The organism is Mesorhizobium loti CJ3sym, assembly GCF_000472785.1.
GTDB lineage: Bacteria > Pseudomonadota > Alphaproteobacteria > Rhizobiales > Rhizobiaceae > Mesorhizobium > Mesorhizobium loti_E.
This window is the reverse complement of sequence record NZ_AXAL01000016.1, coordinates 54,417-108,197: the sequence shown is the minus strand read 5'-3', so window position 1 is coordinate 108,197 and position 53,781 is coordinate 54,417. Positions and strand designations below refer to the sequence as shown.

Sequence of the window (53,781 nt, the reverse complement as noted above, 5' to 3'; positions counted from 1 at the left end):
CACCACCAAGAACATCGTCGAGAACGCCGTCAACTCGAAGGATCACACGACGCTGGTCGCCGCCGTCAAGGCCGCCGGCCTGGTTGACACGCTGCAGGGCGCCGGCCCGTTCACTGTCTTTGCGCCGACCAACGAGGCCTTCGCGGCGCTGCCCAAGGGCACCGTCGACACGCTGCTGAAGCCGGAGAACAAGGGCCAACTCACCAAGGTGCTGACCGCGCATGTCGTGGCCGGCAAGATCTCGGGCGCCGAGATGATGAAGAAGGCCAAGGCGATGGGCGGCAAATACGAGATGAAGACCGTCTCGGGCGACACGCTCACCGCCGAGGTCAAGAAGGGCAAGCTCTACATCATGGATGAGTCCGGCGGCGAGGCAAAGGTGACGATCGCCGACGTCAACCAGTCGAACGGCGTCATCCATGTCGTCAACAAGGTGCTGTTGCCGAAGTAACGGCTTCCGGCAAAAGAGGGCAATGGCAGGTCGTTGGGCTTTCTCGGCCTGCCATCCCCGCCTCATGACGAGGTGCCATGTTTCTTGGGAAGTCGTATCGGCGAGGCCGGGGTCCTGTAGTCCCTCACAGGGCCCCGGTTTCTTTTTGTGCGCCGTGAGGACGGCTGGGCTCTGGCGAACAAACGTTGATCGCCTCCCGCCCATCACTCCATGACGGCGCTGTGATCGACCTTGGCCGGCGTCCCTGGCTTGCGCAGCAGGAGAACCAGCGGGATCGCGGCCAGCGACAGGATCATCATCAGTTTGAAGTCGTTCATGTAGCTGATAACAGTCGCCTGCAGCGTCACCACGCCATCCAGCGCGGCGCGGCCGGCGGCGGTGTAGGGGTTCATGGCCTGGAAGATCGCCGGATTGCTGAATGCCTGGTTGTAGGGCGTCACATAGGTGGCGATGTTGGCGTGGTTGATCTGCACGTTCTGCACCAGCAACGCGGTGACCACCGATATGCCGACGCTGGAGCCGATGTTGCGCGACAGGTTGTAGAGGCCGGTGCCTTCCGCACGCCGCTCCGGTGCCAGCGTGGCAAAGGTGATGGTGGTCAAGGGCACGAACAGGAAGCCGAGCCCCGCGCCCTGGATGAAGCCGGTGCTGACGATCGTCCATTGCGACACGTCGGGTGTCCAGCCGGTCATGTCGTACATCGCCCAGGCGGTGATCGCGAGGCCGATGAACAGCAGCCATCGTGTGTCCACCTTGCCGATCAGCCTGCCGACGAGGAACATGCAGGCCATCGTGCCCAGTCCGCGCGGGCCCATGACGATGCCGGCCGTCACCACGGGATAGCCCATCAGCGTCTGCAGATAGGGCGTCATCAGCGCCAGCGAGGCCAGGTAGGTGATGCCGATGATGAAGATGAAGATCATGCCGACCGCGAAATTCCTGTCGAGGAAAAGCCTGGGATTCACAAAGGTGTTTTTGGCGGTAAAGGTGTGGACGAGGAAGATGTAGAAGGCCGACGCGCAGATCAGCGCCTCGACGATGATCTCGGAGGACGAGAACCAGTTGAGCTGCTCGCCGCGATCGAGAAACATCTGCAAGCCGGCGATGGTGACACTGAGCGCGCCAAACCCCAGCCAGTCGAGCCTCGCCTTGATATCAAGCTTCGTCTCCTGGACGAACATCCACACGCCGGTGAAAGCCAGAGCGCCGATCGGCACGTTGATGTAGAACACCCAGCGCCAGCTGACATTCTCGGTCAGCCAGCCGCCGATGACGGGGCCGAGCACCGGGCCGACCATCACCGAAACGCCGAACAGCGCCATCGCCGAGCCGCGCTCTTCAATGCTGTAGATATCAAGCAGGATGCTCTGTGCCAGCGGCACCAGGGCGGCGCCGAACAGGCCCTGCAGCAGGCGGAAGCCGACGATCTGCGGCAGCGACTGCGCAAAGCCACACAGCACCGAGGCGACCACGAAACCGGTGATCGAGGTCAAGAGGATGCGCTTGCGGCCGAAACGGTTGGCGAGGTAGCCCGAAGGCGGCGTCATCACCGCGGCGGCAACGATGTAGGAGGTCAGCACCCAGTTGATCTGGTCGGCGCTGGCCGAAACGCTGCCCTGGATGTAAGGCAGCGCCACATTGGCGATGGTCGTGTCCAGCGCCTGCATGATGACGGCCAGGATCACGCAGGCAGTGATGGCGCCGCGATTGGCGACCACCGGTGTGGCACCTGTCGCGGCTGCGCTGGTCATGATTTCTGTCCGAACATCTTGAGAAGGTTGGTGATGAAGTCCGGCAGGCCGCGCGTATGGCCGGTGTTGACGTCGACCACGACGCTCATCCCGCCGCGCAGCGGCGGTTTGCCCTGAGGATCGTCAACCGTCACGCGCATCGGGATGCGCTGCACGACCTTGACCCAGTTGCCGGTGGTGTTCTGCGCCGGCAACAGCGAAAAGCTCGACGATGAGGCCGGGCTGATCGAGGCAACCGTGCCGTGCCAGACGGCGCCGGGATAGGTGTCGACGCTGATCGTCGCCGTCTGTCCCGGCCGCACATAGGTCAGTTCGGTTTCCTTCGGTTCCGCCTCGATCCACAGATCGGTCGACGAAATCAGGCTGAAGGCCGGCTGCGAAGCCGGCAGATACTTGCCGACCTGAAGCGCATCGACATTGGTGACGACGCCGTCAAACGGCGCCTTGACGATAGAGTCGTTGAGATTGCGCTGCGCATCGTCGACGCCCGACTGGGCCTGCAGATAGAACGGGTTCTTCTCCACCGGCTGGCTGGCGTCGCCGCCGAGCTGGGCAAGCATGGCCTGTGCCACCGCCTTGGCGACGGACACTTTCTGGCGCGCGGCGACGAGGTCGTGCTGGGCGCTGTCGAAAGACGCCTTCGAGGCGGTGGAGGTTTTCAGCAGATCCTGCTGCCGCTGGAAGGCCGCCTCGTAATAGGGAATGTCGGCCTGCGCCTGTTCGATCTGGGACAGTGACTGCTGGTAGCTCGCCTGCAGGGTCAGCACCTGGTTGCGCACCGTCCCCAACTGGGCCTGGGCGGCGGCGAGCGCGGTCTCGAAAGAGGCCGGCCGCAGGCGGAAGAGCATGTCACCCTTCTTGACCACCTGGTTCTCGTGCACGTCGATCTCCTGCACGGTGCCGGAGACGTCGGTGGACACGCCGAGCGACTGCGCCTGGATGTAGGCATTGTCCGTGCTCATCACCTGGCCGCCGGTGACATAATAATAGCCGCCGACGACGAGCGCGACGGGAAGCAGGGCAAACAGGACCGGCCGCCTCAGGCTGCGCTTCGGCTTGACCGGGGCAGGAGCGGGAGGGGCAATGGCGGCAGGCGCCTGCTGCGGCCGCGGCTCCTTGGTCGGAGCCTCGAGTGCCGCCGGCTCCAGGGCAACGGGGGCTTCCAGCTCGTTATCGTCGATGACGACATTGGCACGCCTCTGCTCGCGTTCGCTGTCCAGCCGGATGATCTGGTCGCTTGCCCGCTCCGAAGGGTGTTCTTCGGCGGGCTTCTTGGGGGATGTTGATTCAGCCATGTACTTTCTCCCGGTCGACGGCAGGCTGGGTGCAAGCCTCGAGCAGATTGGATTTGATCAAGCTTAGTGTTTGCAGCAGGAGCTGCTGGGTATCCGCGGACAGGCCGATAAAGGCTTCGTCGCGTGTTCTCTGGCCATTGGCGCGCATGATTTCGAGCAGCGGATGGGCCTGGGGTGTCAAATAGAGAAGCCATGCCCTGCGGTCGGCAGGATTGGGGCGGCGTTCGATGAAGCCGCGTGCCTCCATCTTGTCCAGCAGCCGCGCGAGCGTGATCGGCATGATCTCGATAAGGTCGGCGAGCTTGTTCTGGTGGATGCCTCCATGCAGGCAGAGATAAGCCAGCACCTGCCATTGGGCGCGGGTCAGCCCGGATGTGCGCGAACGCTGCTCAAACCGCTTTCTAAGCAGTCGCGCGACGTCGTGCAGCACGAAGCTGATATTGGGCGAGGAGGACATGGGAGGTGGTCGGGATCTGGTGGCAACTTTTCGTGAGCATGCTTATTATCATCATGCACATAATCCTGCTGGACGGCGCGCGCAAGACGGGCTAAGCCCCGAAAACGAAAAAATTGAATGGGCCACGACACCGAAGAGGCGCTTGGCGGTGGCACTTTGCCGGCAAGGATTGTGACAATGAATTGGATAAAGATCGCAGCTGTCGCGGCTCTCCTGGGGTGCCCGGGCGTCGCATTTGCAGGGCAGGCAGTGAGCTGCGGTGGCGCCGCCATGCTGGGTGGCGCGCAGCTCAACTGCAGCCACGTCGAACCCACGGCACCGCCGCAATTCTGCACGTTTAGCTGGGCTCTGCACACGGCGGCCGGCGATCAGAAAGTCGTCGACGGCAGCTTCCTGCTGCCGCCCGGAGCAGCGAATGTCACCGTCTACCAGGGCAGCGGTTTCGACAGCGCGCTGTCCAATCCGATCGTGATCTGCCGCGGCAACAAATGAAGTTTACCGCCACGCAAGACTCGCTCCTCGGCCAATTGGTGCTATAGGGCGGATCACGTTATTTTGACCAGACCCGTGCGACCGCCGAAGTGCACGGCGGCCAAGATCGGCAGCAACATTGACGCCATCAGGGGCGCCCATATCTCTTCTGGAGGCAGCAGCTTGAACGCTCTGAACAGCACCGTGATCAGCACCGACCTCTTCACGCGCGGGTGGATTTTCATTCGCGGCGTGCCGGCCATGAAATTCCTGCCGCCGGAAGGTCCGCCGGAAATCGCTTTTGCCGGCCGCTCCAATGTCGGCAAGTCGTCGCTGATCAACGCGCTGGTCAACCAGAAGGGGCTGGCCCGCACGTCAAACACGCCAGGGCGCACGCAGGAACTCAACTACTTCGTGCCGGACGGATTTTCGGGCGAGGGCGCCGACCTGCCGCCGATGGCGCTGGTCGACATGCCGGGCTACGGCTACGCCACAGCGCCCAAGGAGAAGGTCGACGAGTGGACCAAGCTGGTCTTCGACTATCTCAAGGGCCGCGTCACGCTGAAACGGGTCTATGTGCTGATCGACGCCCGCCATGGCATCAAGGCCAAGGATGACGAAGTGCTGTCGCTGCTCGACAAGGCGGCGGTGTCCTACCAGATCGTGCTGACCAAGACTGACAAGATCAAGGCCGCCGGCGTGCCGCGGCTGATCGAGGAGACGCTGGCCAAGATCAAGAAACGGCCGGCGGCGTTTCCGTTCGTGCTGGCGACATCATCGGAAAAGGGCGAAGGCCTCGAAGAGTTGCATGCCGCGATCGTGCTTGCGGCCAATGGCGGGTAAACCGGGCGCGGCGGGCACTACGCCGCGCTATACCTTTGCCTCGATTGCAATCATTTCGTGGCTTTCTTCCGCCGCAAGCTGCTCGGTGCCATAGGCCTTCAGGAACATGTCGACACCCGACCGCACGATGTGGTCGATCTCATCCTGGCCCGGAGCCTTGGTGCGGTAGGCAAAGAGGCATTGGCGGAAAAGACCGGACAGGCACAGTTCGGTGAGCTGGTAGGCGGCGAGATCCACATCGTCGATCTTCAGCAGGCCGCGGTCGATAGCCGCGTTCAGGAAGGTCATCATCTTGTCGTGGCCGCGTTTGGGACCGCGTTCGTAAAACCGCGCGCCAAGCTCGGGCATCCTGTCGGTGACACCGATCACCGTGCGCTGCGCCTGGATGACCTTTCCCGACGTGATCTTGAGTGACAGCACCTTGCCGTACTTCACCAGCGTCTCGCGCAGATCGTCGGCGCGGTCGAGCAGGTCATACATATTCTTGAAGATGGTGCCGCGCTCTTCCTCGATCAGCGCCTCGAACAGCTCTTCCTTGTTGGCGAAGTAGACATAGATGGTGCCCTTGGAGACACCAGCCTCGCGCGTAATGTCGTTCATCGAAGCGGCTTCGAAGCCTTTCTCGATGAAAACACGGCGGGCGCCCTCGATGATCTGGCTGCGCTTGACAGGGTCTTGCCCAGCCGCCGGGCGGCCGCGACGCAGCTCCAGCACGTCGCAAGGATCCTGGTCTACGTTGGGTAAGGTTTCGGCATTGGGTAAGGTTTCGGTCATAGGATGACACCTCGGAAATAATTCGAACCAACCGGTTCGATTGCCCCTTGATATGGTCCTCTTTTCGCGCTATGTCAACGCCCAGATCGAACCGAACGGTTCAGTATTATTGTTTTAGAGAGATGTCATGTCTTCGAACGCGCCAACCACTGCCGAAGTCCGCCCTTTCCCCAATGCCAAGGTCGCACCGGCGACGGAAGCACCGGAGATTCCCGTTCATCCGGTCGTCGCACCGCCGCCGGCGGCTGAAGCTCCGGCCAAGAAGAAGCGCTCGGTGCGCTCCTTCCTGTTGCCGATCATTGGCCTTGCCCTGCTGAGCGGCGGCGCCTGGTATGGCTACGACTACTGGACCACGGGCCGTTTCATGATCTCGACCGATGACGCCTATGTCCAGGCCGACATGGCCTTCGTCTCGCCCAAGATTTCCGGCTATGTCGATCAGGTCAAGGTCAGCGAGAACCAGCTGGTCAAGGCTGGCGACCCGCTGCTGACGATCGACGATGGTGACTACAAGATCGCCGTCGCCCAGGCCGAGGCGCAGATCGCCACGCTGGCCAAGACACTCGACCGCATCGATGCACAGACCAAGGCCGCGCAGGCCTCCCTGCAGCAGGCCCAGGCGCAGAAGGTTGCCGACCAGGCCGCGGCCGACAATGCCGGGCGTGGCCAGCAGCGCGCCGCGCAACTGCTCAAGACGCATGTCGGCACGCAGGCGCAGCTGGACGATGCCCAGACCGCGCTCGACCAGGCCAATGCCGCTCTCGTCGGCGCCGACGCTCAGATCGCCGCGGCGCAAGCCAATATCGGTGTGCTGGAAGCACAGCGCGCCGAATCGGCGAGCACGCTTGCTTCCTTGCAGCTCAACCGCGACAAGGCCGCGCGCGATCTTTCCTTCACCGTGCTCAAGGCGCCTTATGATGGTGTCGTCGGCAACCGCTCGGTCGAGCAGGGCGACCTCGTGAGCCCCGGCCAGAAGCTCGCCGTCGTCGTGCCGATGGACAAGCTCTACATCGTCGCCAACTTCAAGGAGACGCAGCTTGCCCGGCTGGTTCCGGGCGAAAAGGTCAACATCTCGGTCGACGCCATCGACGGCCAGCCCATCCAGGGTACCGTCTCGTCGCTGGCCCCGGCTTCAGGAGCGGTCTTCTCGCTGTTGCCGCCGGAAAATGCCACGGGCAACTTCACCAAGGTGGTGCAGCGCGTCCCGGTCCGCATCGACGTCCCGGCCGACGCCCTGAAGACTGGCAAGCTGCGTGCGGGCTTGAGCGTCATCGTCAACGTCGACAGCCGCACCGCACCTGCCACGACGACCAACTAAGCTCTTTCGGAGGGCGGCTCGGTGGCTGACTAAGCACTGAGCCGCCCGGCCTGCCTCAAGGAGGCCCATGCAATGGCAACCGCTACAATCACCGCAGGAGCGCCGCCGGCACGGCCGGCGGTCCCTGACACCATTTCGACGCGGCGTGTCATCGCCTTCCTGGCAATGGTGTTCGGCATGTTCATGGCGATCCTGGACATCCAGATCGTCTCGGCCTCGCTGGCCGAAATCCAGGCTGGCCTGAGCGCCAGTTCCGATGAAATTCCGTGGGTGCAGACGGCGTATCTGATCGCCGAGGTGGTGATGATCCCGCTGTCGGGCTTCCTCAGCCGCATGCTGTCGACGCGCGTGCTGTTCACCGTTGCCGCCGCGGGCTTCACCGCGGCAAGCGCTCTTGCCGCGACCGCCACCAACATCGATCAGATGATCGTCTACCGCGCCGTGCAAGGCTTCATCGGCGGCGGCATGATCCCGAGCGTCTTTGCGGCCGCGTTCACCATCTTCCCGCCCTCGAAGCGCGCCATCGTCTCGCCGATGATTGGCCTGGTGGCGACGCTGGCGCCGACGATCGGCCCGACCGTCGGCGGCTATATCAGTCATGCCTTTTCATGGCACTGGCTGTTCCTGGTCAATGTCGTGCCTGGCATTCTGGTGGCGACCGCTGCCTGGTCGCTGATCGATTTCGACAAGCCCAATCTCAAGCTGTTCAACAAGTTCGACTGGTGGGGCCTTGCCGGCATGGCGGCTTTCCTCGGCTGCATGGAATACGTGCTCGAAGAAGGCCCGAACAATGACTGGCTGCAGGACCAGGGCGTGTTCATCTGCGCCATCGTCATGACCATCGGCGCTGTCGTGTTCTTCTGGCGCGCGTTCACCGCCGAGGAGCCGATCGTCGACCTCAAGGCTTTCACCAACATCAACTTCGCCTTCGGCTCGCTGTTCTCGTTCGTCATCGGCATCGGCCTCTATGGGTTGACCTATCTCTATCCGGTCTTCCTCGGCCGCATCCGTGGTTATGATTCGATGATGATCGGCGAGGCGCTGTTCGTCAGCGGCCTGGCGATGTTCATCACCGCGCCGATCTCGGGCATCCTGTCGAGCAAGATGGATTTGCGGCTGATGATGATGATCGGCTTCTTCGGCTTCGCCACCGGCACCTGGTGGATGACGCATCTGACCGCCGACTGGGATTTCTATGAGCTGCTTATCCCGCAAATCCTGCGCGGCTGTTCGATGATGCTGTGCATGGTGCCGATCAACAACATCGCGCTCGGCACCTTGCCGCCGGACCGGCTGAAGAATGCGTCCGGCCTGTTCAACCTCACCCGCAACCTCGGCGGTGCCGTTGGCCTTGCCCTGATCAACACCGTGCTGATCGACCGCAATGCCTTCCACTACGCAAGGCTGGCCGAGCATGTGCAGTGGGGCAGTGCCGCCGCGCAGACCAAGTTGCAGAACATGACGCTCAACTTCGAGCAGGTCACCGGTCTCGATGCCACCAGTGCCGCGATCTCCAAGCTGTCGGGCATGGTCCAGCAGCAGGCGGCGCTGCTGTCCTTCATGGACGTGTTCTACCTGCTGACGGTGCTGTTTGGGACGCTCGGTCTGTTCACCATGCTGATCAAGAAGCCGGCGCCCGTTGGCGGTGGTGGAGGCGGCCACTGAGATTAAGCTGATACGTGGCGTCGTTTTCGGGAAGCTCCTCCAGTCCACGCCCGAAAGCATGACCGCGCAAAAAAACTCCGGGCCGCAAGACCCGGAGTTTTTTATTACCGATAAGTTCGTCAGGCCGTGGCAGGCTTGAAGGTCAGTGCCACGCCGTTGATGCAGTGGCGCAGGCCGGTCGGCGCCGGGCCATCGTCGAAGACGTGGCCGAGATGGCCGCCGCAGCGGCGGCAATGCACTTCGGTGCGGGTCATGCCGAGCGACCTGTCCTCGGTCTTGCCGATACCATTGGCGATCTCTTGCCAGAAGCTCGGCCAGCCGGTGCCGGAATCGAACTTCGTCTCCGAGGGATAGACCGGCAGGTCGCAGCCGGCACAGGCGAATATGCCCTTGCGGTGCTCGTTGAGCAGCGGGCTGGTGCCGGGATACTCCGTGCCTTCCTTGCGCAGCACGTCAAAGGCGGCGGGCGACAGGATGGCTTTCCATTCGTCATCGGTCTTGGTGACCTCGAATTTCTCGGCCGCTTGCGCGGTCTGCGGAATGCCCATGCGCAGCATGGCTGCCGCGGCCCCGACCACGCCGATGGCGGCGGCACCGCTCAAAAGAAGATCGCGACGGTTCATGACCAGTTCCTCCTGTCGTTTCTTTGCCAAACTATACCGTCACGCGAAAATCAAAAAGCCGGTGACGGTTGCCCTCAACGAAACTCCGCGCCGGTCCACGGATAACCGTGGGCGTCGCGGAGCACGCGTGTCGTCTGCAGGTCACGGGAGCGAGACTATGCAACCGACGGAGGGCTCTTGCTGCAGGTTCGTCGCGGCAAGCCCTTTGTTACATTTTCGGGCCGATCACATCTTCGGGAGCAAAACCTTGTCGATGACGTGGATGACGCCGTTGGACTGCTCGACATCGGCGATCGTCACATTGGCGACGTTGCCGTTCTCATCGGTGACGGTGACCTTGCCGCCCTCGGCCTTCAGCGACAGCTCGCAACCGCCGACCGTCTTGACCTTGTGCGTGCCGCCGTCAGCCTTGGCCATCGCGGCCACGTCAGCCGCCATCGCCTTGGCGGCGACGACATGGCAGGTCAGGATCTTGACGAGCTTGTCCTTGTTCTCTGGCTTGAGCAGCGTGTCGACCGTACCGGCCGGCAGCGCGGCGAAGGCCTCATTGGTCGGCGCGAAAACGGTGAACGGGCCGGCGCCCTGCAGGGTCTCGACCAGGCCGGCTGCCTTGACGGCGGCGACCAGCGTCGTGTGGTCCTTCGAATTGACGGCGTTCTCGACGATGTTCTTGTTGGCATACATGGCGGCGCCGCCGACCATCGGGTTTTCAGCATAGGCAGCGGTGGCGAGCACGGAAACAGCGATGGTACCGGCGAGCAAAAGGGTGGCGTATTTACGCATGATGATCAAACTCCTCGGGTTTTTCTCTTCCCATTTTTGGGGACGCGAGGAGATACGGAACACAAATGCGTGAGTTTCAGAATATTCGGACTTTTTTATTTTATTCGTTCTGAGAAAGAGATTTATTTCGCGCGGCGATTTGCCGATCACATGTCTATTTAGACATGCCTGACATAATGCAGGTTATAATTATTCTATAGCCGATTTCGCGGGAGGAGCAGGTCAGATGCTCTTCAGGTCGCCAGCGGCAACCACCGGCCCGGTGGGCTGTCCGGTCGGCGATCCGCCAGCAGGCTCAAGGCTGACGGCCAGCACGGCGCCCTGGGCGAGCTTCTGCTGCGCCGCCGGCGAGACGACGATATGCGCTGTCGAGCCGACCGGAATGACGCCCATCGACACCGGCGGGTTCTTGCCTTCGATCATCCACAGTTCGAAGTCCTTGCCGGAAGCACGCTCACCTGAGACATGCGATAGGCCAACCTCGTGATGTGCGGCATCATAGACGGCAAGGTATTTGACATCGCTGCCGTCGGCGGCCAGCGAGGCGACAAGCCGTGCCTGCGGCTGTGCGACCGGAGGGTTAACGTAAGGGATCGCAATGTAGATCGCCAGCGCGGCAACCGCTGCCGCGGCAAGGCCGCGCCAGAAGGCGAGGCTGGACCACAGGCCGGCGCGTGCTTCGGCGGACGTAGCTGCGGTCGACGCAAACAGCCGTCGGTCGATCGCCGGTTTCACGGAAGCTGGCGGCTCGATTTCCGGATAGGCGGCAGCCATGGGCGACAGATGAACCTCCCAGCCATCTACCAGCCGCGCGAAATCGGTTTCCGAATCGATGCGCCTCGAAGCGATCTGCCGCTCGTCCGCCGGCAGCACGCCAAGAACGTATTCGGCGGCGAACAGGTCGTCGCCCCCACGTTCCGGTCCATTGTCCTCTGCGAGCGTCATCTTTCCAGACATTCTCTGAGTTTCATCAGGCTGCGGCGCAGCCAGGTACGCATCGTGTTCAACGGCACGCCATGGCGCTCCGCCAGTTCGGCATAGCTTTCGCCCTTGAGATAAGCGCCCCGGACGGCCGCCGCCCGGTCTTTCTCCAATTCATCGAGACAATGATGGATGCGTTCGGACTCATCGCCCGCCACCACCATCGCTTCAGGTCCCGGCGCCGGATCGGCCACGTCGAGCGCGGCATCGATATCGGCCGCAGGCTTACGCCGCGCCCTGATGCGATCGATCGCATGGTTGCGCGCGATTGCCACCAGCCAGGAAATCGGGCTCAGATCGGAAACAGCAAAACGGTCCGCCTTCGTCCATATCTTGACGAAGACTTCCTGCAAGGCTTCTTCCGCATCTCCCCGGTCGTTCAATACACGAAGGCACACGCCGAAAAGTTTCGCGCTGGTCTGCCGGTACAGCAGATCGAACGCGGCCCGGTCCTTCATCGAAGTCCGGACGATCAGCTTGGTGATGTCCTGCGGCGTCATGTCAGGCAAATTAGGGTATTGCGATGTATTTGCAACGGCGGAAATAGCCTTGTGCACGTCTAGCTTCACGCTTTTCATGCCCGGGTCGACCGTTGATTTGCCATTGAAGTCGCCACTGGCTAGCCTTGCCCGAGGTGTCGGTGGAGCGCGCGCATGTCGGTTGAACGGGTCCTGTGGGAACAAGATGCAACAGGCCTCGCCGGTCTGGTGCGCAAGGGCGAACTGTCGGCGATCGAACTGACCGAAGCGGCCATCGCCCGCGCCGAGGCCACAAGGCCCGAAATCAATGCCACGGCCGAACCGCTTTATGAAATGGCCCGGGCGCGAGCGAAAACCATGGATCGCTCGCTACCGCTGGCCGGCGTGCCCTTTGCCATCAAGGACCTCGGCATCGCCATCAAGGGCGTGCCGTCGCATGGCGGCAGCCGCATTCCTGCCTCTGTGCCCGATGTCAATTCGGTGATGACCGATCGCTACCTCGCTGCGGGTCTCATTCCGCTCGTCACCTCGACATCGCCCGAACACGGGCTGCGGCTGATGACCGAATCCAAGGCCTTCGGCATCACCCGCAACCCCTGGAACACCGGCCACACCAGCGGCGGCTCTTCGGGTGGCGCGGCGGCCCTCGTCGCCGCCGGCGTGGTGCCGGTGGCGCATGCCTCTGATGGCGGCGGTTCGATCCGGGTGCCGTCCGCCTGCACCGGGCTTGTCGGCCTCAAGACCTCGCGCGGGCGTATCCCGCTGACGCCGCTGGTCAGCGAAGGCTGGTACGGCATGGTGGTCGACCATGCCGTCACCCGCTCGGTGCGCGATTGCGCTCTGCTGCTCGATCTCACCCATGGCCCCGACTCCTTGTCGCCCTATGCCGCGCTGCCGCCGAAGGGCACATTCGCCGCTGCCGCCGCGCGCGATCCCGGCAAGCTCAGGCTGGCCGTCTACCGCAACTCGCCGCTCGGCCTGCCGATCTCGGCCGAGACACTGAAAGCGCTCGACACGGCGGTGGCGCTTGCCCGCGAGGGCGGCCATACGGTCGAGGATATCGACCTGCCCTTCATCGGCCGCGACTTCTTCGCCGACTTCTGCAGGACGGTTGCTTCCGCCGTCGCCGGCATGCTGCGGGCAGAAGCGCTGCGCGTCGGCCGTTCCGTTACCGGCGACGTCGAGCGCGCCACGCGCGTGCTCGGCCGGCTGGGCGAAATGGTCTCGGCCGGCGAGATCTATGCCGCCCTGCAGCGGCTGCACGCCGCCTCACGGCGGATGATCGAGGAGACCGCGCAGTATGATGCCGTGCTGATGCCCATCATCGCGCACCCGCCGCTCGCCTGTGGCGCCATGGATCCGAAAGGCACCGATGAGCTGATCGAGAACCTGCTCGACAAGCTTCATCTGACGCCGCTGCTGAAAGTGAAATCCTTGTTCGGCCAGCTGATGGACAAGAGCCTGTTGTTCACCCATTGGCCGGCGATCCACAATGTCAGCGGCCAGCCATCGATCGCGCTGCCGGTTTACGTTACCGATGCCGGCCTGCCGCTCGGCATCCAGGCTGCCGGCCGCCCGGGCGATGAGGAGACGCTTCTGTCCTTCGCCGCGCAGATGGAGAAGATCTCGGGTTGGTTGAAGCGGCGGGCGCCGCTGATGGTGCCGTGACGATGACGAGGCTGCGAGCCGCCCGAATATGACAACAATGACATTTGCGAGCAGAGCCAATTCCCGCTAAGACGCCGCGGTCTTTACCCATATCCAGGAAATCACGCCGATGACGGAAATAACCGCCACCGCCGAAATGCAGGCCGATCTGCTGTCGCGGGCGCTGCCCTACATGCAACGCTACGAGCACAAGACGATCGTGGTGAAATATGGCGGCCACGCCATGGGCGACCTTGAGCTCGGCAAGGCCTTTGCGCGCGACATCGCACTGCTCAAGCAATCCGGCGTCAACCCGATCGTCGTGCATGGCGGCGGGCCGCAGATTGGCGCCATGCTGGCCAAGATGGGCATCGAATCCAGGTTCGAAGGCGGCCTGCGCGTCACCGACCAGAAGACGGTCGAGATCGTCGAAATGGTGCTGGCCGGCTCGATCAACAAGGAGATCGTGGCGTTGATCAACGCCGAGGGCGAATGGGCGATCGGCCTGTGCGGCAAGGACGGCAACATGGTCTTCGCCGAAAAGGCCCGCAAGACGATGATCGACCCGGACTCCAACATCGAGCGGGTGCTTGATCTCGGTTTCGTCGGCGAGCCGGTCGAGGTCGACCGTACGCTGCTCGACCTTCTGGCGCGCTCGGAAATGATCCCGGTGCTGGCGCCGGTGGCGCCCGGCCGCGACGGCCACACCTACAACATCAACGCCGACACGTTTGCCGGCGCCATTGCGGGCGCCTGCAAGGCCTCGCGTCTTCTGTTCCTGACCGACGTGCCCGGCGTGCTCGACAAGAACAAGAAGCTGATCGACGAGCTGACCGTGGCCGAGGCCCGGGCGCTGATCAAGGACGGTACGGTTTCGGGCGGCATGATCCCCAAGGTCGAGACCTGCATCGAGGCGATCGAGCGGGGCGTTGAAGGCGTCGTCATCCTCAATGGCAAGACGCCGCATGCGGTGCTGCTCGAGCTGTTCACCGAACACGGCGCCGGCACGCTGATCGTGCCGTAGTCGATTGTCAGCCAGCTAATCGTTTCGCTGGCGGCAGCTCGTGACTTATGACGACAGAGGGCGCCGGCTTTCGTGCCAGGCGTTGAACGGTCATCGATTCCTCCTCGGCGTCCTGCGGTGCGCCCCAGAATTCGGCCAGCGTCGGGCCGTCCTTCACCCGGCCATCGCGAACCAGAAAACCCCAGACCTCACGAAACCAGACGCGGCGGCCCATTTGCGTGTACCAGCGCATCGAATGGCGCTGTTCGGGATCGGGATGGAACAGGATGCGCGCCAGCGCTTTCGGCCGCGACTGCACGGCGACTTCGATCAGCTTGACGCTGAAGAACAGCATCCACGGCTTCAGCCGCGTCATCTGCAGCACCTGGTGCTTGTAATCCCACAGGCGAGCATCTTGCTGAATCACCTTGCGATCCCTGGCGATGCGGAAGAACGGCGTCCAGCGATGCGGCGTCACGTAAAGCGCCTGGATCTGGTCGGGGTCATAGGCGATGAGCTGGCGAAAGCCGCGCCACAGATCGCGAAAGCCTTCATCCTCGAAGCCCGCCACCCAGGTCGCCATCGACAATATGCCGTGCTTTCGCAGCAGCTTTATCGCCTCGCGGTCGGAGGAGGTGCTGCCGCCCTTGCGGATCAGCTGCAACGTCTGTTCGTCGGTGTTCTCCATGCCGAGCAGCCAGCGGATGACACCGGCCTTGCGGTAGAGGTGCAGGATGTCGGCATCGCGCACGATGTCGTCGGCCCGCGTCGAGCCGACGATCAGCACCGGCACATTCTCGGCAATCAGGGCGTCGAGAAAGGCGCGCCACGCCTTCTTCGAAACCGTCGGGTTCTCGTCGGCGAGGTTGATCAGCTCGACGCCGTGTTCGCGGTGCAGCCAGGCGATCTCCTGCGCGAATTTTTTGGGATCGCGATGCCGCCAGCGGGTCCAAAAGCCGCGCTGGCCGCAATAGTTGCACAGATGCGGGCAGCCGCGGGAAAACTGCATGACCACGGCGCGCTTGCCGCCCCAGTAGCTGTATCTGCCGTGATCGATCAGTTCCCAGCCGACGCGGTAGGCATCGAGCTCGGCAATGGTCATCGCTGCCTGCGTGGCGAAGGGGTGGTGCAGGTCGTCGCGAAAGGCGATGCCGGCGACGCTTGCTGCCGGCTGGTGCATTTCCAACGCCTCGACCAGCGCCACCACGGTCGCCTCGCCCTCGCCGCGCACGATGAAGTCGAAGACCTCGGTTGCCGCCAGTATGTCGCGCCAGTGATAGGTCGGGAAGACGCCGCCATAGATGATCATGGTTGCCGGCTCGCGCTGCTTGATCATGCCGGCAATCAGCAAGGCGGTCGGGTGCGCCGAGGTCGAGCCGGAATGGCCCATCAGGACGAAATCGGGAAACCCGTCCAGGGCGTCGCGCACGACGCTCTCGAGCGGCATCGGCCCGAATTCGGCGTCGACCAGCCGCACCTCGTGCCCCGCATCGATCAGGGGCCCGCCGATCGCCAGCAGGCCAAGCGGCGGCAGGTGATCGTCCGGCACGCGGCTGCCGATGGCGGTGTGCGGCGGATTGATCAGGACGATTTTCATGGCGGACCTCGTGGAGAGATGGTCCGCTTATGCTGGCCGGCGATGTGGACGCTCGATTGGCCCGTTTCAGCAGTTTGCGTGCAGCTTTCACGCAAGAATGCGGAGTAGCGTCACTTCCTGAGATGCGCGAGCGGCACGTGGCCCGGTCCCTTGATGTTTTGCAGCACCAGCTGCGTGTGGACGTCGCGCACGCCGTCGAGCCGCATCAGCCGGTGCATGACGAAGGCGTTGAGCTCGTCGACAGACGGCACCATGACATGCAGCAGGAAGTCGTGGTCGCCGGTCATCGTCCAGCACGCCGATACCTCGTCCATGCGCTGCACGGCGGCGATGAAGGTTTCCGGCGAACCGTCGCTGTGGCTGACCAGGCGCACCTGGATGAACACCTCGACCATTAGGCCCACCGCGCGGCGGCTGATCACCGCGGCAAATCCCTTGATGATGCCGGCATCCTGCAACGCCTCGAAGCGTCGTGCACATGGCGTCGTCGACAAGCCGATCTCTTGCGCCAGCTCGGAGACGGGCTTGCGGCCGTCGCGTTGCAGGACATCGAGCATCTTGATCTCGAAATCGTCGAATTGAGGCATTTTCACTCATCTAATGCAAATTGTGAGTGAATGTTATCTCGAATCTCGCCGACGAGCCATCATCAAAACCAAATTGCCTCGGCAAGTTCGGCTAGTCTTTGGTCAGGTCAGCATTGATGATTTGCGAGGAGAAAACCATGACGACGATGAGCGTTGCCGAATATGCCCGCGACTGTGCGGCGCAGGGATTGCGCGGCGACTATTCGGTTTGCCGTTCCGATTTCACCGTGGCGCAGGGTTATGACTACAGCGCCGAGGAACAGGCGGTGTGGCGCACACTATGCGATCGCCAGACCAAGCTGACGCGCAAGCTCGCCCACCATTCCTACCTCGACGGTGTCGAAAAACTCGGCCTGCTCGACCGCATCCCCGATTTCGCTGATATCAGCGCCAAGCTGCGCAAGCTCACCGGCTGGGAGATCGTCGCCGTGCCGGGTCTTATCCCCGCCGCACCTTTCTTTGATCATCTCGCCAATCGCCGCTTCCCGGTCACCAACTGGCTGCGGACCCGGCAGGAACTCGACTACATTGTCGAGCCCGACATGTTCCACGATTTCTTCGGCCACGTGCCGGTGCTGTCGCAGCCGGTGTTCGCCGATTTCATGCAGATGTATGGCAAGAAGGCCGGCGACATCATCGCGCTCGGCGGCGACGAGATGATCACCCGGCTCTACTGGTACACGGCCGAATACGGCCTGATGCAGGAGGCCGGCCAGCCGCTGAAGGCCTTTGGCGCCGGCCTGATGTCGTCCTTTACCGAATTGCAGTTCGCCGTCGGCAGCAAGGACGCCCATCACGTGCCGTTCGACTTGGAAATGGTGATGCGCACCGGCTACGAGATCGACAAGTTCCAGCGCGCCTATTTCGTGCTGCCGTCCTTCGACGCCTTGCGTGACGCCTTCCAGACCGCCGATTTCGAGGCGATCGTCGCGCGCCGCAAGGCCCGGCCAGCGCTCGACCCGGTGACGGTCTAGTTTTCGGAAGAACGTTTCCCGCCCACGCCTGTGGGCGGGAGCCATCGACATCCCTATCGCCCGGGGGTGTGCGCCCCCTCGGCCTTCAGCCGCTCGAGCTGAGCGCGCTGCAGGGCGAGCGCGGCATTGACGAAGCGCGATATGGTGGCGAGCTCAGCGTCGCTGAAGGTGGCGATCACCTTTTCGCCTTCCCGCGCGATGGCGCCGTAATAGCGCGCCGACAGCTCCCGCGTCGCTTCTGTCGCCTCGATCACCACTTTGCGCCTGTCCTCGAGACTGCGCGTGCGGGTCAGCAGCCCGCGTGCTTCCAGTCGGTCGATCAGCGCCGTCACCGCGGCCGGTGTCAGGCCGGTGGCGGTTGCGATCGCGCCCGCCGATTGTGGACCGCCATAGAGCAGCCCGACGCAATGGCGCTCGGCCATGTTCAGTCCAAGCCTCATACCCACCGCTTCGTCATAGGCCTGCGTCGCGTCCTGCCATTGCATGATGGCGTGGCCGATCGCGGCCGTCATTTCGTCGCGATTGCCGCTTGACGAATTTACTTCGATCATCTAACTATCAATCCGTCTAACATTTAGACCATCGCAACAATATGCGGCTGGGACGCAGACAAGGCAAGAGCCTGCCGCCCGACAAGGAGTGAAAAATGAGCTTGATTCAACAGCGTGCCCCCCTCTCGCACGAGGAAGAATTCAAATACGCCAAGCTGGCGATGGAATGGTATGGCTGGGGCTCGCCCATCGGCCTCGGCATCCTGCTCGTATCGCTGGCCGCCGCGGCCGTGCTGGTGCGCATCGCCATTTACGGCTTTTGAGCGTGCCGTGTTTTCGCCGGCGCCATCACTGGCGCCGGCAAGGTATTGCAAACGGGCGCCCGGGGCGGACCCTCAGACGGCGACCACCTTGCTCAGATGCTCGCCCAGCCGGCAGGCCAGCGCGGTGATCGTCGTCGTCGGGTTGGCTTGACCAGAGGTGCAGAACACCGAGGAGCCACCGACATAGAGATTGTCCATGCCATGCACCTTGCAGTTGGCGTCGACCACGCTCCTGGTGACATCGGTGCCCATGCGCGTGCCGCCCATATGATGATGACCCGCCGTCTCGTCATTCGTCGGATAGTCGCCGCCATTGCTGATCCAGTCGGCGATGCGCACCCGACCGAGATTCTTCTCGATCAGCGTAGTGCCGAACAGCCTGAGCCCTTCGAGAAGGGTACGATGCTCCAGGTCCGATTTCTTCCAGTGCAGCTCGATGCGCGGCACGCCAGCATGGTCGACATCGGTCTTCGACAGCTCGATCTGGTTGGAGGCCTGCGGCGCCTGTTCCCAGGCGACATAAAGCTGGGCCGCGCAACGCAGATTCTGGCTGAGCTTGGAGGACATCCACTCGGCCATGTCAGGCGCCGTGCAGGCGAGATCGGCGATGAGGCTCTTGACCCCCGGATACGGCGTTTCGATCAGCCGGATGCCGAAATTCATGATCTGCAGCCGCTCCATGGCGGCGAGCGTCGGCGAGAAGAAGGCCTCGTTGACGGCATCGACCTCGAACTCGCCATAGTTCGCCAGGATGGCGTTGCCGCCCTCGAAGGTCGGGTGTTCCATCCAGTAGCGGCCAAGCGCTGCGGCATTCGGCACGACACCGCCATTGGACCGTTGGTTCGACCACAAAAGCAGCCGCGAATTCTCCAGCCCACCGGTGCAGGTGATGAAATAGTCGGCGCTGAAGGAGCCGGCATCCTGACCGTTCGACCAGAGTTTGGCGCCGGTCACGCGTTTGCCGTCGCCGGCGAGCTCGGTGGCATAGGTGTTGAGCACGACGGCGATGTTCTGGCTCTTGTCGAGTTCATCGGCGAATTTTTCGGCAAAGCGCACCGCCGGGCTCTTGATCAGCTGCACCCAGCGGATGTCGTCGGAGACGGGCACATCCGGCCGGAATTCGGGAAGGTCGAGGATATCGCGCACCTCCGGCAGGTAGGGCTCGATGTCGGCGCGGCGGATTGGCCAGCCCGTATCCGGTGCCCAGGCCTTCGGTTCGAAATCCTGTTTGTCGAGCACGCGGCACCAGCCGGCCCAGTGGTTGGAGCTGCCGCCCATGAACCGAAGCCGGGTGATGTCGAGATCGAAATAGAAATCGCCGACCGTGGTGCCACGGTAGAAATCCTGCGACTCGTCGCTGAACTCCCGCGAGCCGGCCTCCAGCACCACGACCGGAATGCCGGCGGCACCGAGCTTGCGGGCGATGGTGGTGCCGGCCGGGCCGGAACCGAGGATGCATACCCTGGGTTTGAAGTTGGCGGCGCGAAACGCCTCGTAGCTGTCGAAGATCATGCCAGGTCACTCCGCTTGAGGATCCAGCCATTGACCTCGACGATCTCATTCGGATCGACCTGGGATGGATCAAGCCGGGATGGACGCGTGTCGGCCTGGGGCAGCTTGCGGAACAGGGACAGGGCAGGCAGCGCGATCAGCGCCTGCACGATCATGCGGCGCGGCATTTTTTTGATGAAGAAACTCATGATTGGTCTCGCGATGGGGGCCTCGACGATGCCTGCCGTTTCTCTGAACGGGACATGCACCGGGGAGGAAGCCGATTTCGTGCCAAACCTGGCCATGAAGCCGTTTCAAACCGGTTACTGGCGCGGCTCAGTACAAACACAGTTAGAATTCTCTTAACGGCAGCCGCGGGGCTCGAGTTTCGGTTCCGTGCTTCCGGTCGGCCCGCGGCCTGCTGCCACCGGGCTCATGCGGCGGCCGAGATATCCGTGCCCAGGATCGACAGATTGCGGCCCGCATGCTTGGCCTGATAGAGGCGCCGGTCGGCGGCACGCATCAGCTCGGAGACGTTGGCTTCCTCGCCGCAGACGGTGCCGCCGATGCTGACGGTCAGCGGTATAGTCCGCTCGTCGACGGGCCGGAAACGGATCAGCTCGACTTCGCGGCGAATGCGCTCGGCGACCCGCTTGGCCTCCTTCTCGGTGGCGCCAATCAGAAACGCGCCGAACTCCTCGCCGCCGATACGGCCGAGCACGTCGCCGCCGCGCACCCCGCGCTCGATGGCGCTGGCGATCAACAGCAGCGCGTCGTCACCGGTCAGGTGGCCGAAACTGTCATTGATCCGCTTGAAATGATCGGCGTCGATGATCAGCAGCGCGCCGCGGTCGGACTTGCGCCGGGAGCCATCCAGCGCGGCAAAGAAACTCTCCCGGTTGAGCATGCCGGTCATGTCGTCGCGGCTGGCCTTCTCCGCCAGACGGCGGTGGGCGGCGGCGAGCTGGGCGTGCGCGCGGGCAAGTTCGCGATGCGCGTTCTTCAGCTTGTCGCTTTGCCAGAAGGTGCTGGCGCAAGCCACCCATGCGAGCACCAACGGACAGACGGTCGAGGTCAGCCAGATCGTGCGGTTGACGGGGAATCCCATGGCCGGAACAATAATCAGCGTCAGCAGGAGCGAGGCGGCGACGGAGGCGAAAGCGATGGCGGCGGATTTCAGAATAACGCTGTTCATCGCGAGCTCCCCACAGAACTGTCTCTGTGCCAGCAAGCCCTGAAGGCCACCTTTCCCGGATGATTAAAATTTGAATCGCGGGGCCGTTTCCGCTACCCTTGGCGCGTGGAAGTTGTGGATAAAGCCTCTTTCGGATTTTCCGTTTCATGCCATAAGGACCGCATGACCACGCTCCCTGATCCCGCCCGCTTCGCCCATGTCACCGACTGGGTTTTCGACCTCGACAACACGCTCTACCCGCACCATTCGAATCTGTTCTCGCAGATCGACGTCAAGATGACCGCCTATGTCGGGGAGCTGCTAGCGCTGCCGCGCGAGGAGGCGCGCAAGCTGCAGAAGGAGCTTTATCGCGAATACGGCACGACACTGAACGGGCTGATGACGCGCCACGGCATCGATCCCGACGACTTTCTGGAGAAGGTCCACGACATCGACTATTCCTGGCTGGTGCCCGATCCCGTTCTCGGCACCGCCATCCGCCAGCTTCCCGGCCGCAAGTTCATCTTCACCAATGGCGATCGCAGGCACGCCGAGCGCACCGCGCGCCAGCTTGGCATCCTCGATCATTTCGACGACATCTTCGATATCGTCGCCGCCGGCCTCAATCCCAAACCCGCGCGCCAGACCTACGAAAAGTTCGCCGAACTGCACGCCGTCACCGGCCACAATGCGGTGATGTTCGAGGATCTCGCCCGCAACCTGGAAGTGCCGAAGTCGCTGGGCATGACCACGGTGCTCGTGGTGCCACGCAATTTCGAGCCGACCTTTGCCGAAATCTGGGAGCGCGATCCCGCGCAGGAAGACGACGTCGACTACGTCACCGACGATCTTGCCGGCTTTCTGACAGGGATAGTGGCAGGGCAGTAGGGCAGTAGGGCAGTAGGGCAGTAGGGCAGTAGGGCAGTAGGAAGGCGTTCTTGGCCTCTGATTTTCAAATCTATTTCCCGTACTGCCCTATTCCCTTATTCCCCTAATTTGTAGAAGCGGCTGATGATGCCCCAGGCTTCGTCGGCGGTGTCGACGAAATCGATAATGTCCTGGTCGCCGGGGCTGATCGTGCCTTGTTCGGCGAGGAAGTCGAGATCGATCGCCCGTTTCCAGAACGATTTGCCAAACAGGATCACCGGCACGCGCTCCATGCGTCCGGTCTGGATCAGGGTCAGCGTCTCGAAGAACTCGTCCATCGTGCCGAAGCCGCCCGGAAACACCGCCACCGCCTTGGCGCGCATGACGAAGTGCATCTTGCGGATGGCGAAATAGTGGAAGTTGAAGCACAGCTCCGGCGTCACGTAGATATTCGGCGCCTGTTCGTGCGGCAAAACGATGTTGAGGCCGATCGACGGCGCGCCGACGTCATCGGCACCGCGATTTCCGGCTTCCATCACGCCTGGGCCGCCGCCGGTCACCACGACATATTCGCGGTAGTATGATGTGGCCGACTGCTGCGAGCAAAGCCGCGCGAATTTGCGCGCCTCCTCGTAATATTTGCTGTTTTCCTCGAGGTTCTTCTTCTGCGTCTCGTTCTTGGCCGCCCAGGCCTCACCGCCAGGCTCGGGCAGGCGCGCGCCGCCAAACAGGATCACTGTCGAACGGATGCCGCGCTCGGCCAGGATCATTTCCGGCTTCAGCAGTTCCAGCTGCAGCCTGACCGCGCGCAGTTCGCGCCGCGTCATGAAATCAGGATCGTTCCAGGCCAGCCGGTAGGTCTCGGCCCGCGTCTGTGGCGTGTCCGGCACGCTTTTCGACCGCTCCAGATCCTCGTCCGAATGCGGCAGCGGCGTCCACCCCGCCTTTTCCATAGGAGTCATATGTCTTACCCGTCCGATTCTTTCACTTGCGCCGTCCCGTGACGCACCCGCGATTGACCCTCACCAAGGCTTCACATAGGGTCCGCGCGACTTTGGAAACAGGTTAAGGCGTTGCCCCTTAACAGCTTGGTAATGGAGCGAATTCATGTCGAAGCCCGATCTGGCGAGCCTCGAAAAGACCATTGAGAAGGCCTTCGAGGAGCGCGATACGATTTCGACCGCGACACGCGGCGAAACGCGCGACGCCATCCAGTCTGCGCTCGACCTGCTCGACCACGGCACCGTCCGCGTCGCCGAGCGCCAGGCGGATGGCAAGTGGCACGTCAACCAGTGGCTGAAGAAGGCGGTGCTGCTCTCGTTCCGGCTGAACCCGATGGAGATCATCAAGGGTGGCCCGGGCGAGGCCGTGTGGTGGGACAAGGTGCCGTCGAAGTTCGACGGCTGGAGCGCCGTCGATTTCGAGAAGGCGGGTTTTCGCGCCGTGCCGTCGTCGATCGTGCGCCGCTCGGCCTATGTCGCGCCGGGTGCGGTGCTGATGCCGTCCTTCGTCAATGTCGGCGCCTATGTTGACAGCGGTACCATGGTCGACACCTGGGCCTCGGTCGGCTCCTGCGCCCAGATCGGCAAGAATGTGCATCTGTCGGGCGGCGTCGGCATTGGCGGCGTGCTGGAGCCGATGCAGGCCGGCCCCACCATCATCGAGGACAATTGCTTCATCGGCGCGCGTTCGGAAGTGGTCGAGGGCTGCATCGTGCGCGAAGGCTCGGTGCTTGGCATGGGCGTCTTCATCGGCCAGTCGACCAAGATCGTCGACCGCGCCACCGGCGAGGTCTTCTATGGCGAGGTGCCGCCGAATTCCGTCGTCGTCGCCGGCTCGATGCCGGGCAAGGCTTTTCCAAACAACGAGCCTGGTCCCGGCCTCTACTGCGCCGTCATCGTCAAGCGCGTCGACGCCAAGACCCGGTCGAAGACCTCGATCAACGAATTGTTGCGCGATTGATCTTTCCGCCAAGCGGGCGCACCTTCCACCGGCGCGACAATGGGTCGCGTTGGTTCAAAGTGGAGGGGTGACATGGACTGGAAATATCTTCTCACGAGTTTCGATGGCCGCATCAACCGTGCCAAATTCTGGGCCGGCATCGGCGTATTCATCGTTATAGGCATTGTTGGCTTCATTCTCGACTCGATCCTCGGCACGCGTATCACCACCGGCAGTGGTGCCCAGATCGGCATCATCGGCATCGTCCTGGCACTGGCATCGATCTATTTCGCGATTGCGCTCTATGCCAAACGCTGGCACGACCGCAACAAGTCGGGCTGGTGGACGCTGATCGGCCTGGTACCCGTCATTGGCGGCATCTGGCTGCTGGTCGAGCTCGGCATTCTCCAAGGCACCAGCGGTGCCAATCAATATGGACCGGACCCGCTTGCCTGACAGATCAGATCTCACCTGGCTTTTCTTCAAGACATCGGGCCGCGTTAACCGCGCGGCCTATTTTCTGAGTGGCTTGCTCGTATCCATCATCCAGGCCTTTCCGTACTATCACTTCAAGCTGCTGCCGGAAGGCAGCCCGGAAAGCGAGACGTGGTGGTCCATTTTTGTCATTGTTGTCATGGCCACGCTTTGGCCGCTTGTGGTGCTTGCCATAAAGCGGCTGCACGATCTCGACAAGCCGGGCATCGTGGCGCTGGTGCTGTTCGTGCCCGTGGTCTCGATCGTTGCCTTCCTTGTATTGTGCCTGTTTCCAGGGCAGCCTGGGCCCAATCGTTATGGCCGGCGCACCAACGAGCCGGCACAACCCTAGAGCCGGATGATTTCAGGTCGAATCGACCTGAAATCTGAATCCGACTCTAAACCAAAGAGATAGAGCATGATGTCGTCGGAAAACCGCGTCACACTTTTCGGCATCATGCTCTGAGGACCGATCGGACATGCGCTACCGCACGCTTGATCCGAAACTGATCATCGACACCGCCGAACGGCTGGAGAGCCGCGTCTCCGAACGCTTTCCCAAGGCCGGCCTGCGCGGCGTCGCTGCAGAACTGGTGTCGCTGTCGCGCGATCTGGCCAAGGCGGCTCAGGCGCTCGAAGCGCCGATCTGGTGGCTGCGCGGCCTCATCATCGCCGCCTTCGTCGCCGGTGTGCTGGTGTTCGTGTTTGTCGGCACGATCCTGCCTCTCGACCGCATCTCGGGAAACGACGATGCCCTGCAATCGGTGCAAGGCATCGAGGCATCGATCAACACCGTCATTCTCGCCGTGCTCGGCCTGCTCGCGCTGATCCGCACCGAGGAGCGCATCAAGCGCAAGCAGGTCTTTCGCCAGCTGCATGGCCTGCGCTCGCTGATCCATGTCATCGACATGCACCAGCTGACTAAGGATCCCGCGACGCTTTCAGCCAGCTTCAGGCCAACGGCGAACTCACCGGCGCGTATCACCAATGCGGCGGATTTGGCGCGCTACCTCGACTATTGTTCCGAAATGCTGTCGATCACCGGCAAGATCGCCGCACTCTTCGCGCAGTCGGTCAATGACGACGTCGTCATCGACGGCGTCAACGACATCGAGAATCTGAGCTCGAACCTGTCGCGAAAAATCTGGCAGAAGATCACGCTGATCGAGAGCCACCCGGCGGCGCTACCTGTTCCGGCGCCAGGCCCGGCGAGCCAAGCCGCGCCGCTTCCGCCACGCGAGCCAAAGCGGTAACGCGCTTCAGCAGCGGCGCCGGCGTACCCGCTCTTTCGGCAAGGCCGAGCACCGCCCCTTGCAGCTCGCCGATCTCTGTCGGCCGGCCGCGTTGCAAATCGTCCCACATCGATGAGCGCGCCTGCGGGTCGATCGCCAGCATGCGCCGCGCCAACAGCCTGAACAGCCAGTCCGGCAGCCTGAGCACTTTCGGCAGCAGCGCCGGCCGCAGGCCGGCGATCCGCGCCGGCTCGATGCCGGAGGCTTTCATCGCCCGCAGCGCCTCGTCGATCTGGCCGGCCAGGATCAGGCGCCAGCGGCGGTCGGCAAGTTCCGTTGCCAGCGGCAGGCCCGAAAGCGCCACCAGCGCGTTGTTCAAATTCATCAGCAGCTTGCCCCACAGCACAGCTTTCATGTCGGCATGGGCCTCGACCGCGAACCCTTCGACGGCGAGAAGGCGGACCAGGCCGGCGTCGCCGTCCTCGATCATTACCTTGCCGTCGCTGGCACGGTGGACCCGCAGCGGCAGCTCGCCGTCGGGCGACTGCACCACATTGAACGGCACCATGCCGGCCAGCACCGTTCGCGGGCCAAGTCCGGCGCGCAACCGGTCGGCATTGTCGACGCCGTTCTGCAGGCTGATCACAACGGCGTCAGGGCGGGCATGGGCCTTGATGAGCGCGGCCATCTCTTGCGTCGCGCCGCTCTTGACCGTCACCAGGATCACGTCCGCTTCCGGCAGGGCGGCGGCCGGATCCACGGTGATCCCAAGCGCGCCCGGCTTGACCAGGCGATCGCGGCCCTCAAGGTCGCTGATGCGCAACCCGCCTTGCCGCAGCGCGGCCTCGATGCGCGGCCGGGCCAGCAGAATCACCCGCCGGCCAGCGAGCGCCAGGCAACCGCCCGCGTAGCAGCCGATGCTGCCGGCACCGGCAATGACGACCGTTCTGTCCCCGTTTGCCATACTGTCGCTCCGCACCTGTCAGCAATTATACGACATGAAAACCATAATGTCGGCGGTATGTCAGGCCATTGGGCTGGTCCCCATGTCGGGTCGTGACAGGCCCTCAGCTTTCGACTATCGCTTTTGCCATGACGCTGCCGACCGATCCCGCCGCCAACCTCGCCACCCTCATTCGTTGCGCCTCGGTGACTCCCACTGAGGGCGGCGCGCTGAGCGCGCTGGAAACGATGCTGAAACCGCTCGGCTTCCTGGTCGACCGGCCGATCTTTTCGGACGACGGCACGCCCGACATCGAGAACCTCTACGCAAGGCGGTCCGGGAATGGCCCGCATCTGATGTTCGCCGGCCATACCGACGTGGTGCCGGTCGGTGACGAAGCCGCCTGGACGCATCCGCCTTTTGCCGCCGAGGTTGCCAATGGCGAGATGTATGGCCGCGGCGCCGTCGACATGAAGGGCGGCATTGCCTGCTTCATCGCCGCCGTGGCGCGCCATGTCGAGGCAAATGGCGGCCCCAAGGGCTCGGTCTCGCTGCTGATCACCGGCGACGAGGAAGGGCCTGCCATCAACGGCACCGTCAAGCTGCTCGAATGGGCCGCCTCCAGGGGCGAGAAATGGGACGCCTCGATCGTCGGCGAGCCGACCAATCCGGACGCGCTCGGCGACATGATCAAGATCGGCCGTCGCGGTTCGATGTCCGGTTCAATGACCGTCAATGGCCGTCAGGGCCATGTCGCCTACCCCTTGCTTGCCGACAATCCGGTGCGCGGGCTGATGAGCCTGGTCGACGCCTTGCTGCATCCCGTCTTCGACAAGGGCACGAAGGATTTCCAGCCGACCAATCTGGAGGTGACCTCCATCGATGTCGGCAACCCGGCCACCAATGTCATTCCAGCCAAGGCGACCGCCACCTTCAACATTCGCTTCAACGATACCTGGACCGCCGAGACCATGCAGGCCGAGATTCACAACCGCCTCGACCAGGCAGCCAGGCGCAAGAAGTATCGGCCGGGCAAGAAGACGCCGGTGGACTACGACCTTGTCTGGCGCGACCGGCCAAGCCATGTCTTCCTGACCCGCGACGACAAGCTTGTCGACACGCTTGCCGGTTCGATCAAGGCGGCGGTCGGCAAGGAGCCGACATTGTCGACCTCCGGCGGCACGTCGGATGCACGTTTCATCAAGGATTACTGCCCGGTGGTTGAGTTCGGCCTGGTCGGCAAGACCATGCATATGGTCGACGAGCGCGTCGCCATCGCCGATCTTGAAACGCTGACGCGAATCTACCAGCGCTTCATCGAAGACTGGTTCGGACAGGGCTGATGAGCATGCTTACGGCGGACGAGACCCAAGCTTCGCTGACCGGCGCCTGGCGGCTGATGCTCGGCAAGACCGACGGATTGCGCCTGCTCGACCTGTCGGCCGACGGGTTCTGGAATTCCTTTTTCGCCATCATTGTTGCGGCACCGGCGCTGATCGTCGGCTGGGTCGGCATCGCCAACGAGATCGGTGATCCCGACGCCTTCGCCGGCCGCTTCAGCATGCTGATGCGACTGGCGACGGTCGATATCGGCTCCTGGGTGCTGCCGCTGGTCGCGCTCGCTTTGGTCGCGCGGCGCGCCGGCATCGGTGGCCGCTTCGTCCACTATGTCGTTGCCAGCAACTGGGCCTCGGCCATCACCGCTTGGCTGATGCTGCCCTCGGCGCTGATCAGGCTTTTCCTGTCATCCGCGAGCCAGGTCTCGAGCCTTGTGTCGCTGCTGCTGTTTGCCTTGTCGATGGTGCTGACCTGGCGCATGACCAACGCAACGATCGGCAAGGGCGCAGCGGTCGGCACCGCCGTTTTCGTCGGCATGTTCATTGCTTCGCTGCTGGTGCTGTTCGGGCTACAGGCGTTGCTTGGGATCACCGTGCCGGACGACGTTGGGGCTCAGAGCCTTTCTGGGATGGTCCCAGGATAGAGCCTGCCGGCGCTGTCAGGGATAATCGACGCCTGTGAGGAAGAGCCCGTCGGGCGGCGCTACCTGGCCGCAGGCGGCGCGGTCTTGTGCGTCGAGCGCTGCCTTGAGATCGGCAGTGGTCCAGCCGCCGTCGCCGACGCGCTTGAGTGAGCCGACCATCGAGCGGACCTGATTGTGCAGGAACGAACGCGCCGAAGCCCTCACTTCGATCAGGTCACCGTGCCGGCTCACATCGAGCCGCTCCAAGGTCCGCACCGGGCTGTTGGCCTGGCACTGGGTCGAGCGGAAGGTGGTGAAATCGTGCCGTCCGAGCATGACTTTGGCCGCTTCGTGCATGGCGCCAGCATCGAGCCGCTTTGGCACCCACCACACCTTGCCCTTCTCCAGGGCCGCGGGCGCGCGCCGGTTGAGGATGCGGTAGAGATAATGGCGCCCGGTGGCCGAGAAGCGCGCGTCGAAATCGTCTGGGACAACGCCGGCCTTCAGGATGGCAACATGCGCGCCGGCCGCCTGCAGATGCGCGTTGATGGCATCGCGCACCTTGTCACCAGGCCACGCCTTGGCGAGGTCGACATGTGCCACCTGGGCGGTGGCATGCACGCCGGCATCGGTGCGGCCGGCGGCGCGCAGCCGCACCGCCTCGCCGCTGAATTTCTCGACCGCCTGTTCGATCGCCTGCTGCACCGAAGGCTGGTCGGCCTGATGCTGCCAGCCGGCGAAAAGGCTGCCGTCATACTCGATGTCGAGGCGAAAACGCGGCATGCCGGGCGGCTATACGTTCTTGCCTAGGCGGCGAGAGCGGTGAAGGCGGAAGCGTAGACCAGTCTGCCGGCCTCGGGAGCGTCACCCCAGGCCAGCGCCTGCAGCGCCTCGCCTTGGTATTCGCTCTCGAATTTCTCGGCACGGGCGTGGCTGTAGCCGAAACGGCCGTAATAGGCCGGGTCGCCCAGCACCACGGCCAGCACCTCGCTTGCATCCCTGAGACGGATGTGCGCCTCGCGGATCAGCGCGCCGCCAATGCCCGAGCCATGGAAAGACGGTTCGACAGCCAAGGGCGCCAGCGCCACTGCTGGAAAACTCTTGCCACCATTCTGCACGTAAAGTCTGGAAAACAGGATGTGGCCTACCACCTGTCCGTCTTCTTCCGCCACCAGTTCAACGACGGCGTCGCCGCCGGTCACCAGCGCGTCGACCAGCCCGGCCTCCGCCTGCTGGCCGAAAGCGTGTTCCTCGACGAGGCGAATGGCCTCGCGATCCCGCGGCGTTGCCGCGCGTATCGACATCATGCTCATGAGAACTTCATTCCTTTTACGACCTTGGCTCCGCGCAGGAATTCCGACGCGGCGGCGGGCTTTCCGCCCGCACGTTGAACTTCGACCAGCCTGACCGCGCCTGCCCCGCAGGCGACCGTCAGTCGGTCATCGAGAATTCCTCCCGACTCGCCCAAATCTTCCGAAAGCGACGGGCCTTCGGACAGCGTCGAGCGAAGCAGTTTCAGCCGTTCCATGCGGCCGCCAATTTCAATCTCGGACCAGGCGCCGGGAAAGGGCGACAGGCCACGAAGGTGGTTATGGACCTCGGCCGCGGGCCGCGTCCAGTCCACGCGCGTCTCGGATTTATCGATTTTTCTGGCGTAAGTCACCCCTTCCGCCGCTTGCGCAGTAAATGTCAGGGTATTCTTTTCCAGCAGCGCCAGCGCTTCCACAATCAGGGCGGCACCAACGCCCATCAACCGATCATGCAGATCGCCGGCTGTCATATCGGGTTGAATGGCGCATTTTTCAAGCAATCCCACCGGTCCAGTGTCCAAGCCCTCTTCCATGCGCATAACCATCATGCCGCTTTCCAGGTCGCCCGCCATGATGGCGCGCTGGATGGGAGCGGCACCCCGCCAGCGCGGCAAGAGCGATGCATGGCCGTTGATGCAGCCAAGCTGTGGTGCGTCGAGAATTGCCTTCGGCAGCAGCAAACCATAGGCGACGACCACGGCGATATCGGCCTGCAAGGCACGGAAAGCCGTCTGCTCGGCCTCGCCCTTGAGGGATGTCGGCGCCCGCACCTCGATGCCCAGCCGCTCGGCCTCGCGCTGTACCGGCGACGGCGTCAGCTCCAACCCCCGCCGGCCGGCGGCACGCGGTGGCTGCGTGTAGACGGCTGAAATCTGATGTCCGGCCTCGGCAATCGCCCGCAGCGTCGACACCGAAAATTCCGGCGTGCCCATGAAGATCACGCGAAGGGGCATTTTCTTTCGAGATCCTGTCTTCTGATTGCGTGCCGTGAGCCGGCTCACGCCCCCGCTTCAAACGGGTTTACGAGCTTCTGGTCAAGACTGTCGAAGTCATGGACGGCCGTGGTCGCTTTTCGTTTCCGCTTCGATTCTATCCATGATCTCCGCGTATTCGTCGCCAATTGCGTTCTCAGCCGCAAAAGTCGAGCGAATCGCATCCCATGCCGAGAGTCCCGGCCCTGACCAGCCTTCTCGCTCTGCAGCCATGCCTTTGCGCAGAAGATCGATAGCCTTGTCTGACAGGCTCTGGCCGTCCTTGCGTGCCGCCAGTTCGATTTCGCGTTTCAAAGGCTCGGGAATGTCATTGATCAGCATGCCGGCCATCGGCGTCTCCATTGGCCTGTCCCGCCGACATCAGCTTGGAAAGGACTCTAGCCTATCCCACCAGCTTGCCCGGCGCTTTGTCCTTGGCGAGCTTCTTGAACTTCTTCACAACCATGTCGCGCTTCAGCTTCGAGATGTGGTCGATGAACAGCACGCCGTTGAGATGGTCGATCTCATGCTGCAGGCAGGTCGCCATGAGGCCGTCGGCCTCCATCTCCTGCAGCTTGCCGTCGCGGTCGAGGTATTTCACGCGCACGGACGCCGGGCGTTCGACCTCGGCGTAATAATCCGGGATCGACAGGCAGCCTTCCTCATAGACCGAGCGCGCGTCGGCACTTTCCAGGATCTCCGGGTTGATGAAGACATGCGGCGCCGGTGTCTCGTCTTCCTTGGCGAGGTCGATCACCAGCATGCGCAATGGCTCGCCGATCTGGATTGCCGCCAGCCCGATGCCCGGCGCGTCATACATGGTCGCCAGCATGTCCTCGGCCAATGCGCGCAATGGCGCGTCGACGCGCTCCACCGGCTTGGAAAGCTGGCGCAGGATGGGGTCGGGAAGGATGATGAGCGGCTTGATCGGCATGGCGTTCCACCTAAGACCTCCGGCGAAAAGCGTCAACCGGGGCACCCGGGGCTTGTTCCTGTTTTGATCTGTGCCAGCCCCGCGAATCGGCTATGCTGCCCACATGAATGACCTGAGCACCATCCTTTCGGAGCCTGTGGCACGGCTTGGCGCCACCACGATCACGCTCGGCCATGCCCTGGCCTTCGGTGCATTGTTGTTTCTCGGCCTGTTCGTGGCGCTGGTCATCGCGCTGTGGCGGTCGGCCAAGGCGCGTGCGGTTGCTGCCGCGGAGGCAGCCGACCATGCCCGCGATGCCGAAGCGCGGATGGCCGGCATATTGCAGAGCCAGGCCGAGATGCAGGGTCGCATGGGGGCCATCGCCGAAGTGTTCGGGGCGCGCCAGGCGGAGCTGACGCAGTCGATCGGCCAGCGGCTCGACGCCATGACCGGCCGGCTCGGCCAGACCATGACCGAGCAGACCAAATCCACGCATGAGAGCCTGGCCAAACTGCAGGAGCGGCTGGCGATCATCGATGTCGCGCAAGGCAACATCCAGTCGCTCGCCGGCCAGGTGGTACAGTTGCAGGCGATCCTCTCCAACAAGCAGACGCGCGGCGCCTTCGGCCAGTCGCGCATGGAGGCGATCGTCGCCGACGGTCTGCCGATGGGCGCATACGAATTCCAGGCGACGCTGTCGAACGGCAGCCGGCCCGACTGCCTGGTGAAGATGCCGAACGGCGCGCCGTCGCTGGCCATCGATGCCAAATTTCCGCTGGAAGCCTGGAATGCCATTCGTGCCGCCGATGGCGCGGACCTGCAGAAGGTCGCGTCGCAAGCCTTCCGCCGCGACATCGAGATCCATGTCCGCGACATCTCGGAGAAATACCTGATCCAGGGCGAGACGCAGGACACCGCCTTCATGTTCGTGCCGTCGGAATCGGTGTTCGCCGAGATCCACGAGAATTTCGAGGCGATCGTCCACAAAGCGCACCGCGCCCGCGTTGTCATCGTCTCGCCGTCGCTGCTGATGCTGTCGATCCAGGTCATCCAGGCGATCCTCAAGGATGCCCGCATGCGCGAACAAGCGCATCTGATCCAGGGCGAGGTGATCCGGCTGATGGAGGATGTCGCCCGTGTCGACGAGCGCGTGCGCAAGCTGCAGGTTCATTTCGGCCAGTCGGCCAAGGACATCGACGACATCCTTGTCTCGACATCGAAGGTGACCAAGCGCGGCCAGAAGATCGAGGCGCTGGAGTTTGGCGTGCAAGTCGATGGCGATGCGGGGCCGGAGACGCCGTCACGGGCTCCCGCGGCGAAGCTCGACACAGGCGGCGCCCGCGTAGCCGATTCGAAGACCGGGCAGCTCAGGCTGAGGGTCGTCGAAGGCGACGACTGAACGGATATTTTTCCGCCTAGGCCACGGCCACGATGACGTGTGCCTGAATTTTGGCGGCAACCTCGCCGCTGCCATGCCTGGCCGCAATCGCGGCTGCGGCACAATCCGTTGCAGCGTCCAGTTTCCCCGGGTCCCGGGCCTCGATTTCGGTGCGAAGAACAGTTCCCCGGCAATAGGCAACGGCCGGCAGGCGCGCAGAGGGTGCACGGCTCTGTTCGGCTCTCGTCTCGATCACGACATCGGAGAAGCCAGCCTCTGCCAGATCGCTGCGGATCAGTGCGGTATCGTGGTAGCCGTGCGGCGTGCGGGCGAGAAAACGCGGCGGATCGTTTGGAAAAATCCTGGCCAGGGCATTCGTCACATCATCGGCAAACACGTTCTCCTTGATGTGATCCCATACGTTGAACAGAAAATGTCCGCCGGGCTTCAGGACCCGCTTTGCCTCGCGGTAGGCGGATGGGCGGCTGGGAAAGAACATCGCGCCGAACTGGCAGCAAACGAGATCGAAGGCCGCGTCTTCAAATGGCAGCGCCATGGCATCAGCCTGGCGCCATTGGATGCGACTGTCGGGCGCTTGACGCGAAGCGGCGTAGTCGAGCATCGGCTGGTTAAGGTCGGTCACGACATAGCTGGCGTCAGGGGCCAGTTTTGGCGCCAGTGCTCGGGTGACGACACCGGTGCCCGCGGCGATTTCCAGGACGGCTCTCGGCGCAAAGGACGCCGCTCGTCGTGCGAGATCCGTGGCGAACGGATCGAAAATCAACGGCACCATATAGCGGTCGTAGTTTTCCGGAATAGAGCCGGCAAACAACTTGTCGCCTTCGAGCACAGCTCACCCTCCCCATGTCCACTGCCCGCAGTCTAGCACATGATTGCAGGCTCCGGATTCGATTCGAAGAGAACGCTGCTACCGCTCTTCCTCGGTCGTGGTCACCTCGAATTCCGGCAGCCAGTGCAGAGCCGAGCGATGCCATTTCTGTTGTGTCGGGACCAGATTCTCGCGTTGCCGGGCGGTTCCCGCCCTGATCCCGTACACCTTCGGACCGTCACCGACCGATGTCGCGTAAAGATGTGAACCGCAGTCGCTACAGAAGGCTTGGGCACGCTTGGCACCGCTTCCTCCTGTCTTGATGTAAATCTTCGGCGCACCTTTGGTGATCCTGTAGTGATCCTCGGGCGCGGGAACGGTAACGCGAAAGGCCGTGCCGGTCAGTTGCTGGCAATCCGTGCAGTGGCATATCGAGGTCTTTTCCGGATCGACCTCCGCTTCATATGTGATGGCGCCGCAATGGCATCCGCCGTCGATCTTCATTTTCGCTCCTCCAAAATCCATCGACCGATCTTAGCGGGGCCGCGCGGCAGGGCAACGGCGCAGCGATGGTCCAGCGGCTAGTTGGACGCGGCTTCGATCAGTTTGCGCCGCTGCTCCCAGGTGCCTGTCGTCTGCGGCTTGACGAACAGCCGCGTGATCTCCGGCATCTCTTTCTTCAACAGTGCCTCAAGGCGTTCGACACAGGCCTCGATCTCCGGCGCCGTCAGATGGTCCTCGAATTCGATGCTCAGTCCGGCAACGATCTCCTGCGGTCCCATGTGGACGGTCAGGACGCCGTTGGCCCGCTGAACCGCCGGATCCTGCTGAGCGATCGCCAGCACCTTTTTCTGTACTTCGGGAGAGGCCGGCTCGCCGATGAGCAGGCCCTTGCTTTCGCGGGCCAGGAAGATCGCCGTCGCGCCGAGGATAAGCGCGATGCCGATCGAGGCGGCTCCATCCAACTCAGGCATCTCCAGCAGCTCAGCCGCCAGTATGCCGGCAAAGGCGACGATCAGGCCGAGCAGGGCCGCGCTGTCCTCGAACAGCACGGTATAGACGCTCGGGTCCTTGCTCGATTGCACGGCTTGCAGCCAGCCTTGCTTGCCCTTTTCTCGGCGGAATTCCTTCAGCGCCACCAGCCAGGAGCTGCCTTCGAACAGGAAAGACAGGCCGAGAACGACATAGTTCACCTTGACGTTGGCGACAGGCTCCGGCGCCATGATGTGGACGATGCCCTCGTATAGCGAGACGCCGGCGCCGAGCGCGAAGACCAGCAGGGCAACGATGAAGCTCCAGAAATAGAGCTCACGGCCATGGCCGAGCGGATGCGTGCGGTCGGCCGGTCGCGCGGCCCGGTGCATTCCGTAGAGCAGCAGCCCGCCATTGCCGGTATCGACCAGCGAGTGCACGCCTTCCGACAGCATCGCAGAACTGCCGGTGAAGAAAGCGGCGGCGAATTTGGTCACCGCGATGGCCAGATTGCCGGCCAGCGCCGCGTAGATAACCGTTTTCGAGCCGCCATGCCCGGCCATATAGTCTTGTCCCCTTCAGGCTACCCATTGTAGCGGCCCCACCGCCGAAGCTCCACAGGCAGCACAACGCGCGAACCGTCTCGTCGTTCGGATCATTGAAGACTCGCGGTCGGGAACGCCAGTTACTCGACGATCTCGTCGGTCCAAACCTTGAAGCCGGCGAGGGTCCCTGGGCCGAAAATATGGGTCAGCGGCACATCCGCCGCGTCGCGCCCGGAGGCGATCAGGATACGGCCGATGCGCGGCGCATTGTTGCGCGGGTCGAATACATGCCAGCGGCCGCCGAGATAGACTTCCATCCAGGCGGCGAAATCCATGCTCGACCACGGCTTCGGCATGCCGATATCGCTGATGTAGCCGGTGCAGTAACGCGTCGGGATGTTGAGCGCCCGGCAGAAGGTGACGGCCAGATGCGCGAAGTCGCGGCACACGCCGCTCTGTTCGCGGTAGGTTTCCGCAGCGGTACGCGTTGGCCGCGCATTTCCATAGCTGAAGACGATATGGTTGTGGACGAAATCGCACACCGCCTGCACGCGCGGAATGCCAAGCGGTGTATGGCCGAACAGCCGCCACGCTTCGTTGGCCAGAAGGTCGCTCTCGCAAAACCGGCTGGGCAGCAGGAACAGCAGCGTCTCCGCCGGCAGGTCGCGCACCTCGTGCTGCCAGGCCATCAGGTCGCCCATTTCGAAGGTGCCGGGCGCGCGGATTACCGAATCGGTGCCGAATGTGAACCGGCCGGGCGGTGCAACGAAACGGTTGCACCAATTGCCGAAACTGTCGCGGTAGCTCTCGATCGGCACCGGCGGGTTCGAGGTCAGGAAATCCGGACGCTCGAGATCGGAGGCACGGGAATAATGGACATTGAGCATCGCGATGAGCGGCGTTTCCTGCGGAAAGTCGAAGCTCATCTCGCAGCCAATGTGGATACGCATTGTCGTCCTGACCGCCTGCCTGACGATCACCCGGCGAAAGCACGGATCGATGCTGCAGTGCGAGAATGACCATGGCACGGACCGCCATGGTTTACGAGCAAATTAGAAATCGGTTGAAAGCGGCCGACCGACGGCTACGGTAGGCGCTGCCCTCTTGCGGCAAAGCGTTTCTCTTGTTTCACTTCGCATCCCGCAACTAGAGGAACGAATCATGGCCAAAGGCGCGATGAAGGCAGGCAAGGAAGCCCGCAAGCCGAAGAAGGATGCCAAGAAGCCGGCAGCCGCTCCCGCCCTGAAGGCACCGCCGGTCAAGGCGATGCGCATCAAGGAAAAGTAAGGCTCGGGCAAAGCGGCGCGGGCGAATCCCACCGGCGGCGTCAGACGATGCCGCCGGATTGATCGGGCGTTCGGACAACCCTATATCTCTGGCGCGAGGACGGCCCCGCGCCTCCGAAAATTTGGTCGGGACGACCCGCCCACATTGATCAAGCATCCCGGATCGGATTCCGTTTCCGGCCCGATGCTGGATGGAGCGTTTCCGATGTCCTGGGTTCTTTTGTTTTTCGCTGGCCTGTTCGAAATCGGCTGGGCGATCGGCCTCAAATATACCGACGGTTTCTCGAAACTGGTACCGACGGTCCTGACTGTCGCATCGATGATCGTCAGTCTTACCCTGCTCGGCCTGGCGCTGAAGGCGCTTCCCGTCGGCACCGCCTATGCGGTGTGGACCGGCATCGGTACGGTCGGCACCGCGCTGCTCGGCATCTGGCTGCTTGGCGAGCCCGCAACCGCGATCAGGCTGGCCTGTATCGCGCTGATCGTCTGCGGCATTATGGGGCTGAAGTTCGCGGCCTGATTGCCTCCAAGCGTCTGCCCTCGGGCTTGGCCCGAGGGTGCGAGCCGTTGGGACGGCCTGCCTCAGAGAGGCTCAAGGCTTTGTTTTCATGCAAACGCGTTCAGGGCCGCAGCAAGGCGACCCTGCTTCCAAATTTCGAAGCTTGGCCGAAAAGGCCTTAGCGGGCGGAGAAGCCCGGAGGCGTTCTGCCGGTACGCTGCTTGCGCGCTGCATAACGCGCGTCACGCTTGGCCTTACGCTCGGCTTCGTCAGCCAGCAGACGAGCTATGCGCTCGGTCTCCTCGGCTTCCTTGATCTTCGCTTCAGCCTGCGCTGCCTCTTCGGCGGCGATGCGTGCCGCTTCGGCCGCTGCCTCGCGCTCGGCCTTCTCGACCGCCTCGCGTGCCAGCTTTTCCTGCTTCAGCCTCGCCTTCTCGGCCTCACGGATTTCGCGAGCCTCGAGAATTGCCTTGCGTTCGGCCTGCCGCGCCAGCACTGCGGGATCATCCGCCGGCGGCTTTGCCTTGAAGCGCTCGAGAAGCGCCTTCTTTGCCTCGTTCGCGGCGTTGCGCCGCTCGAAAACGTCTTTTTCCCTGTAAATAGCCAAGTCCACTTCCCTGAAGTCAATTCGCGAGGCTTACATACGCGCGAATAGCAAGAGTTCAAGCGCCAAAACGGTATGCCAGCCATGAAATTCCGCGATGTTGCGCGCGGGAGACGCCTTTTCCTTGCAAACCGACATGCACTGTTCACCGTCAGCCTCTCTGGCGGCGAGGCTGTACCGTCGCTACGTCAGCGGTTCACCTTTTGGTGAACCGCTCTTTCTGTTGCTTTGACGCAATTCCGGACGGAAAACCGTTTCACACTTTTCCTGGAATTGCTTCTGGCGGTAAAACCCAACACCAGGATGACATCACATGGAACTCGGTCTTTACACCTTTGCCGACGTCAGCCCGCAACCGGGCCCCGGCGCCATTGGGCCGCATGAGCGGCTGCGAAACCTGATCGAAGAGGTCGAACTGGCCGACCAGGTCGGTCTCGACGTTTTTGGGCTCGGCGAACATCACCGGCCCGATTATGCCGCTTCAGCACCGGTCGTGGGTTTGGCCGCGGCTGCCGAGCGCTCGAAACGCATCAAGCTGACCAGCGCGGTTACCGTGCTTTCCTCCGACGATCCGGTGCGCGTCTTCCAGCAGTTTGCCACGCTCGATCTTCTGTCGGGCGGGCGCGCCGAGATCATGGCCGGGCGTGGTTCGTTCATCGAATCCTTCCCGCTGTTCGGCTACAATCTGGAGGATTATGACGAGCTGTTCGCGGAAAAGCTCGATCTACTGCTTGCCATCCGAGACAGCGTCAAGGTCACATGGTCCGGCAATCTGCGCGCGCCGATCAACGATCGCGGTGTCTATCCCCGGCCGTTCCAGGACAGGTTGCCGATCTGGATCGCCATTGGCGGCACGCCCCAGTCTGCTGCCCGCGCGGGCGCGCTCGGCCTGCCGCTGGCGCTCGCCATCATCGGCGGCGAGCCGGCCCGCTTCGCGCCGCTGTTCGATGTCTACCGCGAGGCCGCCAAGCGCGCCGACGCTGACCCGTCGGGCCTCGCCACCAGCATCAACGTGCATGGCTTCATTGCCGAGACGACCGAACAGGCGGCCGACGATTTCTACGGTCCGCAGGCGGAAGTGATGAACCGCATCGGCCGCGAGCGCGGCTGGGGCCCGACATCGCGGGCGCATTTCGACCAGTCGCGTGGTCCGAGTGGTGCCCTGTTCGTCGGCAATCCGGAGCAGGTGGCGGAAAAGATCGTCGCCCAGCACAGGATTTTCAACAATGACCGCTTCCTGCTGCAGATGGCGATCGGCACCATGCCGCACACCAAGATCATGAAGGCGATCGAACTCTACGGCACAAGGGTGGCGCCGATCGTGCGCAAGGAAACGGCGAAATCCCCAGCGGAGGTGGCAGCGCCCGTCGCCTGAGCCAGATGAGCAACGGCAGGCCTGCAGACGCGGGCCTGCCGGCTAACGGAACCTTGAAGCCACGCCGGCGTTTTCGGTCGACGGATCGCACCAATTGCGGTGCGCCGCCGAGGGACCGTGATGAAAGCCGAACCCGCCGCTTTGGGCGCAGGTGTTGCCGAGGCTCAAGACGTGCGCGTCGCGGCTCGCGCGGATACGCATCTGATGCGCTCGCTGCTCATCGGCATCTTCATTTTCATGACCATCTACGCGCTCTACTTCGCCCGCGCTTTCTTCATGCCGGTCATCCTGGCCTTCCTTCTGGCGTTAACGCTGACGCCGATCGTGCGGCTGCTGCGGAAACGTGGCATTCCCGAAGTGGTCTCGGCGACGCTTCTTGTGCTGCTCTCGATCTGCGTGTTCGCCAGCGCAGGCTACCTGCTCAGCGGTCCGGTCATCGACCTCATCAACAACACATCGTCGATCGGCCAGCAGCTCACCGAGCGCTTGGCGCAATTGCGGCGTCCGCTGGAAAAAATCATGCAGGTCTCGCATCAGATCGAGCAATTGACCGAGACCACGCAAGAGCCCGGCGTGCAGAAGGTGGCGGTTGCCCAGTCCGGCATCCTGTCGTCGGCCGCCAGCAATATCCTGTCGGCGGGAACAAGCCTCACCATCATCTTCGTGCTCTCACTGTTCCTGCTCGCCTCGGGCACGATGTTCTATGAAAAGATCATCCAGTCCTTCGCCAGCCTCAGCGAGAAGAAGCGGGCGCTGCGTGTCGTTTTTGATGTCGAGCGTGAAATCTCGCACTATTTGCTCACCGTCACCATCATCAATGCCGGTCTCGGCACGGTGATCGGCCTGGGCCTTTGGGCGCTTGGCATGCCCAACCCGCTGGTCTGGGGTGTAGCCGCGGCACTCCTCAACTTTCTGCCCTATGTCGGCGCGCTGCTGACCTTGGTGCTGGTCACGGTCATGGCCTTGATCAGCTTCGACACCATTTCCTACGCGCTTTTGGCGCCGGCCTTCGTGCTGTTGTGCGACATCGTCGAGGGCCAGTTCGTGACACCGATGGTGGTCGGCCGGCGCCTGGAGATCAACGCCGTGGCGATCTTCATCGCCATCGCCTTCTGGTCGTGGCTGTGGGGCTTCGTCGGCGCCCTGATGGCGGTGCCGCTGCTGGTCGTCATCAAGGTGTTCTGCGATCATTTCGAAGGGCTGAGCCATGTCGGCAATTTTCTCGCCGCACAGCAGACCGCCGTGGTGGAAGAGGAGCCGGCGGAGGAGAGCAGCAAGGCCACCGCATAGAAGGTGGACGCGGTTTGCGGCGGCGGGATCGAATGCCTATATCCGGCCGATCAACTGCCGGTGCCTTCCCAATGAGCGACGTTCCTTCCTTCGATCTCGACGCCTATCTCGCTCGCATCGGTTACGCCGGTCCTCGGGACGCATCGCTGGATACGCTGAAGGCGCTGCATTTCCTGCATCCGCAGGCAATCCCGTTCGAAAACATGGATCCGTTTCTTGGCAACCCAGTTAGGCTCGACCTTGCCGCGCTGCAGGACAAGATCGTCCTTGGCGGGCGCGGCGGCTATTGCTTCGAGCACAACCTCCTCTTCATGCATGCGCTGAAGGCGCTTGGTTTTGAGGTCAGCGGCCTCGCCGCACGCGTGCTTTGGGGCCAGGCAGAAGATGCCATCACGGCGCGCAGCCACATGCTGCTGCGCATCGAGCTTGATGGCCGCACCTATATCGCCGATGTCGGCTTCGGTGGCCTGACCCTGACGGCGCCGCTGCTGCTGGATCCCGGCGCGGAGCAAAAACCCCCCCACGAGACATTTCGCATCGTCGAGGTCGACGATCATTTCCGCCTGCAGGCCGCCATCGGCGGCGACTGGCGCTCGCTCTACCGCTTCGACCTGCAGCCGCAGTATGAGGTCGACTATTCCGTCACCAACTACTTCCTGTCGACCAGTCCGACATCGCATTTCCTGACGACTGTCGTGGCGGCGCGCGCCGCGCCCGACCGGCGTTACGCTTTGCGCGGCAATCGCCTGTCGATCCATCACATTGGTGGCCGCACCGAGCAGACAGAGATAGCTACCGCCGCCGAACTCGCCGACATGCTGGAAGGCCAGCTCGGCATCATCATTCCCGACCGCACGGCTTTCGAGGCCAGGGTGCGTGAGAAGAAGATCGTGGAGACCAACGCATGACCGAACTGTCCGTTCTCGACCTGTCGCCGATCGTCGAAGGCAGCGATGCCTCGCAATCGCTGGCCAACTCGCTCGATCTCGCTCGCCATGCCGAGCGCCTGGGCTATAAGCGCTACTGGCTGGCCGAGCATCACAACATGCCGGGCATTGCGAGCGCCGCCACATCCGTGGTCATCGCCCATGTCGCCGGCGGCACCAAGACCATTCGCGTCGGCGCCGGCGGCATCATGCTGCCCAACCATGCGCCGCTGGTCATTGCCGAGCAATTCGGCACGCTGGCTGCCTTGTTTCCCGGCCGTATCGATCTCGGCCTCGGCCGGGCACCCGGCACCGACATGAACACCGCGCGCGCCTTGCGCCGCAACCTCGAGGCTGGCGTCGACAATTTTCCACAGGATGTCGTCGAGCTGATGGGCTATTTCCTGCCCGCCGAAGAAGGCCAGCGCCTCCGCGCCGTGCCGGGCGAAGGCCAGACCGTGCCAATCTGGATTCTTGGTTCCAGCCTCTATGGCGCGCAGCTCGCCGCCATGCTCGGCCTGCCCTATGCCTTCGCCTCGCATTTCGCGCCGGCAGAGCTCGATCACGCACTGGACATCTACCGCTCGCGCTTCCAGCCCTCGGAACAGCTCGACAAACCGCATGTCATGCTCGGCCTCAACGTCTTTGCCGCACCGACCGATGCCGAGGCACGATTGCTGTTCACCTCGCTGCAGCAGGCCTTCGTCAATTTGCGCACCGGCCGGCCGGGGCGACTGCCGCCGCCTGTCGAGAATTATGAAAGGGATCTCGACCCGATGGCCAAGACCATGCTCGGCCAGGCGCTGTCTTGCGCCGTTGTCGGTTCTCCCGAAACGGTCCGCCAGGGCATCGATGCCTTCGTGCGCCGCACTGGTGCTGACGAACTGATGGTCACCGCGCAGATCTTTGATCATGCTGCGCGGGTGCGCTCCTTCGAGATCCTGGCCGACGCTCACAAATCCCTGTCGCAGGCGGCCTGACGTTTTGTGTCCAGCGGGGTCCTTTTGCCGGTAGCGATGCTCTGCTAAGTGCGGAGCATCCAGAGGCAAGAGCGAGCTTTCCCGTGACACATGATTTTGACGCCCGCACGCAGTTTGCCATCGATCTGGCCCGGCGGGCAGGCGAGCTCGGCCTCGGATATTTCCGCGACCTGGAAAGCCTGACCATCGAGAGCAAGGGCCATCAGGACCTGGTCTCGCAAGCCGACCGCGAGGTTGAACTGTTTATCCGCGCGGCCATCGCCGCTGATTATCCGCAAGATGGCATCGTCGGCGAGGAACATGCCTCGGTCACTGGTGCGACCGGCTATGTCTGGGTCATCGACCCCATCGACGGCACCGCCAATTTCGTGCGCGGCATTCCGGCCTGGTGCGTGGTGATAGCTTGCGCCAGGGATGGCGAGACGGTCGTCGGCGTCATTCACGAACCGTCGACCGGCGAGACGTTTCACGGCCGGCTCGGCGGCGGCGCGTTCCTCAATGGCAGGCCGATCAGGACGAGCGCAGCGACCAGCCTGGAAGAAGGCTCGGTGGGGACCGGATTCTCGAACCGGGCGGAGGCTGAAAATATCGCCGTGCTCATCAAGAAGATCCTGGCCGAAGGCGGCGTCTTCTTCCGCAACGCCTCAGGCGCCCTGATGCTGGCCTATGTGGCCTCGGGACGGTTGCTTGGCTATGTCGAAGAACACATGAATGCCTGGGACTGCCTGGCCGGCATGCTGCTGATTGAGGAGGCCGGCGGCACCGTTCTGAAGGCCGACCCCAAAACGGTGCTGCACGACGGCACCCGGGTCATCACTGGCGGCAAGGGTGTGTTTTCGAAACTGCAGGAGCTTTGCTTAGGCGTGTTCCGGCCCTGATTGCTAGCCGGGTGGCGGGTATCCTTATGCCAGCTTCGCCAGCAGCTTCGTGAAGGTGGCGATCTCCTTGGCCGAGAGCGGCGCCAGCGTCTCCTGAGTGATCTCCCGGGCCAGCGGGATCAGGCGTTCGATGGCGTCGCGGCCTTCCGGGGTCAAGTTGACCAGCAGCCGCCTTTTGTCGACCTCATGCTTGGAAAGTTCGACAAGGCCGCGCGCCTTCAGCCTGTCGATGACGCCCTTCACGGTCGCCGCATCCATGGCGATCAGTGTGCCGAGCTGGTTTTGCGAGGTCTCGCCGACATCGCGCAGTTTGGCCAGCGCCGCGAATTGCGGTGGCGTCAAATCGCCAATATGCGCGGCGAAAATCGAGACATGGCGCTGGTGCGCCTTGCGCAGGATGAAGCCGACCTGCTCCTGCAGGAGGTAATCGTGGTCCTCAGGCTCTTCGGCCTCGACCAGCTTGAGCAGATTGTCCTCGCCGCTCACCGCAGCCCATCCCAGGCCTTGATGCCGTCGGCCGCAAGACCACCCATGCGGTTGTGGATGCGCGGCCCGCAGGTCATGGCCAGACAGAAAAGAATCTCGTCGGGGCGCGGACCGTCGCTGATGCCGACTTCCATGGCGTCGAAATGGCTACGAACATAGGCGGCGTTGATGTGGCCAAGCGGCACGTCGAGCTTCGAGCCGAAAGCCCCGACCTTCTTGGCCGACGGCACGATCGCCTTGGCGTCGCCAAGCCGTTCGCGCATCGCGTAGCCACCGGGCACATGCCAGAGCGCACCGTGCTCCAGTTCGCCTGATATGCCGACGATGGCGCCCTTGCCGTAGCCGTCGATCTGTTTGACGTCACCGCCAAGTGCGGCGATGAGCCTGTCGGAAAGCAACAGCCCGAGCGGCTTCAGATCGTCCATGGCGGTCTGCAAATCCTCGACATAGCGCCCGGCGAACGGGTTCTTGACCACAGCCATGGCAGCGGCACGCCGGCGCGGCACCTCGGCGACCGGCCCGCCATCATGAAATATCTCTTCGCTCAGCACCGCGATTTTGCGGATCGGGAACTCAGGCATGGGCAATTTCCTCCCTCGGATTTTTGTTGGGCGCGGCAAGTGCAACCGAGCCACTGATGCGGGCTTCACCGCCAAGAAACAGCGCCGATGCGGCAATCAGGCCGCGCCGGCGAAAATCTTCGGCGACGGCAAGGCCGTTGTCCAGCGCCCGCGCCACCTCGCCAAATGCAAGCGGGCCGACGGCTTGTGTCACCAAGCGGGGGCCAAGATCGCTGTCGGGCAACAATTCGTATGCCGGAACGCGCTTGATGGCAGGATTGCCGGGCAGGTCTACCGCGTTGGCAATCAGCGTCGCCGCCGCATCCGCCTCGGCGCCGGTCCGCGCCAGCACGGTGACAGCATCGGCTATGCCAAGCGAGAAGGAGCGGCCGCGCCAACCGCTGGTGGCAACGCCGCCAACGCCATCTTCGGCGCGTATCGTGATCCGGTCGGCCATGCCGTTGCCGGTGCCGGCGACCGCCAGGCCCATCGACTGGCCCTTGCCGATATGGAGAGCGCTGTCGCCGCCATTGTTGACATAGGCGCGATCGAGCTTGCGATCGGCAAGCAATGCGGCGAGCATTTCGTCGGCTACCGATCCGGCAACGGCGGCCATCGGTGTTATGAAGCATTCCGCCAAAGGCATGACGGCAGCTTCCATGCGGCGCGCCGTAGGGCCGGCAAAGGTGCGTGGCGCCAGGAAAAACGCAGGGAGCCGCAATTCGGGAAGCTCCTCGACCAACTCGATCAGGATCGTCTGGAAGCGTGAAACCGCCTGCTCATAGGCCAGATGGCACTCGTGCGCCTCGCCAAACGCCTCGACGATCAGATCGATCGGCCCGTGGTTGAGATGCAACCGCTTGCCGTCCTGAAGCCAATGCGCTTGCGGGCCGTCCATCATCCGGTCCCGTTCGACGCGGCGCGCCGCAACTGTGCCAGCGGCGGCCAGGGGTTACTGGTCGGCGCGCCGGTGCCCTGGCGAGGGTTGAGGTATTCGCCGCCCCTGGCGACGATATCCTCGACGCTGCGGATTTCGGCCTCGTAGCCGCCGAGCCTGATGTAATCGTCGCGGCGCAAGGTGAACTCGATTGGTGCCACCAGCGCCGGCGTCGGCACATAGCCGAAGGCGCCTTCCGGCACCCGCGTCACATCGACCATCAGCGTGATGCCGCCGCCCGGCCAGACATAGACCGGCGCGCCGCCGACCGTGACATAGGTCTTCAGGCCTTGCACCGAACGGGTGAGATTGACCGGGTTTTCAGTGACACCGGCGCGCAGCGAACCACCGGCGCCGCCGATGAACAGCACGGTGCACAAGGCCGGCTCGCAATTGTCCTCGATCAGGTTGACCGACTTCCGCAACCGCTCCGGAAACGGTTTTTCCACCGGCTTCAGATCGTCATCGAGTTCGTAGTAGGCGAACTGCTCGCCGGTGGTCGAGACCATCAGCAGCGACAGGCCGGGGCGGGCGCCTTTCTTGGCGTTCCATTCGCCGAGGATCGACAGCGGATCGGAAATCGAGGTGCCGCCCCAGCCGAGACCGGGCTCGGAGACCTTGAAATAGCGGCCCGGCGTTGAACGGCGGCCGATGATTTTTATCCCGGTATCCTGCCAGCCCAGCACCTTGCCAGCCTGATGCTCGGAGACGACGCCGGTGATGTGGTCGTCGACCACTACGACCTCGTCGACCAGCCCGCGCCATTGCGTGGCGAACATACCGATGGTGGCCGAACCGCAGCCGACGCGCATGCGCTGTTCCTGCTTGCCGTCGATGACGGGTGGTTTGCCGGCTTCGACGATGATGGTGGCGCCACCGTCGATGGCGAGCTCCACGGGCTTGCGGTTGCACAAATTGAGCAGCGCGTCGCAAGTCGCGCGGCCTTCCGACTTGGAGCCGCCGGTCAGATGATGCACACCGCCCAGCGACAGCATCTGCGAGCCATATTCGCCCGTCGTGACATGGCCGACCGCTTCGCCCTGCGAGCGAACGATTGCCGTTTCGGGTCCGAGGTGGCGGTCGGTGTCGATCTTCACCTTGACGCCGCAATACGAAAAGATGCCTTCGGTGACCACGGTGACGAGATCGACGCCCTCGACCTCCTGGCTGACGATGAAGGGGGCCGGCTTGTAGTCGGGATAGGTGGTGCCCGCGCCTATCGCCGTGACGAAGCGGCGCCCGGTGTTGACCAGTTCGCCGTCCCAAGCCTCGCCCTCTGCGACAAAGGGCACCATGGCAGCGCCGGTCTCGGCCGCATGGTCGAGAATGGTCAGCGGATCCATGCGCACGATCCTTCCGCCGGTATTGCCGTAGCGGTCACAGGCGCCGGTGCGGCCATCGGCGATGTAGCACATCACCGGGCAGGCATCGCAGCGGATCTTCTCCGCCACCAGCTTCTCGCCGGGGTCATGGGTCTCAAAACGTTCGGCAAGCTCGCTCATGCGCGTGCCTCCTTCTCGCGGATCGCGGCGCTAATGCGTGTCGGCGTCGCCGGAACCTTGGTGATGAGCACGCCGGTGGCGTGGCGGATGGCGTTGAGGATCGCCGGCGCGGTCGGGATCAGCACATGCTCGCCCAGGCCCTTGGCGCCGAACGGGCCTTCGGGGTCGGGCACCTCGATCAGGATGGTCTCGATCGGCGGCACGTCGCCGATGGTCGGGATCAGATAGTCGTGCAGATTCTCGGTGCGACCGGGAATGTATTCCTCCATCAGCGCCATGCCGATGCCTTGCGCGATGCCGCCCTCGATCTGGCCTTCGACCAGCAGCGGGTTGATCGCCTTGCCGACATCGTGCGCGGCGGTGATTTTCAGCAGCTTCACCGTGCCAAGCTTGAGATCGACCTCCAGCTCGGCGATCTGCGCGCCGTAGCCGTAGACGGCATAGGGCTTGCCCTGGCCCTTGGCATCGAGCGGCAGCGTCGGCGGATCGTAAGTTTCCTCGGCGCGGAAGACGAAGCCGTCCGCATCCACATCGAGCGCGGCGAGATCGATACGGCGGGTAGCCTCGCCCTCGCGGATGACGATTGCCGAGCCATCCAGTTGCAGGGAAGCCCTTTCCGAGACATTGGCGAAACGCAGGATCTTTTCGCGCAAGGCGCGGCCGGACTTCTCTGCCGCCTTGCCGGTGACAAAAGTCTGGCGCGACGCCGACGTCTTGCCGGCATCGGGACTGATCGCCGTGTCGGCACTCTTCAGCCGGAATCTTTCCAGCGGCAGGCCAAGCGCGTCGGCGCAGATCTGGGTGATGACGGTGTTGGAGCCCTGGCCTATATCGACGGCGCCCTGGTGCAGGATGACCTCGCCCGACGGCGAGATGCCGACCCGGATGGTCGACGGATTGGGCAGCGAGGTGTTGCCGCAGCCATACCAGCAGGACGCGACGCCGACGCCGCGCTTTTTGTTTACATTAGATGTATTGAATATATCGGCGCCGGCTGTTGCGCGGGCCCAATGCGACCGCAGGGAGTCGAGGCATTCGAAGATACCGACACCGGACTCCAGTCTCTGTCCGGTAACCGTTTCGGAGCCGTTCCGAAGACAGTTCTTCAGGCGAAAATCGAGTCTGTCCATGCCAAGCTTGCCGGCCAGCTCGTCATACAGCGTCTCCTGCATGATCGTGGCCTGCGGCACGCCGAAACCACGGAAGGCACCGGAGATCGGACCATGCGTGTGGATGGCGCGGCCTTCGGCACGATAATTCGGCGTCGCATAGGGGCCGGAGGCATGCACCGGCACGCGGTTGGCAACGGTCGGTCCCCAGCTGGCATAGGCACCGGTGTTGAAATCGCCGGCAAAGACCATGCCGGTGACGAGGCCGTCGGCATCCGCCCCGATGGTCGCTTTCATCTCCGAGGGATGGCGCTTGGTGGTCGACATCATCGATTCGTTGCGGGTGTAGGCAAGTGCCGCCGGACGCCCGGTCTTCAGCGCCACAAGGCCGATCAGCGGCTGCAGCGAAACGTCGAGTTTTGAGCCAAAACCGCCGCCGGTCGCAGTCGGCACGATGCGCACCTTGTCGACCGCAAGGCCGAGCACTTTCGCCGTCTCGTCGCGGTCCATATAGGGCGCTTGCGTGCAGGCGACGACGACGAGCGTATCTCCATCGAGATAGGCATAGCCGGCTTCCGGTTCGATATAGGCGTGCTCGACATAGGATGTGTCGATCGCGCCGGACACGGTCACGGCTGCATTGGCAAGCGCTGCTTCGGGATCACCGCGCTCGACAAAACCCTTGGTCAACAAATTGGCCGGGCGGTTCTCATGGATCAAAGCGGCGTCGGCAGCCTGCGCTTCGGCAGGCTGGAGAAAATGCGGCAACTCGGTCCAGCGGATCGGGAAATCCGACAGATCGAGATCGAGGATGGCCTCGCGCTCGCCGGCGACCAGCGCCACCGCCTCGCCGCGAAGCCGCGCAAACCCTTCCGCCAGCGCCGGCTGGTCGGCGAATGGGCCAATGACGCCGAAACAGTTCTTTCCCGGAATATCGGCCGCCGTGAAGACGCCGGCGATGCCGGGATGGGCTTTTGCCCAGTCATCGAGGTCGCCGAAGGCAAAGCTGGCATGATAGTGCGGCGAGCGGACCACCAGCACGGACAAGGCATCGGCGGGGAAGGAATCACCGCCGAATTTTTCGCCGCCGGTCACCTTCGGCATGCCATCGAGCCTGACAGGTGACGCGCCGACGGCGTGGCCGGACTGAGGCAGGCAGAAATCCAGACTTGCTGCCTGCTGAGAAGCCTCGATCACCGCCGCGATGATCTTCCGGTAGCCGGTGCAGCGGCAGAGAATGCCGCTCAGCGCATCCTGCACCTCGATCTCGGTCGGGCTCGGTTTCTTGTCCAGCAGCGCAGTCGCCGCGACCAGCAGCGCTGGCGTGCAGATGCCGCATTGCGCCGCGCCGTGGGCCAGGAAAGACGCCTGCAGGGCCGACAGCCTGCCGTTGGAAAGGCCTTCGACAGTTGTCACCGTCGCCCCGGATACGGAAGCCGCGGGCATCAGGCAGGCGCAGACGGGATCGCCATCGACCAGCACGGTGCAGGCGCCGCAATCGCCGGCGTCGCAGCCGACCTTGGTGCCGGTCAGCCGCAACTCATCGCGCAGCACCAAAGACAGCCGGCGCAGTGGCGGCACATTGACGGAAACGGCATCGCCATTGACCTCGAAAGCGATGTCGGCGCGCTCAAGGCCGATACCGCGCTGAACGGCGCCAAGATCGGGCAGGGTTTCACCGACTTCAGGCCTGACCCGGTTCATGCCGCCACCATTCCGTGATCACTTGTCTGTCCGGAAGCCTGCAACACGACGCGGGCAACGATCTCGCGCACGGCATCGAGCCTATACTCGGCACTGCCTCGGACATCGGCGATCGGCGACAGCTCGGACATCGGCGCGGACTGGGCCGCAGCCGCGAGCCTATCATCGACCGGCAATCCGCGAAGCGCTGTCTCGACACCGGCGAGTCGTTTGGCAACAGCCGAGCACGAACCAACGGCAACGGCAGCGTCCGCGACAACACCGTTCTCCACGAGCAGACGCGCCGCCACCATGGCAATGGAAATAACGAGATAGCGCCGCGCGCCGAGCTTTACGAAAGCCGACGTGCCGCTGGGTTTCGGCACGCGGATGGCCGTTACCATTTCGCCCGGCTGCAGGGCCGTCCGGCGGTTGCCGAGAATGAAATCCGATACGAGCAGATGACGGGTTGCAGTCACCGAACGCAGTTCGACATCGGCATCAAGCACGAGCAGGCCCGGCACGCCATCAGCGGCCGGCGAGGCGTTGCAGAGATTGCCGGCAACGGAAGCAACATTCTGGATCTGCGGCGAGCCGACCTCTCGTGCCGCCTGTTTCAGCGCATCGAAGGCCGGCGGCAACGGGTGGCGGATAACATCGGTCCATGTCGTGCGCGCGCCGATGACAAAATGGTCATCCGTCTCGGCGATGCCGCGCAGCGCCGCGAGGCCATTGATGTCGAGGACATTGTCTCGGAAAGGCTTGGTGCCCTGCGCCGGATAGAAATCGGTGCCGCCGGCGAGGATACGCCACGCGCCCTCGCCAAGCAGCGCGAGCGCTTCGTCGACCGTGGTGGGTTTCGCGTAACGGATCACGCTTTGCCTTCCCAGATAGGGCCTTCCCCGAAATTGGCCCACCCAGGGCGTTTACCCCGGGATTGTCTTGCCGGTTTGAAATCGGAAACTCATTCGTATGCAAATGATATCAAGCCGGTGGAAATTGTCAAAGCCAGAGTTTGGACCATCATCCTTTGCCCGGATGCCCGCAACGCGATTGTTACGTCTTCGGAGGTTGACGCGGCCGGCCATCTGGTCAAGTTTCTGCCTCCGGTCGCGTTAGCGGCATCTTTCTACTGTAGCCCGAGCCCACACAGAGAAGAAGGAGGCCAAATGGCCGACCAAGCGCTTGTTGTCATCGACCTGCAGAACGATTTTTGCCCCGGCGGTGCGTTGGCCGTGACCGGCGGCGACGAGATCGTGCCGCTGGTCAACGATATGATCCGCCACGCCGACCATGTCGTGTTGACACAGGACTGGCACCCTGCCGGCCATTCCAGCTTCGCCTCCAGCCATCCTGGCGCGCAACCGTTCTCGACGATCGAGATGCCCTATGGCCAGCAAACGCTGTGGCCGGACCATTGCATCCAGGGCAGCCTCGGCTCGGATTTCCATTCCGGCCTCGCCTGGACCAAGGCCGAACTCGTCATCCGCAAGGGATTTCGTCCTGACATCGACAGCTATTCGGCCTTCTTCGAGAACGACCGCACGACGCCCACCGGCCTCGCCGGCTATCTCAAGGAGCGCGGCATCGACACGCTGACCCTGGTCGGCCTGGCGACCGATTTTTGTGTCGGGTTTTCGGCTCTGGACGCGGTCAGCCATGGGTTCAAGACCACGGTGCGGCTCGACGCCTGCCGCGCTATCGATCTCAACGGCTCGCTCGAGACAATGCTGCAGCGCATGCGCGACGCCGGCGTGACGCTTGAAGACCAGTTGTCGGACTGAACAGGCCTTTGGGAAAGTACCCCCTCACCCGGATTGCCAACCAAATTGCGAAGAGCAATTCGGGCCAATCCAACCTCTCCCCGAGGGGAGAGGAGATCACCGGCATTGGCACCAGGCTCTTCTCCCCCACGGGGAGAAGGTGGCCGCGCAGCGGCCGTATGAGGGGGCTTTTCCCATACGCAATTCGTCTCATCGCGGCTCTCGCGGTCGTCTTTCCCGGAATGGCTTTCGCAGCGGAAGACCACGATCTGCCCGGCACCACCATGTCGCTGTGGTGGGTACTGCCCTTTGCAGGGTTGCTGCTGTCGATCGCCACTGGTCCGCTGCTATTCCACCATATCTGGGAGCATCATTACGGCAAGATCACAGCGTTCTGGGCTGCGCTGGTGATCGTACCGCTGGCACTGGCCTTCGGTATTCCTTCGGCGACCGAGGCGGTGCTGCATGCGCTGCTCACCGAATACATGTCCTTCATCATCCTTTTGTTTGCGCTCTACACGATTTCGGGCGGCATCCTGGTGGCCGGCAACATCCACGGCACGCCGCTGGTCAATGCCGGGCTGTTGCTGGCCGGCGCGCTGCTTGCGTCTGTCATCGGCACCACCGGCGCCTCGATGATCCTGATCCGGCCGGTCCTACGCGCCAACGACAACAGGCCGCTCAACGCCCATGTTGTCATCTTCTTCATCTTCCTGGTTTCCAACATTGGCGGTTCGCTGACGCCGCTCGGCGACCCGCCGCTGTTCGTCGGTTTCCTGCGCGGCGTCGATTTCTTCTGGACCACGGCCAACCTCTATCGCGAAACGCTGTTCGTCGGCCTCGTCGTGCTGGCGGTGTTCCTGGTCATCGACATCATCCTGCACCGACGCGAAAACGGCGCGCCGAAAATCAAGGATCCGACGCCGGATACGACGGTTCGCCTGCGGGGCCTGGCCAACCTTCCGCTGCTCGTCGGCGTCATCGGCGCGATCCTGCTGTCGGCGGTCTGGAAGCCGGGCGTGAGTTTTTCCGTGTTCGGGGTCGATGTCGAACTGCAGAACCTGGTGCGCGACGCCATCATCCTGGCTCTCGCCTTGCTGTCGCTCCCGCTCTCCTACAAGAGCCACCGCGAAGCCAACGGCTTCACCTGGGGGCCGATCGCGGAGGTGGCGAAATTGTTCGCCGGCATCTTCATCTGCATCGTCCCGGTGATCGCCATACTCCGGGCAAGCCATGAAGGGGCCTTGGCGCCGCTGGTGTCCCTTGTCAGTTCTCCCTCCGGCCAGCCCAACGACCTCGCCTATTTCTGGCTGACCGGCGCGTTGTCGTCCTTCCTCGACAACGCGCCAACCTATCTTGTTTTTTTCGAGCTCGCCGGCGGCGATGCCCATCATCTGATGACCGAGTTCGCCTCGACGCTGGCCGCGATCTCTGCGGGCGCCGTGTTCATGGGCGCCAACACCTATATCGGCAACGCACCCAACTTCATGGTCTATGCCATCGCCAGGCATCGCGGCGTCAGGATGCCGGGCTTCTTCGGCTACATGCTCTGGTCCGGGCTGGTGCTGATCCCAACCTTTTTGATCGCGGGTTTTCTGTTTTTCGGTTGATCCTCAGCCGACACCGACATAGCGCCTGACCGCCGATGGATCGGCGCGCAATTGCTCGACATCGACGGTCTCGCGGTTGCGACCGTTCTCGATGAACGACACCCGGTCGGCGACCGACAGCACCGCATCGACGCGCTGCTCGACCAGGATGGTGGACACTCCGAGTTCGCGCAACGTCGATACCGTCTCGCGGATTTTTGCGATCATCGACGGCATCAGCCCTTCGGTCGGCTCATCGAGCAAGAGCACCTGCGGTTCGAGGCACAGCGCGCGCGCCATCGCCAGCATCTGCTGCTCGCCGCCCGACAAGGTGCCCGAGCGCTGCCGCAGCCGCTGGCGCAGCAAGGGGAAGAGGTCGAGCACGTTTTCCCGCACGGCCTTGCCCTTGCCGCGCGCCATCAGCCCGATCTCGATGTTCTCCGCCACCGTCATCTCGGCAAACAGCCGCCTTCCTTGCGGCACATAGGCGACGCCGGCCTTCGGTACCTCATGCGCCGGCAGGCCGGTCAATTCCCGGCCGGCGAGTTTGATCGAGCCGGCCCTTGAGGGAACCAGGCCCATGATCGCCTTCAGCGTTGTCGTCTTGCCGGCGCCGTTGCGGCCGAACAGGCACAGCACCTCGCCCTGGTTCAGCACGAGGTCGAGGCGATAGAGCACCTGGACCTCCCCATAGAAGCAGTCCAGTCCCGAGATCGTCAGGGCTTGCGTGTTGCTCGTCGCCGCCTTGCCCGTTTCAATCATGGGGCGGTCCCCAGATAGGCTTCCTGCACCGACGCATTC

General features: G+C 63.2%; 60 protein-coding genes (2 of these 60 running past the window's edge). 26 read left to right on the top strand and 34 right to left on the bottom strand.

The features are described from left to right. Positions 1–451: the 3' portion of a fasciclin domain-containing protein gene (locus tag A3A9_RS0122220; protein ID WP_027060748.1), read on the top strand. It extends 110 nt beyond the left edge of the window; only the last 451 of its 561 coding nucleotides appear in the window; the start codon falls outside the window, past its left edge; it ends in the stop codon at positions 449–451. A gap of 203 nt (positions 452–654) precedes the next feature. Here the strand turns inward: A3A9_RS0122220 and A3A9_RS0122215 are convergent, their stop codons facing one another. From A3A9_RS0122215 to A3A9_RS0122205, 3 genes are read right to left on the bottom strand one after another with little or no spacing between them, the layout of a single operon-like run. Further along, positions 655–2,202, bottom strand: a complete 1,548-nt coding sequence (locus A3A9_RS0122215) for a DHA2 family efflux MFS transporter permease subunit (protein ID WP_027060747.1) — start codon at positions 2,200–2,202, stop codon at positions 655–657. Next, positions 2,199–3,497, bottom strand: a complete 1,299-nt coding sequence (locus tag A3A9_RS0122210; protein WP_027060746.1) for an HlyD family secretion protein — start codon at positions 3,495–3,497, stop codon at positions 2,199–2,201. The genes A3A9_RS0122215 and A3A9_RS0122210 overlap by 4 nt, the downstream gene beginning before the upstream one ends. After that, positions 3,490–3,954 (bottom strand): MarR family winged helix-turn-helix transcriptional regulator, encoded by a 465-nt coding sequence (locus tag A3A9_RS0122205; protein WP_027060745.1) that lies wholly within the window; start codon positions 3,952–3,954, stop codon positions 3,490–3,492. The genes A3A9_RS0122210 and A3A9_RS0122205 overlap by 8 nt, the downstream gene beginning before the upstream one ends. A gap of 117 nt (positions 3,955–4,071) precedes the next feature. On the opposite strand from A3A9_RS0122205, the gene A3A9_RS0122195 reads away from it, so the two are divergent. Then, positions 4,072–4,446, top strand: coding sequence for a hypothetical protein (locus tag A3A9_RS0122195; RefSeq protein WP_245279094.1), 375 nt, complete (start codon positions 4,072–4,074; stop codon positions 4,444–4,446). 162 nt (positions 4,447–4,608) lie between these two features. Further along, the gene (gene yihA / locus A3A9_RS0122190; RefSeq protein ID WP_027032342.1) at positions 4,609–5,268 is read left to right on the top strand and encodes a ribosome biogenesis GTP-binding protein YihA/YsxC; all 660 of its coding nucleotides are present in this window, start codon (positions 4,609–4,611) and stop codon (positions 5,266–5,268) included. A 27-nt stretch (positions 5,269–5,295) separates the two neighbouring features. Here the strand turns inward: yihA and A3A9_RS0122185 are convergent, their stop codons facing one another. Continuing rightward, the gene (locus tag A3A9_RS0122185) at positions 5,296–6,042 is read right to left on the bottom strand and encodes a TetR/AcrR family transcriptional regulator (protein ID WP_027060743.1); all 747 of its coding nucleotides are present in this window, start codon (positions 6,040–6,042) and stop codon (positions 5,296–5,298) included. A 127-nt stretch (positions 6,043–6,169) separates the two neighbouring features. Here A3A9_RS0122185 and A3A9_RS0122180 point away from each other — a divergent pair, with 127 nt between their 5' ends. After that, positions 6,170–7,360 carry an HlyD family secretion protein gene (locus A3A9_RS0122180; protein WP_027060742.1) on the top strand — a complete coding sequence of 397 codons (1,191 nt, stop codon included), beginning with the start codon at positions 6,170–6,172 and terminating at the stop codon, positions 7,358–7,360. Between the two features lie 72 nt (positions 7,361–7,432). Further along, positions 7,433–9,025: a DHA2 family efflux MFS transporter permease subunit gene (locus tag A3A9_RS0122175; protein ID WP_027060741.1), complete on the top strand. Its 1,593-nt coding sequence runs from the start codon at positions 7,433–7,435 to the stop codon at positions 9,023–9,025. Positions 9,026–9,144: 119 nt separating this feature from the next. Here A3A9_RS0122175 and msrB read toward each other — a convergent pair whose 3' ends face one another. The 4 genes from msrB to A3A9_RS0122150 all read right to left on the bottom strand — a co-directional run bounded on the left by msrB (position 9,145) and on the right by A3A9_RS0122150 (position 11,912). Further along, the gene (gene msrB / locus A3A9_RS0122165) at positions 9,145–9,648 is read right to left on the bottom strand and encodes a peptide-methionine (R)-S-oxide reductase MsrB (RefSeq protein ID WP_027060740.1); all 504 of its coding nucleotides are present in this window, start codon (positions 9,646–9,648) and stop codon (positions 9,145–9,147) included. A 225-nt stretch (positions 9,649–9,873) separates the two neighbouring features. Then, the gene (locus A3A9_RS0122160; protein WP_027060739.1) at positions 9,874–10,431 is read right to left on the bottom strand and encodes a fasciclin domain-containing protein; all 558 of its coding nucleotides are present in this window, start codon (positions 10,429–10,431) and stop codon (positions 9,874–9,876) included. A 222-nt stretch (positions 10,432–10,653) separates the two neighbouring features. Beyond that, complete coding sequence (locus tag A3A9_RS0122155) at positions 10,654–11,376, bottom strand: anti-sigma factor (RefSeq protein ID WP_027060738.1); 723 nt, start codon at positions 11,374–11,376, stop codon at positions 10,654–10,656. Further along, positions 11,373–11,912 carry a sigma-70 family RNA polymerase sigma factor gene (locus A3A9_RS0122150; protein ID WP_027040874.1) on the bottom strand — a complete coding sequence of 180 codons (540 nt, stop codon included), beginning with the start codon at positions 11,910–11,912 and terminating at the stop codon, positions 11,373–11,375. The genes A3A9_RS0122155 and A3A9_RS0122150 overlap by 4 nt, the downstream gene beginning before the upstream one ends. A 153-nt stretch (positions 11,913–12,065) precedes the next feature. On the opposite strand from A3A9_RS0122150, the gene A3A9_RS0122145 reads away from it, so the two are divergent. Beyond that, positions 12,066–13,559 carry an amidase gene (locus A3A9_RS0122145; protein ID WP_027060737.1) on the top strand — a complete coding sequence of 498 codons (1,494 nt, stop codon included), beginning with the start codon at positions 12,066–12,068 and terminating at the stop codon, positions 13,557–13,559. 109 nt (positions 13,560–13,668) lie between these two features. Beyond that, positions 13,669–14,562 carry an acetylglutamate kinase gene (gene argB / locus A3A9_RS0122140; RefSeq protein WP_027060736.1) on the top strand — a complete coding sequence of 298 codons (894 nt, stop codon included), beginning with the start codon at positions 13,669–13,671 and terminating at the stop codon, positions 14,560–14,562. A 7-nt stretch (positions 14,563–14,569) separates the two neighbouring features. On the opposite strand, the gene bchE is transcribed toward argB, so the two are convergent. Together bchE and A3A9_RS0122130 are read right to left on the bottom strand one after the other, a co-directional pair. Continuing rightward, positions 14,570–16,138 carry a magnesium-protoporphyrin IX monomethyl ester anaerobic oxidative cyclase gene (gene bchE, locus A3A9_RS0122135; RefSeq protein WP_027060735.1) on the bottom strand — a complete coding sequence of 523 codons (1,569 nt, stop codon included), beginning with the start codon at positions 16,136–16,138 and terminating at the stop codon, positions 14,570–14,572. A 110-nt stretch (positions 16,139–16,248) separates the two neighbouring features. Then, a complete protein-coding gene (locus A3A9_RS0122130; protein WP_027060734.1) occupies positions 16,249–16,725 on the bottom strand; it encodes an Lrp/AsnC family transcriptional regulator in 477 nt (158 codons plus the stop codon). A gap of 137 nt (positions 16,726–16,862) precedes the next feature. Between A3A9_RS0122130 and phhA the strand changes: the two genes are divergently transcribed. Beyond that, complete coding sequence (phhA, locus tag A3A9_RS0122125; RefSeq protein ID WP_027060733.1) at positions 16,863–17,699, top strand: phenylalanine 4-monooxygenase; 837 nt, start codon at positions 16,863–16,865, stop codon at positions 17,697–17,699. A 53-nt stretch (positions 17,700–17,752) separates the two neighbouring features. Here phhA and A3A9_RS0122120 read toward each other — a convergent pair whose 3' ends face one another. Next, the gene (locus tag A3A9_RS0122120) at positions 17,753–18,250 is read right to left on the bottom strand and encodes a MarR family winged helix-turn-helix transcriptional regulator (protein ID WP_027060732.1); all 498 of its coding nucleotides are present in this window, start codon (positions 18,248–18,250) and stop codon (positions 17,753–17,755) included. Between the two features lie 95 nt (positions 18,251–18,345). Here A3A9_RS0122120 and A3A9_RS45280 point away from each other — a divergent pair, with 95 nt between their 5' ends. Beyond that, positions 18,346–18,513 (top strand): hypothetical protein, encoded by a 168-nt coding sequence (locus A3A9_RS45280; RefSeq protein ID WP_202596400.1) that lies wholly within the window; start codon positions 18,346–18,348, stop codon positions 18,511–18,513. Positions 18,514–18,585: 72 nt separating this feature from the next. Here the strand turns inward: A3A9_RS45280 and A3A9_RS0122110 are convergent, their stop codons facing one another. From A3A9_RS0122110 to A3A9_RS0122095, 3 genes are all read right to left on the bottom strand, one after another. Then, entirely contained in the window at positions 18,586–20,025 is a 1,440-nt protein-coding gene (locus tag A3A9_RS0122110) for a GMC oxidoreductase (RefSeq protein WP_027060731.1), read from the bottom strand. Next, positions 20,022–20,213, bottom strand: coding sequence for a hypothetical protein (locus A3A9_RS0122105; protein ID WP_027060730.1), 192 nt, complete (start codon positions 20,211–20,213; stop codon positions 20,022–20,024). The genes A3A9_RS0122110 and A3A9_RS0122105 overlap by 4 nt, the downstream gene beginning before the upstream one ends. Positions 20,214–20,437: 224 nt before the next feature. After that, the gene (locus A3A9_RS0122095; RefSeq protein ID WP_027060729.1) at positions 20,438–21,199 is read right to left on the bottom strand and encodes a GGDEF domain-containing protein; all 762 of its coding nucleotides are present in this window, start codon (positions 21,197–21,199) and stop codon (positions 20,438–20,440) included. Between the two features lie 162 nt (positions 21,200–21,361). Here A3A9_RS0122095 and A3A9_RS0122090 point away from each other — a divergent pair, with 162 nt between their 5' ends. Continuing rightward, on the top strand, positions 21,362–22,066 hold the full coding sequence (locus A3A9_RS0122090) for a pyrimidine 5'-nucleotidase (RefSeq protein WP_027060728.1): 705 nt from the start codon (positions 21,362–21,364) through the stop codon (positions 22,064–22,066). 95 nt (positions 22,067–22,161) lie between these two features. Here the strand turns inward: A3A9_RS0122090 and A3A9_RS0122085 are convergent, their stop codons facing one another. After that, a complete protein-coding gene (locus tag A3A9_RS0122085) occupies positions 22,162–23,007 on the bottom strand; it encodes an LOG family protein (RefSeq protein ID WP_013528481.1) in 846 nt (281 codons plus the stop codon). Positions 23,008–23,152: 145 nt separating this feature from the next. Here A3A9_RS0122085 and dapD point away from each other — a divergent pair, with 145 nt between their 5' ends. The 4 genes from dapD (at position 23,153) to A3A9_RS0122065 (ending at position 25,713) form a co-directional block, all read left to right on the top strand. Then, entirely contained in the window at positions 23,153–24,007 is an 855-nt protein-coding gene (gene dapD / locus A3A9_RS0122080; protein ID WP_027060727.1) for a 2,3,4,5-tetrahydropyridine-2,6-dicarboxylate N-succinyltransferase, read from the top strand. 72 nt (positions 24,008–24,079) lie between these two features. Further along, complete coding sequence (locus A3A9_RS0122075) at positions 24,080–24,442, top strand: DUF805 domain-containing protein (RefSeq protein WP_027060726.1); 363 nt, start codon at positions 24,080–24,082, stop codon at positions 24,440–24,442. Continuing rightward, positions 24,435–24,812 carry a DUF805 domain-containing protein gene (locus A3A9_RS0122070; protein WP_027060725.1) on the top strand — a complete coding sequence of 126 codons (378 nt, stop codon included), beginning with the start codon at positions 24,435–24,437 and terminating at the stop codon, positions 24,810–24,812. The genes A3A9_RS0122075 and A3A9_RS0122070 overlap by 8 nt, the downstream gene beginning before the upstream one ends. A gap of 127 nt (positions 24,813–24,939) precedes the next feature. Further along, a complete protein-coding gene (locus A3A9_RS0122065; protein ID WP_027060724.1) occupies positions 24,940–25,713 on the top strand; it encodes a hypothetical protein in 774 nt (257 codons plus the stop codon). Here the strand turns inward: A3A9_RS0122065 and A3A9_RS0122060 are convergent. Next, complete coding sequence (locus A3A9_RS0122060; RefSeq protein ID WP_027060723.1) at positions 25,616–26,656, bottom strand: 2-dehydropantoate 2-reductase; 1,041 nt, start codon at positions 26,654–26,656, stop codon at positions 25,616–25,618. The genes A3A9_RS0122065 and A3A9_RS0122060 overlap by 98 nt on opposite strands. Positions 26,657–26,784: 128 nt before the next feature. Between A3A9_RS0122060 and dapE the strand changes: the two genes are divergently transcribed. Beyond that, positions 26,785–27,978 (top strand): succinyl-diaminopimelate desuccinylase, encoded by a 1,194-nt coding sequence (gene dapE / locus A3A9_RS0122055; RefSeq protein WP_027060722.1) that lies wholly within the window; start codon positions 26,785–26,787, stop codon positions 27,976–27,978. A 5-nt stretch (positions 27,979–27,983) separates the two neighbouring features. Continuing rightward, positions 27,984–28,616 (top strand): hypothetical protein, encoded by a 633-nt coding sequence (locus A3A9_RS0122050; RefSeq protein WP_027060721.1) that lies wholly within the window; start codon positions 27,984–27,986, stop codon positions 28,614–28,616. Between the two features lie 15 nt (positions 28,617–28,631). On the opposite strand, the gene truA is transcribed toward A3A9_RS0122050, so the two are convergent. The 5 genes from truA to def all read right to left on the bottom strand — a co-directional run bounded on the left by truA (position 28,632) and on the right by def (position 31,810). Next, positions 28,632–29,378 carry a tRNA pseudouridine(38-40) synthase TruA gene (truA, locus tag A3A9_RS0122045; RefSeq protein ID WP_027060720.1) on the bottom strand — a complete coding sequence of 249 codons (747 nt, stop codon included), beginning with the start codon at positions 29,376–29,378 and terminating at the stop codon, positions 28,632–28,634. Positions 29,379–29,401: 23 nt separating this feature from the next. Then, on the bottom strand, positions 29,402–29,908 hold the full coding sequence (locus A3A9_RS0122040) for a GNAT family N-acetyltransferase (protein WP_027060719.1): 507 nt from the start codon (positions 29,906–29,908) through the stop codon (positions 29,402–29,404). After that, positions 29,905–30,858, bottom strand: coding sequence for a methionyl-tRNA formyltransferase (gene fmt / locus A3A9_RS0122035; RefSeq protein ID WP_027060718.1), 954 nt, complete (start codon positions 30,856–30,858; stop codon positions 29,905–29,907). The genes A3A9_RS0122040 and fmt overlap by 4 nt, the downstream gene beginning before the upstream one ends. Before the next feature lie 96 nt (positions 30,859–30,954). Then, a complete protein-coding gene (locus A3A9_RS0122030) occupies positions 30,955–31,227 on the bottom strand; it encodes a hypothetical protein (RefSeq protein WP_027060717.1) in 273 nt (90 codons plus the stop codon). Positions 31,228–31,279: 52 nt separating this feature from the next. Beyond that, on the bottom strand, positions 31,280–31,810 hold the full coding sequence (def, locus tag A3A9_RS0122025) for a peptide deformylase (protein WP_027060716.1): 531 nt from the start codon (positions 31,808–31,810) through the stop codon (positions 31,280–31,282). Positions 31,811–31,913: 103 nt separating this feature from the next. Between def and A3A9_RS0122020 the strand changes: the two genes are divergently transcribed. Beyond that, entirely contained in the window at positions 31,914–33,188 is a 1,275-nt protein-coding gene (locus A3A9_RS0122020) for a DNA recombination protein RmuC (protein WP_027060715.1), read from the top strand. A 16-nt stretch (positions 33,189–33,204) separates the two neighbouring features. On the opposite strand, the gene A3A9_RS0122015 is transcribed toward A3A9_RS0122020, so the two are convergent. From A3A9_RS0122015 to A3A9_RS0122000, 4 genes are all read right to left on the bottom strand, one after another. Continuing rightward, complete coding sequence (locus A3A9_RS0122015) at positions 33,205–34,017, bottom strand: class I SAM-dependent methyltransferase (RefSeq protein WP_027060714.1); 813 nt, start codon at positions 34,015–34,017, stop codon at positions 33,205–33,207. A gap of 78 nt (positions 34,018–34,095) precedes the next feature. Next, positions 34,096–34,500 carry a GFA family protein gene (locus A3A9_RS0122010; RefSeq protein ID WP_027060713.1) on the bottom strand — a complete coding sequence of 135 codons (405 nt, stop codon included), beginning with the start codon at positions 34,498–34,500 and terminating at the stop codon, positions 34,096–34,098. A 77-nt stretch (positions 34,501–34,577) separates the two neighbouring features. Then, positions 34,578–35,531 (bottom strand): cation diffusion facilitator family transporter, encoded by a 954-nt coding sequence (locus tag A3A9_RS0122005; protein ID WP_027060712.1) that lies wholly within the window; start codon positions 35,529–35,531, stop codon positions 34,578–34,580. Between the two features lie 122 nt (positions 35,532–35,653). Beyond that, positions 35,654–36,463 (bottom strand): transglutaminase-like domain-containing protein, encoded by an 810-nt coding sequence (locus A3A9_RS0122000; protein WP_027060711.1) that lies wholly within the window; start codon positions 36,461–36,463, stop codon positions 35,654–35,656. Between the two features lie 211 nt (positions 36,464–36,674). Between A3A9_RS0122000 and A3A9_RS46320 the strand changes: the two genes are divergently transcribed. Both A3A9_RS46320 and sugE read left to right on the top strand, forming a co-directional pair. After that, positions 36,675–36,800: a hypothetical protein gene (locus A3A9_RS46320; RefSeq protein ID WP_081294138.1), complete on the top strand. Its 126-nt coding sequence runs from the start codon at positions 36,675–36,677 to the stop codon at positions 36,798–36,800. A 204-nt stretch (positions 36,801–37,004) separates the two neighbouring features. Next, positions 37,005–37,319 (top strand): quaternary ammonium compound efflux SMR transporter SugE, encoded by a 315-nt coding sequence (gene sugE, locus A3A9_RS0121990; protein WP_027060710.1) that lies wholly within the window; start codon positions 37,005–37,007, stop codon positions 37,317–37,319. A 157-nt stretch (positions 37,320–37,476) separates the two neighbouring features. Here the strand turns inward: sugE and A3A9_RS0121985 are convergent, their stop codons facing one another. Continuing rightward, on the bottom strand, positions 37,477–37,905 hold the full coding sequence (locus A3A9_RS0121985; protein WP_027060709.1) for a DUF6481 family protein: 429 nt from the start codon (positions 37,903–37,905) through the stop codon (positions 37,477–37,479). A 310-nt stretch (positions 37,906–38,215) separates the two neighbouring features. On the opposite strand from A3A9_RS0121985, the gene A3A9_RS0121980 reads away from it, so the two are divergent. The 5 genes from A3A9_RS0121980 to A3A9_RS0121960 all read left to right on the top strand — a co-directional run bounded on the left by A3A9_RS0121980 (position 38,216) and on the right by A3A9_RS0121960 (position 43,351). Next, a complete protein-coding gene (locus A3A9_RS0121980; protein WP_027060708.1) occupies positions 38,216–39,277 on the top strand; it encodes an LLM class flavin-dependent oxidoreductase in 1,062 nt (353 codons plus the stop codon). A gap of 120 nt (positions 39,278–39,397) precedes the next feature. Then, complete coding sequence (locus A3A9_RS0121975; protein ID WP_033838722.1) at positions 39,398–40,567, top strand: AI-2E family transporter; 1,170 nt, start codon at positions 39,398–39,400, stop codon at positions 40,565–40,567. A gap of 71 nt (positions 40,568–40,638) precedes the next feature. Beyond that, complete coding sequence (locus A3A9_RS0121970) at positions 40,639–41,475, top strand: arylamine N-acetyltransferase family protein (protein WP_027060706.1); 837 nt, start codon at positions 40,639–40,641, stop codon at positions 41,473–41,475. Beyond that, positions 41,472–42,473 carry an LLM class flavin-dependent oxidoreductase gene (locus A3A9_RS0121965; RefSeq protein ID WP_027060705.1) on the top strand — a complete coding sequence of 334 codons (1,002 nt, stop codon included), beginning with the start codon at positions 41,472–41,474 and terminating at the stop codon, positions 42,471–42,473. Before A3A9_RS0121970 ends, A3A9_RS0121965 begins: the two co-directional genes overlap by 4 nt. A gap of 83 nt (positions 42,474–42,556) precedes the next feature. Then, a complete protein-coding gene (locus tag A3A9_RS0121960) occupies positions 42,557–43,351 on the top strand; it encodes an inositol monophosphatase family protein (RefSeq protein WP_027060704.1) in 795 nt (264 codons plus the stop codon). A gap of 24 nt (positions 43,352–43,375) precedes the next feature. Here A3A9_RS0121960 and A3A9_RS0121955 read toward each other — a convergent pair whose 3' ends face one another. Genes A3A9_RS0121955 through A3A9_RS0121930 form a run of 6 tightly spaced genes read right to left on the bottom strand, consistent with a single transcriptional unit; the run spans position 43,376 to position 50,503 of the window. After that, positions 43,376–43,837: a MarR family winged helix-turn-helix transcriptional regulator gene (locus A3A9_RS0121955; RefSeq protein ID WP_027060703.1), complete on the bottom strand. Its 462-nt coding sequence runs from the start codon at positions 43,835–43,837 to the stop codon at positions 43,376–43,378. Beyond that, a complete protein-coding gene (locus tag A3A9_RS0121950) occupies positions 43,834–44,418 on the bottom strand; it encodes an amino acid synthesis family protein (protein WP_027060702.1) in 585 nt (194 codons plus the stop codon). Before A3A9_RS0121950 ends, A3A9_RS0121955 begins: the two co-directional genes overlap by 4 nt. Next, positions 44,411–45,295, bottom strand: coding sequence for a UPF0280 family protein (locus A3A9_RS0121945; protein WP_027060701.1), 885 nt, complete (start codon positions 45,293–45,295; stop codon positions 44,411–44,413). The genes A3A9_RS0121950 and A3A9_RS0121945 overlap by 8 nt, the downstream gene beginning before the upstream one ends. Beyond that, entirely contained in the window at positions 45,295–46,836 is a 1,542-nt protein-coding gene (locus A3A9_RS0121940) for a hypothetical protein (protein WP_027060700.1), read from the bottom strand. Before A3A9_RS0121940 ends, A3A9_RS0121945 begins: the two co-directional genes overlap by 1 nt. Next, positions 46,833–49,649, bottom strand: a complete 2,817-nt coding sequence (locus A3A9_RS0121935; protein ID WP_027060699.1) for a molybdopterin-dependent oxidoreductase — start codon at positions 49,647–49,649, stop codon at positions 46,833–46,835. The genes A3A9_RS0121940 and A3A9_RS0121935 overlap by 4 nt, the downstream gene beginning before the upstream one ends. Beyond that, entirely contained in the window at positions 49,646–50,503 is an 858-nt protein-coding gene (locus A3A9_RS0121930; RefSeq protein WP_027060698.1) for an FAD binding domain-containing protein, read from the bottom strand. Before A3A9_RS0121930 ends, A3A9_RS0121935 begins: the two co-directional genes overlap by 4 nt. A gap of 294 nt (positions 50,504–50,797) precedes the next feature. Here A3A9_RS0121930 and pncA point away from each other — a divergent pair, with 294 nt between their 5' ends. Together pncA and A3A9_RS0121920 are read left to right on the top strand one after the other, a co-directional pair. Next, on the top strand, positions 50,798–51,412 hold the full coding sequence (pncA, locus tag A3A9_RS0121925) for a bifunctional nicotinamidase/pyrazinamidase (RefSeq protein ID WP_027060697.1): 615 nt from the start codon (positions 50,798–50,800) through the stop codon (positions 51,410–51,412). A gap of 221 nt (positions 51,413–51,633) precedes the next feature. Beyond that, positions 51,634–53,001 (top strand): sodium:proton antiporter, encoded by a 1,368-nt coding sequence (locus A3A9_RS0121920; RefSeq protein ID WP_343286137.1) that lies wholly within the window; start codon positions 51,634–51,636, stop codon positions 52,999–53,001. A 3-nt stretch (positions 53,002–53,004) separates the two neighbouring features. On the opposite strand, the gene A3A9_RS0121915 is transcribed toward A3A9_RS0121920, so the two are convergent. Both A3A9_RS0121915 and A3A9_RS0121910 read right to left on the bottom strand, forming a co-directional pair. Further along, positions 53,005–53,742 carry an ABC transporter ATP-binding protein gene (locus A3A9_RS0121915; protein WP_027060695.1) on the bottom strand — a complete coding sequence of 246 codons (738 nt, stop codon included), beginning with the start codon at positions 53,740–53,742 and terminating at the stop codon, positions 53,005–53,007. Further along, on the bottom strand, positions 53,739–53,781 hold the 3' portion of the coding sequence (locus A3A9_RS0121910; protein WP_027060694.1) for an ABC transporter ATP-binding protein. The gene runs 683 nt beyond the window's last position; the window shows 43 of its 726 coding nt (coding positions 684–726); the start codon falls outside the window, past its right edge — the gene reads right to left on this strand; the stop codon is at positions 53,739–53,741. Before A3A9_RS0121910 ends, A3A9_RS0121915 begins: the two co-directional genes overlap by 4 nt.

Bases quoted from the DNA above. Each gene is read 5' to 3' on its own strand.
- A3A9_RS45280 (WP_202596400.1), top strand. From the start codon at position 18,346: ATGAGCTTGATTCAACAGCGTGCCCCCCTCTCGCACGAGGAAGAATTC.
- A3A9_RS0121975 (WP_033838722.1), top strand. From the start codon at position 39,398: ATGAAAGCCGAACCCGCCGCTTTGGGCGCAGGTGTTGCCGAGGCTCAA.
- phhA (WP_027060733.1), top strand. From the start codon at position 16,863: ATGACGACGATGAGCGTTGCCGAATATGCCCGCGACTGTGCGGCGCAG.
- A3A9_RS0122060 (WP_027060723.1), bottom strand. From the start codon at position 26,656: ATGGCAAACGGGGACAGAACGGTCGTCATTGCCGGTGCCGGCAGCATC.
- A3A9_RS0121980 (WP_027060708.1), top strand. From the start codon at position 38,216: ATGGAACTCGGTCTTTACACCTTTGCCGACGTCAGCCCGCAACCGGGC.
- A3A9_RS0122085 (WP_013528481.1), bottom strand. From the start codon at position 23,007: ATGACTCCTATGGAAAAGGCGGGGTGGACGCCGCTGCCGCATTCGGAC.
- A3A9_RS0122075 (WP_027060726.1), top strand. From the start codon at position 24,080: ATGGACTGGAAATATCTTCTCACGAGTTTCGATGGCCGCATCAACCGT.
- A3A9_RS0122050 (WP_027060721.1), top strand. From the start codon at position 27,984: ATGCTTACGGCGGACGAGACCCAAGCTTCGCTGACCGGCGCCTGGCGG.
- bchE (WP_027060735.1), bottom strand. From the start codon at position 16,138: ATGAAAATCGTCCTGATCAATCCGCCGCACACCGCCATCGGCAGCCGC.
- A3A9_RS0122020 (WP_027060715.1), top strand. From the start codon at position 31,914: ATGAATGACCTGAGCACCATCCTTTCGGAGCCTGTGGCACGGCTTGGC.
- A3A9_RS0121950 (WP_027060702.1), bottom strand. From the start codon at position 44,418: ATGCCTGAGTTCCCGATCCGCAAAATCGCGGTGCTGAGCGAAGAGATA.
- A3A9_RS0122095 (WP_027060729.1), bottom strand. From the start codon at position 21,199: ATGAACAGCGTTATTCTGAAATCCGCCGCCATCGCTTTCGCCTCCGTC.
- A3A9_RS0122120 (WP_027060732.1), bottom strand. From the start codon at position 18,250: ATGATCGAAGTAAATTCGTCAAGCGGCAATCGCGACGAAATGACGGCC.
- A3A9_RS0121920 (WP_343286137.1), top strand. From the start codon at position 51,634: ATGGCTTTCGCAGCGGAAGACCACGATCTGCCCGGCACCACCATGTCG.
- A3A9_RS0121915 (WP_027060695.1), bottom strand. From the start codon at position 53,742: ATGATTGAAACGGGCAAGGCGGCGACGAGCAACACGCAAGCCCTGACG.
- A3A9_RS0122040 (WP_027060719.1), bottom strand. From the start codon at position 29,908: ATGAGCATGATGTCGATACGCGCGGCAACGCCGCGGGATCGCGAGGCC.
- A3A9_RS0121965 (WP_027060705.1), top strand. From the start codon at position 41,472: ATGACCGAACTGTCCGTTCTCGACCTGTCGCCGATCGTCGAAGGCAGC.
- A3A9_RS0122030 (WP_027060717.1), bottom strand. From the start codon at position 31,227: ATGGCCGGCATGCTGATCAATGACATTCCCGAGCCTTTGAAACGCGAA.
- A3A9_RS0122210 (WP_027060746.1), bottom strand. From the start codon at position 3,497: ATGGCTGAATCAACATCCCCCAAGAAGCCCGCCGAAGAACACCCTTCG.
- A3A9_RS0122065 (WP_027060724.1), top strand. From the start codon at position 24,940: ATGCGCTACCGCACGCTTGATCCGAAACTGATCATCGACACCGCCGAA.
- A3A9_RS0122005 (WP_027060712.1), bottom strand. From the start codon at position 35,531: ATGGCCGGGCATGGCGGCTCGAAAACGGTTATCTACGCGGCGCTGGCC.
- msrB (WP_027060740.1), bottom strand. From the start codon at position 9,648: ATGAACCGTCGCGATCTTCTTTTGAGCGGTGCCGCCGCCATCGGCGTG.
- A3A9_RS0122205 (WP_027060745.1), bottom strand. From the start codon at position 3,954: ATGTCCTCCTCGCCCAATATCAGCTTCGTGCTGCACGACGTCGCGCGA.
- A3A9_RS0122130 (WP_027060734.1), bottom strand. From the start codon at position 16,725: ATGCCTCAATTCGACGATTTCGAGATCAAGATGCTCGATGTCCTGCAA.
- A3A9_RS0122160 (WP_027060739.1), bottom strand. From the start codon at position 10,431: ATGCGTAAATACGCCACCCTTTTGCTCGCCGGTACCATCGCTGTTTCC.
- A3A9_RS0122010 (WP_027060713.1), bottom strand. From the start codon at position 34,500: ATGAAGATCGACGGCGGATGCCATTGCGGCGCCATCACATATGAAGCG.
- A3A9_RS0122000 (WP_027060711.1), bottom strand. From the start codon at position 36,463: ATGCGTATCCACATTGGCTGCGAGATGAGCTTCGACTTTCCGCAGGAA.
- sugE (WP_027060710.1), top strand. From the start codon at position 37,005: ATGTCCTGGGTTCTTTTGTTTTTCGCTGGCCTGTTCGAAATCGGCTGG.
- dapD (WP_027060727.1), top strand. From the start codon at position 23,153: ATGTCGAAGCCCGATCTGGCGAGCCTCGAAAAGACCATTGAGAAGGCC.
- A3A9_RS0122185 (WP_027060743.1), bottom strand. From the start codon at position 6,042: ATGACCGAAACCTTACCCAATGCCGAAACCTTACCCAACGTAGACCAG.
- A3A9_RS0121940 (WP_027060700.1), bottom strand. From the start codon at position 46,836: ATGAGCGAGCTTGCCGAACGTTTTGAGACCCATGACCCCGGCGAGAAG.
- argB (WP_027060736.1), top strand. From the start codon at position 13,669: ATGACGGAAATAACCGCCACCGCCGAAATGCAGGCCGATCTGCTGTCG.
- A3A9_RS0122155 (WP_027060738.1), bottom strand. From the start codon at position 11,376: ATGACGCTCGCAGAGGACAATGGACCGGAACGTGGGGGCGACGACCTG.
- truA (WP_027060720.1), bottom strand. From the start codon at position 29,378: ATGCCGCGTTTTCGCCTCGACATCGAGTATGACGGCAGCCTTTTCGCC.
- A3A9_RS0121935 (WP_027060699.1), bottom strand. From the start codon at position 49,649: ATGAACCGGGTCAGGCCTGAAGTCGGTGAAACCCTGCCCGATCTTGGC.
- A3A9_RS0122105 (WP_027060730.1), bottom strand. From the start codon at position 20,213: ATGAGTTTCTTCATCAAAAAAATGCCGCGCCGCATGATCGTGCAGGCG.
- A3A9_RS0122145 (WP_027060737.1), top strand. From the start codon at position 12,066: ATGTCGGTTGAACGGGTCCTGTGGGAACAAGATGCAACAGGCCTCGCC.
- dapE (WP_027060722.1), top strand. From the start codon at position 26,785: ATGACGCTGCCGACCGATCCCGCCGCCAACCTCGCCACCCTCATTCGT.
- A3A9_RS46320 (WP_081294138.1), top strand. From the start codon at position 36,675: ATGGCCAAAGGCGCGATGAAGGCAGGCAAGGAAGCCCGCAAGCCGAAG.
- fmt (WP_027060718.1), bottom strand. From the start codon at position 30,858: ATGCCCCTTCGCGTGATCTTCATGGGCACGCCGGAATTTTCGGTGTCG.
- A3A9_RS0122150 (WP_027040874.1), bottom strand. From the start codon at position 11,912: ATGACGCCGCAGGACATCACCAAGCTGATCGTCCGGACTTCGATGAAG.
- A3A9_RS0122195 (WP_245279094.1), top strand. From the start codon at position 4,072: ATGGGCCACGACACCGAAGAGGCGCTTGGCGGTGGCACTTTGCCGGCA.
- A3A9_RS0121945 (WP_027060701.1), bottom strand. From the start codon at position 45,295: ATGGACGGCCCGCAAGCGCATTGGCTTCAGGACGGCAAGCGGTTGCAT.
- pncA (WP_027060697.1), top strand. From the start codon at position 50,798: ATGGCCGACCAAGCGCTTGTTGTCATCGACCTGCAGAACGATTTTTGC.
- A3A9_RS0122215 (WP_027060747.1), bottom strand. From the start codon at position 2,202: ATGACCAGCGCAGCCGCGACAGGTGCCACACCGGTGGTCGCCAATCGC.
- A3A9_RS0122110 (WP_027060731.1), bottom strand. From the start codon at position 20,025: ATGATCTTCGACAGCTACGAGGCGTTTCGCGCCGCCAACTTCAAACCC.
- A3A9_RS0122180 (WP_027060742.1), top strand. From the start codon at position 6,170: ATGTCTTCGAACGCGCCAACCACTGCCGAAGTCCGCCCTTTCCCCAAT.
- def (WP_027060716.1), bottom strand. From the start codon at position 31,810: ATGCCGATCAAGCCGCTCATCATCCTTCCCGACCCCATCCTGCGCCAG.
- A3A9_RS0121970 (WP_027060706.1), top strand. From the start codon at position 40,639: ATGAGCGACGTTCCTTCCTTCGATCTCGACGCCTATCTCGCTCGCATC.
- A3A9_RS0122175 (WP_027060741.1), top strand. From the start codon at position 7,433: ATGGCAACCGCTACAATCACCGCAGGAGCGCCGCCGGCACGGCCGGCG.
- A3A9_RS0122090 (WP_027060728.1), top strand. From the start codon at position 21,362: ATGACCACGCTCCCTGATCCCGCCCGCTTCGCCCATGTCACCGACTGG.